General features: G+C 52.6%; 51 protein-coding genes, 11 tRNA genes and 1 pseudogene. 55 read left to right on the top strand and 8 right to left on the bottom strand.

The window, feature by feature from the left end:
* Positions 1-17 precede the first annotated feature (17 nt).
* The 14 genes from PPOP_RS01125 to PPOP_RS23240 all read left to right on the top strand — a co-directional run bounded on the left by PPOP_RS01125 (position 18) and on the right by PPOP_RS23240 (position 3,074).
* Positions 18-93: transfer RNA gene (locus PPOP_RS01125), tRNA-Asn, on the top strand.
* Between the two features lie 3 nt (positions 94-96).
* A tRNA-Ser gene (locus PPOP_RS01130) sits at positions 97-188 on the top strand.
* Positions 189-192: 4 nt separating this feature from the next.
* A tRNA-Glu gene (locus PPOP_RS01135) sits at positions 193-267 on the top strand.
* An 11-nt stretch (positions 268-278) separates the two neighbouring features.
* Positions 279-354 (top strand) — tRNA-Val (locus PPOP_RS01140).
* A 6-nt stretch (positions 355-360) separates the two neighbouring features.
* A tRNA-Met gene (locus PPOP_RS01145) sits at positions 361-434 on the top strand.
* 58 nt (positions 435-492) lie between these two features.
* Positions 493-569, top strand: a tRNA-Asp gene (locus PPOP_RS01150).
* 17 nt (positions 570-586) lie between these two features.
* A tRNA-Glu gene (locus PPOP_RS01155) sits at positions 587-661 on the top strand.
* Between the two features lie 3 nt (positions 662-664).
* Positions 665-740 (top strand) — tRNA-Lys (locus PPOP_RS01160).
* A gap of 128 nt (positions 741-868) precedes the next feature.
* Positions 869-1,879, top strand: a complete 1,011-nt coding sequence (locus tag PPOP_RS01165; protein ID WP_042226946.1) for a phosphotransferase — start codon at positions 869-871, stop codon at positions 1,877-1,879.
* A gap of 220 nt (positions 1,880-2,099) precedes the next feature.
* The gene (locus PPOP_RS23740; protein ID WP_234399639.1) at positions 2,100-2,246 is read left to right on the top strand and encodes a hypothetical protein; all 147 of its coding nucleotides are present in this window, start codon (positions 2,100-2,102) and stop codon (positions 2,244-2,246) included.
* 167 nt (positions 2,247-2,413) lie between these two features.
* Positions 2,414-2,488 (top strand) — tRNA-Gly (locus PPOP_RS01170).
* 6 nt (positions 2,489-2,494) lie between these two features.
* Positions 2,495-2,571 (top strand) — tRNA-Arg (locus PPOP_RS01175).
* Positions 2,572-2,585: 14 nt separating this feature from the next.
* A tRNA-Leu gene (locus PPOP_RS01180) sits at positions 2,586-2,664 on the top strand.
* Positions 2,665-2,921: 257 nt separating this feature from the next.
* A complete protein-coding gene (locus tag PPOP_RS23240; RefSeq protein ID WP_199898927.1) occupies positions 2,922-3,074 on the top strand; it encodes a hypothetical protein in 153 nt (50 codons plus the stop codon).
* Positions 3,075-3,266: 192 nt separating this feature from the next.
* Here PPOP_RS23240 and PPOP_RS01185 read toward each other — a convergent pair whose 3' ends face one another.
* Positions 3,267-3,554, bottom strand: a complete 288-nt coding sequence (locus tag PPOP_RS01185) for a transposase (protein WP_006284162.1) — start codon at positions 3,552-3,554, stop codon at positions 3,267-3,269.
* 181 nt (positions 3,555-3,735) lie between these two features.
* Here PPOP_RS01185 and PPOP_RS01190 point away from each other — a divergent pair, with 181 nt between their 5' ends.
* Positions 3,736-4,668, top strand: coding sequence for an Rpn family recombination-promoting nuclease/putative transposase (locus PPOP_RS01190; protein ID WP_006284163.1), 933 nt, complete (start codon positions 3,736-3,738; stop codon positions 4,666-4,668).
* 268 nt (positions 4,669-4,936) lie between these two features.
* On the opposite strand, the gene PPOP_RS01195 is transcribed toward PPOP_RS01190, so the two are convergent.
* Positions 4,937-7,432 (bottom strand): FAD-dependent oxidoreductase, encoded by a 2,496-nt coding sequence (locus tag PPOP_RS01195; protein WP_006284164.1) that lies wholly within the window; start codon positions 7,430-7,432, stop codon positions 4,937-4,939.
* 3 nt (positions 7,433-7,435) lie between these two features.
* Entirely contained in the window at positions 7,436-7,720 is a 285-nt protein-coding gene (locus tag PPOP_RS01200; RefSeq protein WP_006284165.1) for an ArsR/SmtB family transcription factor, read from the bottom strand.
* A 72-nt stretch (positions 7,721-7,792) separates the two neighbouring features.
* Between PPOP_RS01200 and PPOP_RS25675 the strand changes: the two are divergent.
* Positions 7,793-8,293 (top strand): annotated as a pseudogene (locus PPOP_RS25675) (SDR family oxidoreductase); the annotation flags it as partial.
* Between the two features lie 64 nt (positions 8,294-8,357).
* Here PPOP_RS25675 and PPOP_RS01205 read toward each other — a convergent pair.
* A complete protein-coding gene (locus PPOP_RS01205; RefSeq protein ID WP_006284166.1) occupies positions 8,358-8,939 on the bottom strand; it encodes an RNA polymerase sigma factor in 582 nt (193 codons plus the stop codon).
* 666 nt (positions 8,940-9,605) lie between these two features.
* On the opposite strand from PPOP_RS01205, the gene PPOP_RS23750 reads away from it, so the two are divergent.
* From PPOP_RS23750 to yajC, 16 genes are all read left to right on the top strand, one after another.
* The gene (locus PPOP_RS23750; RefSeq protein WP_006284169.1) at positions 9,606-10,004 is read left to right on the top strand and encodes a hypothetical protein; all 399 of its coding nucleotides are present in this window, start codon (positions 9,606-9,608) and stop codon (positions 10,002-10,004) included.
* The gene (locus PPOP_RS01210) at positions 9,976-10,668 is read left to right on the top strand and encodes a hypothetical protein (RefSeq protein ID WP_006284170.1); all 693 of its coding nucleotides are present in this window, start codon (positions 9,976-9,978) and stop codon (positions 10,666-10,668) included. Before PPOP_RS23750 ends, PPOP_RS01210 begins: the two co-directional genes overlap by 29 nt.
* A gap of 331 nt (positions 10,669-10,999) precedes the next feature.
* Entirely contained in the window at positions 11,000-11,383 is a 384-nt protein-coding gene (locus tag PPOP_RS01215; protein WP_148277796.1) for a hypothetical protein, read from the top strand.
* A 156-nt stretch (positions 11,384-11,539) separates the two neighbouring features.
* Positions 11,540-12,607, top strand: coding sequence for a hypothetical protein (locus tag PPOP_RS01220; protein WP_042226930.1), 1,068 nt, complete (start codon positions 11,540-11,542; stop codon positions 12,605-12,607).
* Between the two features lie 14 nt (positions 12,608-12,621).
* Positions 12,622-13,851 (top strand): hypothetical protein, encoded by a 1,230-nt coding sequence (locus PPOP_RS01225; protein WP_006284175.1) that lies wholly within the window; start codon positions 12,622-12,624, stop codon positions 13,849-13,851.
* 69 nt (positions 13,852-13,920) lie between these two features.
* The gene (locus PPOP_RS01230; protein ID WP_006284176.1) at positions 13,921-14,793 is read left to right on the top strand and encodes an ABC transporter ATP-binding protein; all 873 of its coding nucleotides are present in this window, start codon (positions 13,921-13,923) and stop codon (positions 14,791-14,793) included.
* Complete coding sequence (locus PPOP_RS01235) at positions 14,787-16,022, top strand: ABC-2 transporter permease (RefSeq protein ID WP_006284177.1); 1,236 nt, start codon at positions 14,787-14,789, stop codon at positions 16,020-16,022. Before PPOP_RS01230 ends, PPOP_RS01235 begins: the two co-directional genes overlap by 7 nt.
* On the top strand, positions 16,003-18,048 hold the full coding sequence (locus PPOP_RS01240) for a DUF5050 domain-containing protein (protein ID WP_006284178.1): 2,046 nt from the start codon (positions 16,003-16,005) through the stop codon (positions 18,046-18,048). Before PPOP_RS01235 ends, PPOP_RS01240 begins: the two co-directional genes overlap by 20 nt.
* A gap of 90 nt (positions 18,049-18,138) precedes the next feature.
* Positions 18,139-18,870, top strand: coding sequence for a BofC C-terminal domain-containing protein (locus PPOP_RS01245; RefSeq protein WP_006284179.1), 732 nt, complete (start codon positions 18,139-18,141; stop codon positions 18,868-18,870).
* A 145-nt stretch (positions 18,871-19,015) separates the two neighbouring features.
* Complete coding sequence (gene ruvC / locus PPOP_RS01250) at positions 19,016-19,519, top strand: crossover junction endodeoxyribonuclease RuvC (protein WP_006284180.1); 504 nt, start codon at positions 19,016-19,018, stop codon at positions 19,517-19,519.
* Positions 19,516-20,136: a Holliday junction branch migration protein RuvA gene (gene ruvA / locus PPOP_RS01255; RefSeq protein WP_006284181.1), complete on the top strand. Its 621-nt coding sequence runs from the start codon at positions 19,516-19,518 to the stop codon at positions 20,134-20,136. Before ruvC ends, ruvA begins: the two co-directional genes overlap by 4 nt.
* A 15-nt stretch (positions 20,137-20,151) precedes the next feature.
* Positions 20,152-21,153, top strand: a complete 1,002-nt coding sequence (gene ruvB / locus PPOP_RS01260; RefSeq protein WP_006284183.1) for a Holliday junction branch migration DNA helicase RuvB — start codon at positions 20,152-20,154, stop codon at positions 21,151-21,153.
* A gap of 38 nt (positions 21,154-21,191) precedes the next feature.
* Entirely contained in the window at positions 21,192-23,237 is a 2,046-nt protein-coding gene (locus tag PPOP_RS01265; protein ID WP_006284184.1) for a SpoIID/LytB domain-containing protein, read from the top strand.
* A gap of 12 nt (positions 23,238-23,249) precedes the next feature.
* Positions 23,250-24,287 (top strand): tRNA preQ1(34) S-adenosylmethionine ribosyltransferase-isomerase QueA, encoded by a 1,038-nt coding sequence (queA, locus tag PPOP_RS01270; protein ID WP_006284185.1) that lies wholly within the window; start codon positions 23,250-23,252, stop codon positions 24,285-24,287.
* 27 nt (positions 24,288-24,314) lie between these two features.
* On the top strand, positions 24,315-25,454 hold the full coding sequence (gene tgt, locus PPOP_RS01275) for a tRNA guanosine(34) transglycosylase Tgt (RefSeq protein WP_006284186.1): 1,140 nt from the start codon (positions 24,315-24,317) through the stop codon (positions 25,452-25,454).
* 103 nt (positions 25,455-25,557) lie between these two features.
* On the top strand, positions 25,558-25,878 hold the full coding sequence (yajC, locus tag PPOP_RS01280; RefSeq protein ID WP_006284187.1) for a preprotein translocase subunit YajC: 321 nt from the start codon (positions 25,558-25,560) through the stop codon (positions 25,876-25,878).
* Positions 25,879-25,962: 84 nt separating this feature from the next.
* On the opposite strand, the gene PPOP_RS01285 is transcribed toward yajC, so the two are convergent.
* Together PPOP_RS01285 and PPOP_RS01290 are read right to left on the bottom strand one after the other, a co-directional pair.
* Positions 25,963-26,823 (bottom strand): phosphatase PAP2 family protein, encoded by an 861-nt coding sequence (locus PPOP_RS01285; protein ID WP_006284188.1) that lies wholly within the window; start codon positions 26,821-26,823, stop codon positions 25,963-25,965.
* 122 nt (positions 26,824-26,945) lie between these two features.
* Positions 26,946-27,341 carry a TIGR04086 family membrane protein gene (locus tag PPOP_RS01290; protein WP_006284189.1) on the bottom strand — a complete coding sequence of 132 codons (396 nt, stop codon included), beginning with the start codon at positions 27,339-27,341 and terminating at the stop codon, positions 26,946-26,948.
* A gap of 213 nt (positions 27,342-27,554) precedes the next feature.
* Between PPOP_RS01290 and PPOP_RS01295 the strand changes: the two genes are divergently transcribed.
* Positions 27,555-28,868, top strand: coding sequence for an ArsB/NhaD family transporter (locus tag PPOP_RS01295; protein WP_006284190.1), 1,314 nt, complete (start codon positions 27,555-27,557; stop codon positions 28,866-28,868).
* A 161-nt stretch (positions 28,869-29,029) separates the two neighbouring features.
* Positions 29,030-29,860, top strand: coding sequence for a DUF421 domain-containing protein (locus tag PPOP_RS01300; RefSeq protein WP_006284191.1), 831 nt, complete (start codon positions 29,030-29,032; stop codon positions 29,858-29,860).
* Between the two features lie 14 nt (positions 29,861-29,874).
* Here the strand turns inward: PPOP_RS01300 and spoVB are convergent, their stop codons facing one another.
* A complete protein-coding gene (gene spoVB, locus PPOP_RS01305; protein WP_042226933.1) occupies positions 29,875-31,476 on the bottom strand; it encodes a stage V sporulation protein B in 1,602 nt (533 codons plus the stop codon).
* Positions 31,477-31,718: 242 nt separating this feature from the next.
* Between spoVB and PPOP_RS01310 the strand changes: the two genes are divergently transcribed.
* The 5 genes from PPOP_RS01310 to PPOP_RS01325 all read left to right on the top strand — a co-directional run bounded on the left by PPOP_RS01310 (position 31,719) and on the right by PPOP_RS01325 (position 37,437).
* Positions 31,719-31,931 (top strand): post-transcriptional regulator, encoded by a 213-nt coding sequence (locus tag PPOP_RS01310; RefSeq protein WP_199898929.1) that lies wholly within the window; start codon positions 31,719-31,721, stop codon positions 31,929-31,931.
* Between the two features lie 104 nt (positions 31,932-32,035).
* Positions 32,036-33,316, top strand: a complete 1,281-nt coding sequence (secD, locus tag PPOP_RS19235) for a protein translocase subunit SecD (RefSeq protein WP_006284194.1) — start codon at positions 32,036-32,038, stop codon at positions 33,314-33,316.
* Positions 33,306-34,214 (top strand): protein translocase subunit SecF, encoded by a 909-nt coding sequence (gene secF / locus PPOP_RS19240; protein ID WP_006284197.1) that lies wholly within the window; start codon positions 33,306-33,308, stop codon positions 34,212-34,214. Before secD ends, secF begins: the two co-directional genes overlap by 11 nt.
* A 264-nt stretch (positions 34,215-34,478) precedes the next feature.
* Positions 34,479-36,932 (top strand): single-stranded-DNA-specific exonuclease RecJ, encoded by a 2,454-nt coding sequence (recJ, locus tag PPOP_RS01320; protein ID WP_006284199.1) that lies wholly within the window; start codon positions 34,479-34,481, stop codon positions 36,930-36,932.
* Complete coding sequence (locus PPOP_RS01325) at positions 36,922-37,437, top strand: adenine phosphoribosyltransferase (RefSeq protein ID WP_006284200.1); 516 nt, start codon at positions 36,922-36,924, stop codon at positions 37,435-37,437. Before recJ ends, PPOP_RS01325 begins: the two co-directional genes overlap by 11 nt.
* 217 nt (positions 37,438-37,654) lie before the next feature.
* On the opposite strand, the gene uraA is transcribed toward PPOP_RS01325, so the two are convergent.
* Positions 37,655-38,923, bottom strand: a complete 1,269-nt coding sequence (gene uraA / locus PPOP_RS01330; protein ID WP_006284201.1) for a uracil permease — start codon at positions 38,921-38,923, stop codon at positions 37,655-37,657.
* Between the two features lie 225 nt (positions 38,924-39,148).
* Between uraA and PPOP_RS01335 the strand changes: the two genes are divergently transcribed.
* From PPOP_RS01335 to PPOP_RS01405, 16 genes are all read left to right on the top strand, one after another.
* Positions 39,149-41,326, top strand: a complete 2,178-nt coding sequence (locus PPOP_RS01335; RefSeq protein ID WP_006284203.1) for a RelA/SpoT family protein — start codon at positions 39,149-39,151, stop codon at positions 41,324-41,326.
* Positions 41,327-41,433: 107 nt separating this feature from the next.
* A complete protein-coding gene (gene dtd, locus PPOP_RS01340) occupies positions 41,434-41,877 on the top strand; it encodes a D-aminoacyl-tRNA deacylase (protein WP_042226937.1) in 444 nt (147 codons plus the stop codon).
* Between the two features lie 157 nt (positions 41,878-42,034).
* On the top strand, positions 42,035-42,178 hold the full coding sequence (locus PPOP_RS23245) for a hypothetical protein (RefSeq protein WP_199898928.1): 144 nt from the start codon (positions 42,035-42,037) through the stop codon (positions 42,176-42,178).
* Positions 42,179-42,308: 130 nt separating this feature from the next.
* Entirely contained in the window at positions 42,309-42,728 is a 420-nt protein-coding gene (locus PPOP_RS01350) for a hypothetical protein (RefSeq protein WP_006284207.1), read from the top strand.
* A gap of 118 nt (positions 42,729-42,846) precedes the next feature.
* The gene (locus PPOP_RS01355; RefSeq protein ID WP_006284208.1) at positions 42,847-44,415 is read left to right on the top strand and encodes a coproporphyrinogen III oxidase; all 1,569 of its coding nucleotides are present in this window, start codon (positions 42,847-42,849) and stop codon (positions 44,413-44,415) included.
* 536 nt (positions 44,416-44,951) lie between these two features.
* Positions 44,952-46,202, top strand: coding sequence for a histidine--tRNA ligase (hisS, locus tag PPOP_RS01360; RefSeq protein WP_006284210.1), 1,251 nt, complete (start codon positions 44,952-44,954; stop codon positions 46,200-46,202).
* A gap of 85 nt (positions 46,203-46,287) precedes the next feature.
* Positions 46,288-48,075 (top strand): aspartate--tRNA ligase, encoded by a 1,788-nt coding sequence (gene aspS, locus PPOP_RS01365; RefSeq protein WP_042226939.1) that lies wholly within the window; start codon positions 46,288-46,290, stop codon positions 48,073-48,075.
* Between the two features lie 117 nt (positions 48,076-48,192).
* Positions 48,193-48,945 carry a tRNA threonylcarbamoyladenosine dehydratase gene (locus PPOP_RS01370; protein ID WP_006284214.1) on the top strand — a complete coding sequence of 251 codons (753 nt, stop codon included), beginning with the start codon at positions 48,193-48,195 and terminating at the stop codon, positions 48,943-48,945.
* Between the two features lie 5 nt (positions 48,946-48,950).
* Positions 48,951-50,282, top strand: a complete 1,332-nt coding sequence (locus PPOP_RS01375; protein ID WP_006284216.1) for a replication-associated recombination protein A — start codon at positions 48,951-48,953, stop codon at positions 50,280-50,282.
* A gap of 76 nt (positions 50,283-50,358) precedes the next feature.
* Complete coding sequence (crcB, locus tag PPOP_RS01380; RefSeq protein ID WP_042226941.1) at positions 50,359-50,808, top strand: fluoride efflux transporter CrcB; 450 nt, start codon at positions 50,359-50,361, stop codon at positions 50,806-50,808.
* A complete protein-coding gene (crcB, locus tag PPOP_RS01385; RefSeq protein ID WP_006284219.1) occupies positions 50,805-51,170 on the top strand; it encodes a fluoride efflux transporter CrcB in 366 nt (121 codons plus the stop codon). Before crcB (PPOP_RS01380) ends, crcB (PPOP_RS01385) begins: the two co-directional genes overlap by 4 nt.
* Before the next feature lie 294 nt (positions 51,171-51,464).
* Complete coding sequence (locus tag PPOP_RS01390) at positions 51,465-51,773, top strand: ArsR/SmtB family transcription factor (RefSeq protein WP_006284220.1); 309 nt, start codon at positions 51,465-51,467, stop codon at positions 51,771-51,773.
* Between the two features lie 223 nt (positions 51,774-51,996).
* Positions 51,997-53,337, top strand: coding sequence for a hemolysin family protein (locus tag PPOP_RS01395; RefSeq protein ID WP_006284222.1), 1,341 nt, complete (start codon positions 51,997-51,999; stop codon positions 53,335-53,337).
* Positions 53,338-54,033: 696 nt separating this feature from the next.
* A complete protein-coding gene (locus tag PPOP_RS19850) occupies positions 54,034-54,579 on the top strand; it encodes a hypothetical protein (protein WP_006284224.1) in 546 nt (181 codons plus the stop codon).
* Positions 54,580-54,943: 364 nt separating this feature from the next.
* Positions 54,944-55,486, top strand: a complete 543-nt coding sequence (locus PPOP_RS19855; protein WP_006284226.1) for a transcriptional regulator — start codon at positions 54,944-54,946, stop codon at positions 55,484-55,486.
* 76 nt (positions 55,487-55,562) lie between these two features.
* Complete coding sequence (locus PPOP_RS01405) at positions 55,563-57,647, top strand: insecticidal delta-endotoxin Cry8Ea1 family protein (protein ID WP_042226945.1); 2,085 nt, start codon at positions 55,563-55,565, stop codon at positions 57,645-57,647.
* Positions 57,648-57,671 lie beyond the last annotated feature (24 nt).

Raw genomic sequence — 57,671 nt, forward strand, 5'->3', positions numbered from 1 at the left:
GAACTGTTCCTTACTGTTCCCTGATAGCTCAGTTGGTAGAGCACTCGGCTGTTAACCGAGTTGTCACAGGTTCGAGTCCTGTTCGGGGAGCCATACGGAGAGGTGTCCGAGCTGGCCGAAGGAGCACGATTGGAAATCGTGTAGGCGTCACAAGCGTCTCGAGGGTTCAAATCCCTCTCTCTCCGCCAGCGTGGCCCGTTGGTCAAGCGGTTAAGACACCGCCCTTTCACGGCGGTAACACGGGTTCGAATCCCGTACGGGTCACCATACATTCATATGGACACTTAGCTCAGTTGGGAGAGCACCATCTTGACAGGGTGGGGGTCAGCGGTTCGAACCCGTTAGTGTCCACCATATTGTCGCGGGGTGGAGCAGTTCGGTAGCTCGTCGGGCTCATAACCCGAAGGTCACAGGTTCAAATCCTGTCCCCGCAATATTAGTTTCATCGAGAGCTGTTATTTCGCATCGATGCAGAAAAAGAATAACAACTATGGAGCTGTGGTGTAGAGGCCTAACATGCCTGCCTGTCACGCAGGAGAACGCGGGTTCGAATCCCGTCAGCTCCGCCACGATTATGTAATGCTGGGGCCCGTTGGTCAAGCGGTTAAGACACCGCCCTTTCACGGCGGTAACACGGGTTCGAATCCCGTACGGGTCACCATGCGAGCCATTAGCTCAGTTGGTAGAGCACCTGACTTTTAATCAGGGTGTCGAAGGTTCGAGTCCTTCATGGCTCACCAGTATGTATTCAAAAAGCTTGCGCAGATGCGCAAGCTTTTTTTTCTTTTTCTCCGGTTAAGGAGTAACCTTGAACCATTCCGCGAATACATTATAGCAATACGCAGGGGAAAGAATGGAGGATGACGGTTTGGCAAGGCGAATAAGTACAGCACGGCTTAGACCGTTTGTTCGGCGATACGGACTGCACTTGCGTCACATTCAGCCCTGCCATTCGCTGTATCGACGCAATGCGGCATTTCGGGCGCTTACGGATAAAGGCGTATATGTCATCAAGCCATTTTACCGGAGAAGAATCAGGACGACGTTGACAACGAAGCAGCAAATTGTTCGCATTACGGCTTATATTCATAAGCTACAGGCAAAGAATTATCCCCACCTGCCCCATTGGCTTGTCAACACATCCGGCCGTTATTGGGTATATCAATCTGGCCGGCCCTACTATATGATAGAATGGGTAGAAGGCGGCAATCTCCAGCATGAAGAACACTATGAGCAACTCGGTCGGGCCCTGGGCACGCTTCATACGATATGCCAAGAAGATCTTCCTCCCATGTCTCCATACACTTCCCGTCAGATTGCATTTTTTCAAGATCAGGACCGAATATTCCGCCGCCGATTATCGATGATGCGTAAGCGGAAGGGCACTACGGCGTGGTTCAGGGAGCATGGCGATCAGTGCATTCGCTTGGCTGAGGAGGCGTGGATGTCTATCCAGAGGCCGGAGACACAGCAGGTGCTCCAGGATGAAATCCGCTTCCCAGCACTAATCCACGGGGATGTCACTTGCCCGAACGTCATTATGCACTCGAACGGCTTGTATTTGATTGACTGGGATCAGGTCAGAATGGACTCGACCTACTACGAAATCGCAAAGACGCTTCTGAACACCACCAATTTCAATCCGCTGTTGATGGGAGCGCTATTACAGGGGTATGAGCTGGTGCATCCGCTGGCGGAAGCGGAACGGATATTAATCGGCTCGTTGTTCCGTTTGCCGGTGGAAGCATGGGCGGCCGCCCGAAGCGCGGTAACCGGCCAAGGTTCGCGTCTATCCCGGCTGCTGCAGAATACATGGGCGGAACGCCTTGCCGCCATTCAATGGTTGGACGAATGGGGAGGCCAATCCGGCCGGTCGTAGCTTGATTGCAAGTACAGGCTGGCCCGATCATCGTTATGAATAGCGATCAAGCTTTTGGTAGCCTTTGCCCACCCGGTATGATGACGGCCTGGTTCCGTATACGTACTTGCGGTTTGCTTGTCCGAATCTGAATACCGGATGAGGCAGTCCGAGCGGCTGTTATCCGCTTGAAGACGTTAGTGAACCGATACTCGTCCTACGGATCCGGGACGCAACTCATTTGTCCGACGCTTCTGCAGGACGACAACATCGTCGCCAAGGAATCTACCGCTTCGGCCTGCGGAAAGAGCGCATGGGGATCGTCTTCAAAGTGATGGACGGCTCCGAGGATCAATGGCCACTCATCGTGGACCGCATATTGAAGTAGGGAGAACTAAGAAAAAAACATCGTTTTCCCTCAAAAAAGAATTGATTTTCGATATCCGGTCTGCTATATTATTTATAATTGTTCTTCTTGAAGCCTGCTCTGACGGCAAGCGCAAGCGATGGAAGGACGATGGACAGGCTGGTCAGCCGATGCGCGGACATAGCTCAGCGGACATAGCTCAGTGGTAGAGTATCGCCTTGCCAAGGCGAGGGTCGTGGGTTCGAATCCCGTTGTCCGCTCCAGATGATGCGCCCTTAGCTCAGCCGGATAGAGCGTTTGACTACGAATCAAAAGGTCGGGAGTTCGAATCTCTCAGGGCGCGCCAGATTAACTTCATATGCCGGTGTGGCGGAATGGCAGACGCGCGCGACTCAAAATCGTGAGGGAAACCGTGGAGGTTCGAGTCCTCTCACCGGCAGTACCTGAAAAAACAGGGTTGTAAAATTGCTTTCGAGTAGTTTTATGACCCTGTTTTTTACCCAGTCGAGAACACTCGTGACTTCAGTCGTGAGATGAATCGGCCTCGGACAAAGGAGGGCTTATTGCCATCTTAATTGTCCGACATATGATTCAATGATAATGAACGAGTATACCGCGTCAAACCTGGCACACCTTCAACAGACCCCGGGAATCATGAGAAGATGAGAGCAATTCCAAATCACAGAAGGTTGCCTCGTGACGAAACAAGAACAACGCCGACAAGAATGGATCGCGCGCGTCGCAGCTTATGAAGCAAGCGGCCAGACGATGAATACCATTCGAATTCAAATCCTTTACCCGGATGACATAGCTAATAGCGTAAACGACTCGATACAGGCATTATCGTAGCCATTGCCCTTACGGATTATGCTGCCCGTCATGCCGTATTGTCACAGCTTCGTTTGATCGTCCGAACGCATACGGGCTGCCGCGATCAGAATGGTGTAGAACCGCTTTACCGGGCTATTGGCGTCCGTATGCTTGCTTTAGGCGCCTGTAGCATCGGTTCCTTGGAGGCTATGTTTAGCATTCGTGGTGGCTTTATACTTTTTTGACCGTCCTGGACCGCCATTGATGTTTCCTCATGATCCGCGTTACCGTTCGCTCGGAGATCGTCACTCCTTGTTGAGGAGCTTGCGGGTGATCTTCGGACTTAAACACTTGCGCCGCAATGATCTCCGGCTCACCGCCATACTTCTTCATCCAGCCGTATAGCGTATTGTCCTTGATCTTCAGTTCGCGGGCGACTTCCGCCACCGCCTTTCCGCTTTCCTTGACGTACTGAACTGTCTTTCTTTTGTACGTCTCATCATACAGGGGCTTTTTCATTTCGACACAGTCCTCCGATTTCGCTTGATTTCATCAGTGTAATCTGTGTCTACTATTGTGCAAAAGCAAGCAGGTTTACATGATTAGCTTGTTTGGTTATGCAAGAGCGTCCCTTCGATCATTGTTGGAGCAGTGGAAAACAAGTATAATAAAGGTAGGTCATTTGAAAGGAGCTGCACAAATGGACTCCGATCTGCATTCAGAAACGGTACACCATCGTCACGACACTTCGTATCGTTTCCTGTTCTCCAGTAAAAAATTGTTTGTAGAACTGCTTCGCTCCTTTATCGACAAGGGTTGGGTGCAAGCATTGGATGAAGAGCAGATACAGGAGATTCCTCACTCCTTTGTACTACAGGACTTCAAACGCAAAGAGGCTGACTTGGTCTATCGGGTCAACTTGAACGGTCAGGATGTTGTGTTTTATTTGCTGCTGGAGATGCAGTCCAGCGTTGATTTCCGAATGCCATATCGCCTGCTGCTTTATCAGGTCGAGATCTGGCGGTATTTGCTGCAAAACGAGCAAGATGCGTCATCTAACCGGAAGTCATTTCAACTGCCGCCTATTATCCCAATTGTATTGTATAATGGAAAGCAGAAGTGGACGGCCAGCCGCCAGTTGCGTGAGTTGCTTGCCAACGAGGACATGTTTGGTTCGGAACTGTTGAATTTTGAATATTTACTAATCGATGTAGCACGATATACAGAAGAAGAATTACTGTCATTATCCAATACCATTGGTTCTGTCTTTTTGCTTGATCAAACTGAGGATCAGGAGGAACTGCTGAAGCGTCTTGGAAAGCTGGTGCATACCATTCAGCAAATGCCGGAGGACAGTCAACAGAAATTTGTTGCTTGGATGGCGAATATTCTGTTGCAGAAGCTACCGGAGAATGAGCCTAGCTTGCAGCAATTTATTCAAAATGTGAAAGGAGATGCAGCGTTCATGGGACTGGAAAAAATCTTGGACGATATTGAACGCAAGGGTGAGGTAAAAGGTAAAGAAGCAGTAGCCAGACAACTAATTGTAATGGGAATGGATAGTACTTCGATCGCCCAAGCGACGGGATTTTCCCCCAAGAAAATTGAAGAACTGCGTGAGCAAGTGTATTAAGAGGTACGCAATCTCCATATCCGAACGTAAGAGGAGACGCGGCGTTCATGGGACTGGAAAAAATCTTGGACGATATTGTATTTTAGGATAAAAAAGCTCCCCTCACAGTAGCAGGTTATATGATGTAACCTTCCTACGCTATGGGGAGCATAGCACGCTTCTAAGTTACGACGTTATTTTCTTATGAACAATGCCATCTACATCTCCCGTACCAGAAGAATAAAGCAGGATGGTTGCGCAGATCCGGAGTCTGCCTTATCCCCCTGGATTAAATAAACAGATTATGGGCAGATTGATCCGTTTGTCCTAGATAGTAACCGACACCGCCGATACCGACTCCATCGATCAGCTCTTCGCGGCTGATGCCCATCAAGTCCATCGACATTTGACAGGCGACGATTTCGACGCCCTGATCAATCGCCGTACGTATCAGTTCCTCCAGTGAAGAGACGTTGTTAGTTCTCATAAGGGAACGAATCATTTGGGGGCCTAGGCCTAACATATTCATTTTGGACAAAGCCAGTTTCCGGCTGCCCCGCGGCAATATCGCACCGAACATCCTGCCGACCAGGTTCTTGTTGATAGGAACCTTCTGATGTTTGCGAATAATAGTAAGGCCCCAGAAGGTAAAGAACATAGTCACCTTCTTCCCGCTGGCAGCCGCGCCGTTGGCGATGATGAAAGAAGCGATCGCCTTGTCGAGTTCCCCGCTGAACACGACCATCGTGCTGGCGTCGCGGCCGCTTCCGACCGCATGCGGCGTTTCAGCTGTCGGCTCGGTCTCTGAAACGCCTTTGCGAAGATACGCTTCTATCATCCCGTCGGGAAGCTTCGTCAGCCGCTCCAGCCGGTTGCGGGACATCTGCGCCCACGCTTTTATATCTTCATAGAAGCCAGGGTCGGAGGCGGTAACCTTTAACAATTGTCCTTCCCGCAACCGATCCATGCTCTGCTTCACCTGGATCAGCGGCCCCGGACAGCCGAGGCCGCCAGCATCAAGCGCCGCGTCGGCATTCAAGGCCGGGCCGGACTCCGGCAGCTGAGGCTTCGGCTCGGCCGTCGCCGCGCCTGCCGCGATTTCCCGCCACGCGCCGCCGGATTCCGGTTTCCAGACGTTAGGCGTATAACGGCTCATTTGATACGTCTTGTAGCCTCCCGTCATATTTTTGACACGGTAGCCTTTCTGCCTTAATATCCGCGACGCCGTGTACCCCCGTAAGCCAACCTGACAGTATACCCAGACCTCTTTGCCGGGGTCCAGTTCATGCAGACGATCGCGAAGCTCATCGACGGGAAGATTGACGGACCCTTCGATATGGCCGTTGGCGTGTTCCATCGGCGTCCGCACATCGACCAGAACGACGGATTCGGTATCCCGTTGTTCAAGGTCTTCCGGGACGAACACCTCGGTCAAGCCGTTGACGACGTTCTCTGCCGTATATCCGACCATATTGACGGGATCCTTGGCCGAGGAATAGGGAGGGGCATAGGCAAGCTCAAGCTCCGTAAGATCGGCGACCGTTCCCTTGAACCGGATGACTGCGGCAATATCGTCGATCCGTTTATCCACGCCTTCATAGCCTACAGCCTGCGCACCCAGAACCATCCCTTCTTCATCAAAGAGAAGCTTCAGCGAGATCGGTGTCGCGCTGGGATAATAGGAAGCGTGGGAGCTGGGATGCACATACACCGCACGATAGGGGATGCCCAGGCGCCGCAATGTTTTCTCATTGTTTCCCGTGGATGCGCCGGTAAGCCCAAACACCTTGATAATGGACGTGCCTTGGGTGCCTTTATAAACGGTGCCGAGTCCACAGACATTATCCGCCGCAATGCGCCCCTGCTTATTGGCCGGGCCCGCTAGAGGAACGGCTCCTTTTTGGCCATTCACGTAATCCACAATCTCTACGGCATCGCCGACGGCGTATACGTTGTCCAGGTTGGTTTCCATTTTCTCATTAACGACAATATGCCCCCGTGGCCCTAAGGACAGGCCGCTGCCTTGCAGAAAAGCGGTGTCAGGGGTAACGCCGATGGCCAAGAGCACCATTTCGCTGCGAAGCACGGTTCCACTCGCAAGATGTACGTGAATCCCCTCTCCGACTTCTGTAAAGCGTTGCACCCTGTCCGCAAAAACAAGCTGAATTCCTTGATCCTCCAGCTCCTTGGCCAGCACCCCTGCCATTTCCACGTCAAAAGGAGCCAAAATCTGCGGCCCGGCTTCAACCAGAGTCACTTCCAAGCCGGCTTCCTTCAGGTTCTCCGCCATTTCTACCCCGATAAAACCGCCGCCGATCACCACTGCCGAACGGGTTCCTTCATCCGTTACCTTGGCTTTGATTTTGTCCGTATCGGGAATGTTGCGCAACGTGTGGATTTTGGAGCTGTTGATCCCGGGAAGGTCGGGGCGAATCGGCTTCGCTCCCGGAGACAAAATCAGCGCGTCATAGCTTTCCTCGTAAGCGCCGCGTTCCTTGCTCATTACGAAAACCTTGCGGTTTGCCGGGTCGATGGACACGACCTCGCTGTCAATACGGACGTCGAGATTAAACCGTGTGCGCATCGCTTCCGGCGTTTGAACTAACAGCTTGGAGCGCTCCTGAATGGAACCGCCGATATAATAGGGAAGACCGCAGTTGGCAAATGAAAGGTAAGCATCCCGTTCAAACATAACGATATGCGCTTCTTCATCCAATCTGCGCAGACGGGCCGCCGCGGAAGCGCCTCCCGCAACTCCGCCGACAATCAACACTTTTTTGCTCATCAATCATTCCTCCTCTAAAAATAACCGAATCATTTGCTTTACGCGCGCATCCTTCACGGAGTAGATCATTTCCAGGCCGTTTCGTTCAGTCTGCACAATCCCGAGCGCTTTCAGCTTCTGAAGATGCTGAGACACGGTGGACTGGGGAAGCTCCAGGCATTCCTGCATGTAGGAGACATTGCAGCTTCCTTTGTCGATCAGGCCTTTGATGATGCATAAACGGACAGGATGGGCCAAAGCCTTCAGGAGTTCAGCCGTATGGGTGTATACCTTGAACTGATTGTCCATGGTCGCTATTCCACCTCGTTCTTTATATCTATATATTACAATAATACGATATAGTGAGTATAACATCGCTCTTTGCTGTTGGCAAGCGTGGCAAGCGACCAAAGAAAAGAGCAAGAAATCGAAAAAAATGGCGGAAAAGCGATCTACAAAGTTTTACCGATGTAACTTCGTGACGTCATGATCAACAATGCGGGCTTAATGCCGCTGTCCCCACTCTTTGAGAAAAAAATCAATGAGTGGGATACGATGGTGGATGTTAACATCACAGGTGTACTTTACGGCATTGCTGCCGTTCTTCCGTCCATGAGGGAACGCAAATCGCGCGATTTCGGAGGGGCTTCGCAAAGAAGAGGGCGTAAACAATATTCGCTCTACCATCATCTCGCCGGGAGCCGTTGCCAGTGAATTGCCGGACACCTATCGGGTACGGCACTAAAAGTGCAAATTGATGAGTGCTATAAAGTTGCGATCAGCGCCGAGAGTATTGCTCATGCCATTGCTTTTGCCATCGAACAGCCGGCTGATGTAGCCATTAATGAAATGATTATTCGGCCTACCATGCAAGAGCTCTAAAATAAAATGCTCGTGATCGCGCTGCCCTGAATCGTTTCTCGTTTGGGGTGTTTTTTAGAAGTCTTCATTCTCTTTCCTCATGATCAGTCCATTTTTTGAAAAAATGGTGACGCAACTTTTTTCGCGCTCTACCCAATAATTGCGCGGAAGCTTGCTCGCTGATCCCGAACTCCCGGGCCAGCTCGCGATGGGACTTATCTTCCACATAGTACCGAAACAGTACATTGCGATATCTCGCATTGAGCTGCTCAAGCGCTTCATGGAGCATCTCATCTCGTATTTGCTCCTCCACTTGCTCGGCTACGGCCGTTTCGGCTGCCGCAGCGAATAGTTCCTCTTCATCCATGCTCTCCAGATGGGTTAGAAACTGATATTTTTTATTTTTCCTTACGTAATCGTAGGCGGTATTGCGCGCGATTTTTTTGAGCCAAGCCTTTATCTTTTCCGCATTTTTCGATGTTGGCGATGAGGCAATCACCTTCAGGAAGGACTCCTGGATAACGTCTTCCGTCAGATCATGATTTTGGAGTAAGTAGTAAATGTCGTTGTAGATGAATTTGCGGTAGGATTGGTAAGTTAATTTTTGGGATGAGCGCTCCAGGTGTTGGAAATTGCTGTGCAACAAAGACAACCACGGTTCCATCATTCTCCCTCCACGACAAGGGCAAGCACAAGTTGCCGGCTCGCCCTTTTAGTATATACGATTATATCCTAAAAAAGGAGGTTTATCCATAAAAATATGTATAATAATTGCTGCTTTATGAAAATAAAAAAATATTTCGTCATATTTTGGTAGTTCACTCCGTCTATTATATAAGAAATAATCTTCAGCAGGGCTTGCCATCTATCATCTACCGGCAGGAGGTGTGTTCGCCTACTACAGTATGTTGCAATGTAAAGTGCGGTGGGAAGTTAGGAAGTCAAGGTTAAGGAAATGGTTCAAAAACAAAGTTGGGAGGGATTTCTATGAAACGTTGTAAAAAAACGATGGCTGGATTGATTGCAGAATATTCGCAGTTCTAGAGGAGAGACTTATTTATCGGGTTCCTGGAGTGATTTGCCTGCCAAAGCTTATGCTATTTTTGGGGCGCATGGCGTGCAGGGGGGAAGCAAATATGGCGCTGCGGCTGTATACACCTACACCCACGTGTAAGCTGGCGTAAGCGGAAGGGCATGGCTGCGTAGAAGCATGTTAATACCAATGCCGATCAAGTCAAGCTTTGGCTTTGTTGGCTTGGTATAAACATCTTCTTTTTTATCTCGGGAAGCGGGCAGCCGCAGTTGGATGAAAGGGTGGAAAGGGGATAACATTATGTTCCAACCATGGCTGATTAGATGGGGATTCTGTCTGCTTATCGTCATGCTGGCAGCAGGCTGCGCCCATACGAGCTCGTCTCCAACGCCGGCAGCGGGTCAATCCAATGCCTCCGGCAACGCAAATCCGAATCCATTTGAAGCGGGGAAAGAGGAGCGCGTGATTTTGGGTGATCTCGGTCATGGGTTAGTCAATCCGGATAGAGATGAAAACGGGGACATGCGTCCCTTGCGCTACAATGGCGGTGAGCTAACCATTCCTTATGCTGTGAACGCTTCGGGAAAAGCCAAAAATGTCGGCTTTCTCGTCTTTATCGACGGAATACCGCAGCCCTATAAAATGAACACGACCGATACGAGTTACGCCTATGCACATGTTGGAGTTGGAGCAGGATAATAAAGACACGCAATTCGCGTTCGTGTTTACCCCGGTCACCGGCAAGCAGGGAGATACGTTGAGCATCACCATCACCAGCATATACAATCCAGGCTTTATCCCGGACATGAAAGAGACAAGTTCCTACGGCGGCTACCACAGTACGTTGGAAGCGGGAGGAACGCTTTATTTTACGAAAGATGCGGATGCGCTTGATCGTGCCTCCATCCCGCCATTCGCGTATGCAAGCGATGTGCGCTTATCGACTGAACCGGTGACGAAGGAGCTGTTGGAAGCGCATAGCGGCATGAGGGCTGTAGACATGGACACATTGGAGCAGCACATGTTTAGCGATTTGTATATTGACGGCGAGGTCAAGCGCGATCATGTGAAGGTCAAGGACAGCGGCACCCTTCACGTCCGCTTTACCATCTTCGGCCCTCCCGGAGTGCGGTACCGCAACACGTTCTATATCAATCACCAAGCGGTTACAAGCAAGGCAGGGAATTCTTTTGAGACGGTGCTGGCCAAGGGCGATGTCGCGGTTATCGACATCGATCTCGAGTTGGGAAAATTGGACGATTTCAGTACGATTTATGTGGTGTCCGTACCCGTGAATGAGGCCGATTTTCCCGATACTGCGGTGATGTTGGAAAAGACGTTGTCCCTTTTACTATATAAATGATAGGAGAAAAGGGTGACATGGTTGTGTGGGGCATATTACCGGCTCACTACTAAACTAAATGTATGCTAAAGAGGGGGATTCATCCACAACATCTGTATTATTGTTACTATATGTGACTGCATTTATGAAATAAAAAATTATTTTCGTCATATTTTGGCAGTTCGATCCGTCTACTATATGAGAGAGAATCTCAACAGGGCTTGCCATCTATCATTTAACGGGCAGGAGGTGTGTTCCCAAAAAACGTATGATGCGAATGTAAAGTGCGGCAGGAAGCAAAGCAGTCAAGGTCTAGGAACATGTTTTTCAAAACAAAGTGGGAGGGATTTCTATGAAATTGGGTAAAAAAACGATGGCTGGATTGGTTGCGATGGTGGCTTGCATCTCTGTGTCCACATTGGTATTTGCAAACAGTAGTTCCAAGTCGGCGCCAGGCTATGGAACGCTGTACGGTTCCTTAGCGGGTACATCCTATACGACAACGGTCTCTCAAAATCGTGACAATGCATACCTGTCGGTCAACGGGTCGATTCAAGACTATCACGGCAATACCCTTGTCGCGCAGCAGGAAATTCGAAGTTCTAGAGGAGCGACTTCTTTAGCGGGTTCCTGGAACGGTTTGCCTGCTAAAGCGTATGCGATTTATGGAGGGCATGGCGTGCAGGGGGGAAGCAAATATAACGCTTATGCCGTATACACCTACACCCATGTGTAAGCTGGAGTAAGCGGAAGGGCATAGCTGCCTAGAAGCATGTTTATACCAATGCCGGTAAAGTCAGCTTCGGCTTTGTCGGCTTGGTATAAACAGCTTCTTTATTATCATGGGAAGCGGGCAGCCGCAGTAGGATGAAAGGTGAAAGGGGATAACCTCATGTTGCAATCATGGCTGTTTAGATGGGGAATCTGTCTGCTTATCGTTGGGCTGGCAGCAGGCTGCACCCCTAGCAGCTCGGATCCACAGCCGGCCGCGGGTCAAGCCAATCCCGCCGGCAACGCCAATTCGAATCCATTTGAGGCGGGTCAAGCGGAGCGCGTGATTTTGGGCGATCTCGGTCATGGGCTTGTCAATCCGGATAGAGATGAGAACGGGGACATACGTCCCTTGCGCTACGATGGCGGCGAGCTACACATTCCTTATGCCGTACACGCTTCGGGCAAAGCCAAAAATGTCGGCTTTCTCGTCTTTATCGACGGCATAGCGCAGCCCTATAAACTAAACACGACCGATGCCCCTTATCAATATATGCACATATTTGAGTTGGAACAGGATAATAAAGACACGGCGTTCACGTTTGTGTTTACCCCGGTCACCGGCAAGCAGGGAGATACGTTGAGCATCAGCATCACCAGTATATACAATCCGGGCTTTATCCCGGATATGAAAGCGACGAGTTCCTACGGCGGCTACCACAGTACGTTGGAAGCGGGAGGATCGCTCTATTTTACCAAAGATGCGGATGCGCTTGCTCCTGGCTCCATCCCGCAATTGGCGTATGCCAGCGATGTGCGCTCATCGACCGAACCGGTGACGAAGGAGCTGCTGCAAGCGCACAGCGGCATGGAGGCCGTTGATATGGACTTATTGGAACAGCGCGTGTATAGCGATTTGTATATCGACGGCGAGCTCAAGCGCAATCATGTGGAAGTCAAGGACAGCGGCCCCCTCCACGTCCGCTTTAAAATATTCGGCCATCCCGGCGTGCGGTTCCGGAACACGTTCTATATCAATCACCAAGCGGTCACAAGCAAGGTAGGTAACCCCATTGAAACGGTGCTGGCCAAGGGCGATGTCGCGGTGCTCGACTTCGATCTCGATCTAGGAAAATTGGATGATTTCAGTACGATTTATATGGTGTCCGTTCCAATGAATGCGGCCGATTTCCCCGCTGATGTGCTTGTATTGCAAAAGACGTTATCTCTCTTACTATACAAAGGATAGGAGCAAAGGCTGACATGAATAAGAAATGGTTGAGCGTTATCTTATTTTTAACCGTCCTGGTAAGCGCAGGCTGCTTCCCGTCTCATCCCAGCAACGCAAAGCCCAATGAGGCGGTTCATGCCGATGATCCTTCCGCGCGAACCGGAAGCAAGGCCGTGAAGAAAACAGTCGGGGGCAAGGGGGCGGCGAAGCCGCGCGTTGTATCCGACTTGCATTTGGAACAGATAGCAGGCGAGATCAACAATATTTATTACGCGAATGGCAATCAGGTGCTTATAGCCGCCGCTCAACTCTATTTATACGATCTGGGAACCAAGAAGATCGTAGCGCAAGCTTCGCGCCCCCACTTCAAGCGGGAAAAGATTTGGGCGACTAAAAACGGATACGCAGCCGTCCGTGAAACACAGGGCAGCGGTGGTAGCGGTGGTCTCTTCATGACGAAGGAAGCGCCGCAGTATCATTGCTTCTTCTATGATGCGAACTTGCGGCCGCGCAAAGCGTTCAAGCTCGATTCCTTGCTGGAAGGCGACGAAACGATGCTTTCAGTCGAGGCGATTGCGGTAGCTGGCGATGGAAGTCGGGTTGCTTATGCCACCACTGCCGGACTGTATCTCTACGATTGGCAAGCGAAAAAAAAGAAAAAAATTATCGATTTGGCAGCGGATGATGCTTCACGTCGGTTCGGTCTCGTTACGGTGGAGCACATGGGCTTTACCGATCAGGACAAGCGGATTGCGTTTAAGGCGCAAAGCTTCGATGTTCCTGCCATCCCCGGCAAGGCTTCCTTCGATACGTGCGGCATCGTCAACACGGATGGCTCCGCACTGTCGAACCGGACATTTACCGATTACACCTGTAGGGAACTGACGGCTTACGATCAGCGCCTGCTGTTGGCCGAAGATTTTACAACGGCTAGCGGCAGAATGCTCGTCATGGAGACGGCTAGCGGCAAGACGAAGCTGCATACGCTAACCGAACGGGTGGAAAGCGGCAACATTGCGGGTTCGAGCACTGGACGCTATTTCGCGGCGCCGGCGCCGAGCGGAACAGGTTGGAACATTCGGATTTATAACACGGACACAGGCGCTGTAGAGGCGGAGCAGTTCATCTCTTGTCAAGGCAAGGAGCTGTATATGGCCAATGAACCGATCATCAAGGTGGTAGATGAGTCAAGGACTTGCCTGGTGTTGCTAGGATCGAAGCAGGCCGAGATCGAGTCGAAAATGGTGGTCAGTCAGTTTTAAAGTGGAGAGCCGGACGCTTGCTTGGTCAGCGCCAAGCAAGCGGTCTCCCTTCTATAGGAGGAACCCGTTGTGAAAGTCACCTTTCAACACCTTTCCAAGCAATATAAAGGCAAATACGCCTTGAAAGATTTCACCTCAGAGCTGGAGCACGGCATTTATGGGCTTCTCGGCACAAATGGCGCGGGAAAAACGACGCTAATTAATATTTTTGTCGGCATATTACAAAGCGATCAAGGCCAGATTTTGATCAATGATGCCGATGCCAGAAGCTTGGGGGTCGACTTTTTATCCCATATCGGCTATTTGCCGCAGTTCCCGCAATTTTACAAAAATTTTGAAGTGATGGAGTTTTTAAGGTATATGTGCGTGCTTAAAAATATCCCCAAGGAAGAAGGCGAACAACGGGCGCAGGAATTATTGGAGGTCGTAAATTTAAGCAGCGCCTCCACCCAAAAAATCGGGGCACTCTCCGGGGGCATGCGCCAGCGCGTCGGTATCGCGCAAGCGATGCTCAACAATCCCGATATATTAATTTTGGATGAACCGACAGCCGGGCTTGACCCGCAAGAACGAATCCGTTTCCGGAATCTGATTACGAAGTTTTCCGAGAACCGCATTGTGTTGCTGGCTACGCACATCGTGTCCGATATTGAATTTATCGCCAACCAAGTTATTTTGCTGAAGGACGGGCAGCTTTTGCAGCAGGATACACCGGCCGCGCTCGCGGCGGGCATCGAAGGGAAGGTATGGTCGGTGACGGCCAGCGATGCGACGATCGCCGACAAGCTGACACGGTTTACCATCAGCAATATGATGCGGGAACGCGACGAGATTCATGTGCGGATGATTGCCGATCAACAACCGGATGAGCATGCCGTCAATGTACCTGCCAATTTGGAGGATGTCTTTTTGTACTATTTCGGAGAGGGCGAGCCATGGTAAAACTCATTCTGTTTGAATATCGCAAACATTTTCTGAAACGGTCGATCCTCGTGGCGGTGCTTCTCTTCTCGATCCTGAATGTGGCGAAAATATACAGCCTCTATGAGGACAACTCGCTGCTCTCCGCATCAACCGATCCGCTGTGGAAGGGCCTCTACTGGCAGATGTACACGGACTTCGGGGGAACGATGACGGACGAGAAAATCAAGAAACTGATGTCGATTTATCGGCCGCTTGCGAACCAGACCGCTGATCACACCGCCAGCAGAACGAACGACAATCCGAATACGTTCACCGGTAATGTATATAACGATTACTATTTCTTTCGTTGGTGCTACGTTCTTCCGATGGAGTATGCCTATAAGTACCAAAAGATGGCTCAGGACGTCGTAACCGCCGCCAACGATAATATGGACTTTTTTACCGCGGTCGGCAACGAATACGAATACCGCAAAAACGCGGCGATCGCGGAGCGCTTTACAGGACGGGCGATCCCGGATTTTTCGTATACGGAAATGTATCAATATTATGTTCATTATGATTTTTCCGCGTTTTTAGTGCTTCTGATCTGTCTGTACGGGATCGTGAACGTGTTCGTCTCCGAGAAGGAAACGGAGATGGACGCCCTGTTATTGACCGCCCAATCGGGCGGAACGAAAACGGTCGCGGCTAAACTGATCGCCACTGCTCTCTATATATGCCTCGTCTGTGGCTGGTTGTGGCTGCTTGATTTTGCGGCCTTTTCCGTAATGTTTGGCTCGTGGGAAGGCGACTCCTCCCCGCTATACGCTCTTGAAAATTTTGCCAATACGCCGTTGAACATCAGCCTGGGGCAATATGCGCTGCTCTCCGGCGTGGTGAAAACGGCGGGCATGTTCGTGCTCGGGCTCGCGTTTTTACTCGTGTCCTGCCTGTTTAAAAATGCGTTGCTGCCTTACGTGATCAGTCTGTTCGCTACCTTTGGCTGCATCTTTATGCAGGAAGCATACACGGGTTCCGGGCATGTTCTGATCAAAATCATCAACCCGTTTCTGTTGGTCGTGAATCGGGAATTATTCCGCAACACGGAATTTGTCAATCTGTGCGGCTTGCCCGTGCCTAGCTTCGTTACGGCTCTGCTGTGCGCGGCAGCTTGGGGAGCGGTATGTGTCGCAGGCATCGCGATCGCGGTCAGGAAGAACACATTTTGCAGGCAAGGGGGGATCAAACGTGTCGCTATGGATCTATGAGCTGAAAAAGATGTTTGTCCATCAGAAGGGCCTGTTCTATATCGGCTTGTTTTTCGCCTTGAGCATCGCGTCCCTGCTTGGCTTGGACACGCCTTCCAACCGCGATATCGCGATGAACGCCGAATCGTATTCGTTCTACCTCGATCAAGTCGCTGGTCCGTACTCGGAGGACACAAAGCGGTTCTTTGCCCACGAAGCGAGTAACATATCCGATGCCAAAATCGCACTGCGCCAAGCGTACGATGATTGGTATGACGGGAAGATGTCAGCGCAGCAATTGCAGGCCGTAACCACTCCGCTGGAGAAGATCGTGCAACATGAACGCGGCTATAAACTGATTTATGACCAATATGCCTATATCCGCGAACATCCGGACAACCGCTATTTTCTGGCTACGAACGGTTGGAATGGGCTGTTAGCACATGACCGTCTCGACTTGTTATTTCTTGCTCTGTTGCTGGTGCTTGTGACGCCGGTTTTCTGTTACGAGTTCGAGAGCAAGATGGAGCCGCTTATCCTGACCGTGCAAAAAGGAACGAGGACGCAGGCGGCCTGCAAAATCGCGCTCGTGTCCGTGGCGGTTATCGCGCTCTGTCTGATGATGTCCGGCTTGCGATATTGGTTTTTCGATCTCAAATATGGTCTGGAAAACGGGAGTTATCCGCTGCAAAGCCTGTCCTACTTCGCAACGTCGACCCAAAATATTTCGTTATTCGGCACGTATCTGGCGGTGACGGCATGCAACCTATTCGGCTATCTCTGCTTTGCGCTGCTAATTATGTTTGTGGCGGTGTGCATCAAGAAATATGCGCTGACCCTGTTCGCCTGTACCGCGCTGCTTCTGCTTCCCTATTACGGTTTCAGCTTGGAATCGTCTAAATATGTTGTGCCGGGGCCGCTCGGGTTTATGGTGGCCACCGGTTATTTTCGCGGCAATGAATATCAATACAATCAATTTACGGATCAGCAGGATGTCGTGTTTCGGGAAGTGTCCGGCCCGTTATGGTCTGTGTTGTTCACTGTCACGTTGTGCCTTAGTATCGGGATGTTGCTCGTCATCCTGAGCCGACATATGAATGTGTGGAGTACCAAGCAGTGGCGCCCTTGGATAAGGCCGCTCTGTCTCGTATCTGTCCTGTGCTGGGCTGCCTTCGGCCTTGGCGGCTGTGCCTCTCAGGAGAATGCGAAGCACGCTGATATTTACAATTGGTCTTCGCGGCAAGCGTTTGAAAATGGGCGCTATCGGTTTTATGTGGATGAAACGGATCTAAAGGATAGGAAGATCGTGTTCGCGGATAAACAAACCGGCAAGACAAGCGATTTGATCCGCAATCCGCTGCAATCGTTAACCCGGATCGCAGATAGTATTTATGGCAACGGTTCGCTCGTCTACTATATGAAATATGATTACGACAAGTCGCAATTTCGAGAGGCCGTGGACAGACTGTCCATTATCGAAGTCGATACTTCGAACTTCAGTGAGCGAATGGTGTTTGAAAAGAATGTAAACACGCAAAAGAGCAATTTTTTGCGGTTCGTGCACGGAGATAAGAGTGAGTTGCTTTTTTTTGAATGGGCGAGCTCGTTCTTTCTGGATCAGGATAACATCTACCTTGTTGGCCGGGACGAGATCAGGAAGGTCAATGCCTTCTCAGGAAGTATGAAGGTGATTATCCGATCCTCGCTGTTACGAAGCGTCGCTTTTGACGGTCGCCATATTTATTATACCAATGGAAAATCCGAGGTAGTGAAGTACGACACGCAGACGGAGACGGAAACGCGCCTTCCCGATATCATCACGGAGTTTTTCGTGTTGACCGATACGGAACTGCTTTTTTTGAATCGCAAAGATCGGCAAAAAATTTATGCGATGAACTTGAGCGAATCGGCCATCCGCAAAATAACGGATACACCAGCACTGAGCTTTCATTGCGATGATGAATCGATTTACTATGTCAAGATGGAGGACATGAAAACATACCGTTTTGACAGGGAGGGGAGAACTGAGTCGCTGCACTTGGACTAGCTGATTGAACGAACGGATAAACTGAAACAAGGGTATAACCTCCCCCGCTATTGGGCCACACTATGGATAAAAAAGCAAGAGGGGATTGTCATGACGCGAGAACATCGTTCCCGTTCCCGGTTCTATTTTCGAGTGAAGCAATGGAAACAGGATATCCGCCGTACGAAAGGCCCGATCTGGCGGCTCGTCGCTATTGTATTATTTTTTGGTGCCCTGACCTTGGCAATTCGCATGTCAATGGAGATCCGACAGCTCATTTACGAGCGAAAGACGCCCATTTCGATGGAGACATTCGCGATGATACAGGAGGATAAGTTCGCTAAGCTGCATGATTCTTCCCGGCTCGTGCTGAATCAGTTGCTGCAGCAGGACGATCGGAAGCGGGAAGTCATTCATCGCCAGCAATTTATTTGCGGCCAGCGGGAAGAGACGATGGGCATGTATCCTTCGGCTGCTATCATTCAATTGATACTGAATCATCCGGATTGGGGCGCCACGTTGGATGTCGCAGGCCGGATCATTATGGAGGAACAGATCGAGGAAATGTCCGATCGTTGCAAGGATGTCCGCATCAGTCTCGATGAGGATGGGAATTTGACGTTGTACGAAGGCCCGCCTGCGCAGAAAAAAGTGATTCGGACCTTTTTTCAAATTGATGTCGAATCGATGGAGAGCGCGCTTCCGCCGCATGTGCTTCAGCAGTTGTATGACGGCATTCTGATTACGGATACCGACGAATACCACAGCGTGCTATCCACCTTCAGCGATTATGCGGTGGAAGCTTCGCAAAAAGTGATGAATCCGGCGGCGGAGGCCAAATGACCGCTGGACGACAATCCGAATGAGGACGTCCCGTAAAGGCGTCCTCATTTTTTATCATTCATTCTCTTCTTTTCGATCTGTGTTATAATGGAGTGAACACATATGTTCGCTAATCATACACCGAATCGTTAGGGAGAGATTTTTTTTGCGCATAGTAGGCATTGACCCGGGCATTGCCATTGTCGGCTTCGGATTTGTTGATAAAATCGGCAACAAGGTCATTCCCGTGCAATATGGCTGTATTCAGACCGATTCGGCCACCGCTCCGGAGATGCGGCTGCTTCAAGTCTTTGAAGCGGCGGAGGAATTGCTGGATCGCTATAAGCCGGATGCGATGGCGATTGAGAAGCTATTCTTCAACCGCAACGTGACGAATGCCTTCAGCGTAGGACAAGCCCGTGGCGTCGTCATTCTCGCGGCCGCGAAGCGGGGCATTCCGATCGGGGAATATACCCCGATGCAGGTGAAGCAGGCGGTTGTCGGTTACGGCAACGCCGAGAAGAGACAGGTGCAGGAGATGGTGCGCTTGCTGCTGAATCTGAAGGCGATACCGAAGCCGGACGATGTCGCGGACGCCTTGGCCGTGGCGCTATGCCATGCGCATTCCAGCGGATTACATGACAAATTGAACGGAGTATTGCGTCCATGATTGATTTTGTTCGCGGAGCGGTGGTCCATTTGGAAGCCGATTATGTCGTATTGGATGTTCAAGGGATTGGATATCGTATCTATACGCCGAATCCGTACGGGTTTGCGAAGTCGGAAGCGGCCGTAACTGTATATACGCACCATTATGTGCGGGAAGACGCGATTCTGCTGTTCGGATTCGCGTCGCGGCAGGAGCAGAAGCTGTTCCGCCGCCTGATTGAAGTCAGCGGCGTCGGACCGAAGGTCGCGCTTGGCATGTTGAGCGCAGGGAAGCCGGACTCCGTCGTGGCGGCGATTCAGCAGGAGAACTATTCGTTCCTGACGAAGCTGCCCGGAATCGGGAAGAAGACGGCTCAGCGCATCGTGCTTGATTTGAAGGACAAGCTGGATGGCATTGGTGTGGACCTCGATCCGGGATCGCTGTTCGCTGAGGTGCAGACGATCGAGGACGAACGGGAAGACGGTGCGTGGCACGAAGCCCGCGCAGCGCTGAAGGCGCTTGGCTACAAGGATGTCGAGCTGGATCGGGTCTGGAGCGATCTCCAGCATCGCGTGCATGTGGACGAGACGGTCGACTCGATCATGAAGAAGGCGTTGCAATTGCTGTTCACAGGGTAAAGAGAGGCGGTACAGATGGAAGAACGCATCATTTCAGCCAATTATATGATGGAGGATCAGGCAGTCGAATTGAGCTTGCGTCCGCGTTATTTGTCTGAATACATAGGGCAGAACCAGGTGAAGGACAACCTGAAAATATTCATCGAAGCGGCCAAAATGCGCAAGGAAGCCCTCGACCACGTGTTGCTGTACGGTCCTCCCGGACTGGGGAAGACGACGCTGTCCAACATTATCGCCAACGAGATGGGGGTCAACATTCGAACGACTTCCGGTCCGGCCATCGAGCGGCCGGGTGACTTGGCGGCGCTGCTAACCAATCTGCAGGAAGGCGACATGTTGTTCATCGATGAGATCCACCGGCTTCACCGGACGGTGGAGGAAGTATTGTATCCGGCGATGGAAGATTTCGCGCTGGACATCATTATCGGCAAAGGTCCGAGCGCGCGCTCCGTTCGCCTTGATCTGCCCCGCTTCACCCTGATTGGGGCGACGACGCGGGCAGGCCTGCTCTCTGCGCCGCTTCGCGATCGCTTCGGCGTTGTCAGCCGGCTGGAGTATTACAGCAAGGATGAGCTGAGCTTCATTGTGAGCCGTGCCGCCGATATTTTGGACGTCCAGACTACAGGCGAGGCCAGCGATGAGATCGCGATTCGCTCGCGGGGAACTCCGCGGATCGCGAATCGGCTCTTGAAGCGGGTGCGCGATTTCGCTCAAGTGCGCGGCGACGGGATCATTACGCCGGCATTGGCGGGGGAAGCCCTGCGCATGATCCAAGTCGATGCGCTCGGCCTCGATGCGATCGATCACAAGATGCTTCAGGCGATGATCTCCCATTTTCGCGGCGGCCCGGTCGGACTGGATACGATTGCCGCGACGATCGGTGAGGAGAGCCAGACGATCGAAGATGTATATGAACCTTATCTGCTGCAGATTGGATTTTTGCAGCGGACGCCCCGCGGGCGTATCGTTACCCATCAGGCTTATCACCATCTAGGATTGCCCACTCCAGAGAAATAAATACGACGCGACGAGCAGGAAGAGGGGAACAGAAGAGGATGACGACCATTTACCGAAATGTGATTCGAAGAACCGTTACTGGCGCTGTAGCAGGCACGCTGCTGTTTGGGGGAGCCGCGATGCTGCCTGCAGGGGGCGTCCTTGCGGTGCCGGCGGCAGCCCTTGCCGATAATGGACAAGCAGCCAAGGCTGGAGCCCAATCACCAGAGCAAATGGGTTCCGAGTTGATTCGTGTCGCCTTATTTGCCGATCTGGGCAGCCGCTCGCCGGGCCAGACGCCTCAGGTGACCCTGAGTTCAACCGTCGGGCTTCGAATCGGAGCCCGTGGAGCCGGAACAACCGGAGCGGTGACGGCGGAGGGGACAATCCGCTTCAGTGCGGATGATTACAAAATCAAGCTGTATGAATCGAAGAACAAGGCGGCAGCCCTGGCGGTGCTGAAGCAAGCGCAGGCGAACAACACCGCCTTCATGATTCAATTCAGCCGCCGCGGCGCGACATTCTATTCGGTCTATGCGGGCAGCTACCCGACCGAGAAGGCAGCCGGACAGGCGCTTGACCGCATGAAGGGCGATCAGGCCACAATGAAGCTGGTGCAGGACTACAAGCCCCAATTAGCCGGTCCGAATTACTTGCAGGCTGGAATTTATTCGTCCGAGAAGGAGGCGGCACCGGCGCTGAAGACACTGCTGGATGCCGATATCGACGCCTATCTCGTTACGATGCTGGACAACGGGAAGAGCCGGGTAGCGGTATGGGCCGGTCAAGCGGCCTCGGCATTCGAACTGGGCGCAACGAAGCAGAAAATCGCCCGCACCTCCTTGACTGCCGTAACTGCGCAGGCGGAAGGCGCGCTTATACATATGAAGGAAGCCGACGAAGGCAAGACGATTGCGCATTACCGCGTGAACGGCGACGCCAAATGGATGGTGTCAACGAGGACGCCAAGCACGATCCTGGTAACGGAGCGCTACGGCCGAGCCTACCGCGGCGATATGGAGATCAGTCTGCACAAAGATAAGCTGGCGCTCGTCAATGAAGTTCCGCTGGAGCAATATTTGGTCTCGGTCGTCGGCGGCGAGGTGTATGCCGCCTGGCCGCAGGAAGCGTTGAAGGCGCAGGCGGTCGCTTCCCGGACGTTCGCGCTTTACCAGAATGACAAGTTCGAGCTTGCCAATGTGGTGGATACGACGTTAAGCCAGGCCTACTCCGGCGTAGAAAAGGAGCAGGACGATATCCGCAAAGCGGTCGAAGCGACGGCAGGGGAAGTGCTCATGCAGGATAAGAAGCTGATCGAAGCGATTTTCCACTCCAATGCCGGCGGGAAGACCGCCGATCCGAGCGAGATTTGGGGCGGAGACTATGGTTATTTCCAGGTGGTCGATAGCCCGGACGAAGGGGTGCTGGAAGGCAAAAAATCATGGTTCCAGGTGATCCTGCCGGATGGGAAGAGCGGTTATGTGCGGGAGGATGTCGTTCGTCCGGTGAACCGCAACAATGAAGCGGGCTTCGAACAGGTTACCGCGATCGAGGACGGAACGAACGTAAGGCCGATCCCAGCTATCCAATCCAATGTCGATCCTGTAGCCAAGGTGAACCAAGGGACGGCGATGACCGTCATGGATACGGTGCCGGAATCGAACGAGATGCATTGGTTCCGTGGGCCTTATACCTCTTCACAGATTACCGCCTGGCTCAAGGAGCGGACCAATACGAAGCTGACCGGACCGGTGACGAGCTTGAAGATTACCGAGCGCGGACCTTCCGGTCGCGTGACCCAGATTGAAGCGAACGGCATTCCCGTCGGCGTGAGCTCTCCGAACAACTTCCGAAGCGCGTTCGGCGATTTGCCGAGCACGCTGTTCGATATCGTGCCGGCCGGGACCGCCGCTTCGGTTGGCGCGGACGGCAAGGGCAAGGCGGACGTGCAGTCGCAGGAACCGTCCTTCCTGTTCGTCGGCCACGGCAACGGCCATGGCATCGGCATGTCGCAATGGGGCGCGAAGGGGCTGGCCGACCAAGGGTATGACTACGAAGCGATCTTGAAATACTACTATAAAAATGTAGATTTAGTGAAACGGTAGGGCAGCAACGATATGGATGTACATTTATTTGATTTTGATTTGCCGGAACGCCTTATCGCCCAGACGCCGCTGCCGGATCGAACGGCATCGCGCCTGTTGGCATTGAACCGGCGGACCGGAGAAGTGGAGCATCGGACATTTCCCGATATGATTGAATACCTGAAGCCGGGCGATCTGCTAGTTCTGAACGATACGAGGGTCATCCCGGCCCGCTTGTATGGCGTCAAGCCGGATACGGGCGGGAATGTCGAGGTGCTGCTGCTGAAGCAGGAGCAGGATGATATATGGGAAGCGCTGGTGAAGCCAGCCAAGCGGTTGAAGAAGGGGGCCACCGTCCGCTTCGGGGACGAGCTGACGGGTACCGTCATCGAGGAGCGCGAGATGGGCGGGCGGCTCATCCGCTTCGAGTATGCAGGCATCTTTCATGAGATTCTTGATCGCTTGGGGCAGATGCCGCTTCCTCCCTACATTAAAGAGCTGTTGCAAGACCGAGAGCGTTATCAGACGGTCTACGCGAAGCATGAAGGCTCGGCGGCGGCTCCGACAGCCGGTCTTCATTTTACGGACAGCATCCTGGAACAGATTCGGGCCAAAGAGGTAGGTATCGCCCGGATCACGCTTCATGTCGGTCTGGGCACGTTCCGGCCCATGTCGGCGGACGTGATTGAGGAGCATGTGATGCATGCAGAATATTATGAGATGTCCGAGGAGACGGCGGCGCTCATTAACGAGACGAGAAGCTTGGGCGGTCGGATTGTCGCGGTCGGCACTACTTCATGCCGGACGTTGGAAACGGTAGCGGGCCGTTACGGTTCAGAGCCGGTGGCGGCGTGTTCGGGCTGGACGGATATTTTTATTTATCCCGGATACGAATTCCGGCTTGTCGACTCTCTGCTGACGAACTTCCATCTGCCGAAGTCGACCCTGGTGATGCTTGTCAGCGCCTTCGCCGGCCGGGAGCACATGATGGCGGCTTACCGGGAAGCGATAGAACAAGAGTACCGGTTCTTCAGCTTCGGCGATGCGATGCTCATTTTCACAGACGACTAACCTACCTACGACAAGGATGATGATTCGATGGCAGCAGCAGTAACCTATGAGTTGATGAAGACATGCAAGCAGACCGGCGCGCGCTTGGGCATCGTCCATACGCCGCACGGTTCGTTCGAGACGCCAACCTTCATGCCGGTCGGCACGCAGGCGACGGTCAAGACGATGAGCCCGGAAGAATTGAAGGAGATGAATGCGAAGATCATTTTGAGCAATACGTACCATCTTTTTCTGCGGCCGGGACATGAGATCGTACGGGAAGCGGGCGGGTTGCATACATTTATGAACTGGGACCGCGCGATTTTGACGGACAGCGGCGGATTCCAAGTTTTCAGCTTAAGCGAGATGCGTAAAATTGAAGAAGAAGGCGTTCATTTTCGTTCCCATCTGAACGGAGACAAGCTGTTCATCTCCCCGGAGAAAGCGATGGAGATTCAGAATGCGCTCGGTCCCGATATTATGATGGCGTTCGACGAATGCGCTCCTTATCCGGCCGAGCACAGCTACGTCAAGCATTCGCTGGAGCGGACGACCCGCTGGGCGGAACGATGCCTGAATAGTCATGCGAGGCCACATGATCAAGCGCTGTTCGCCATCGTGCAGGGCGGGATGTATGAAGATCTGCGCATACAGAGCGCCAAGGATTTGACTTCGATGGATTTCCCGGGGTATGCTATTGGAGGACTCAGTGTGGGCGAGCCGAAGCCGTTGATGTACGAGGTGTTGGAGACGACGGTGCCCCTCTTGCCTGACAGCAAGCCGCGGTACTTGATGGGCGTCGGATCGCCGGATGCATTGGTGGAGGGAGCGATGCGTGGAATCGATATGTTCGATTGCGTCCTGCCTACCCGTATCGCGCGCAACGGGACAACGATGACGAGTCAAGGCCGTCTCGTCGTGCGGAATGCTAAGTTCACAAGGGATTTCGGACCGCTTGATCCGAACTGTGATTGTTATACGTGCCGCAATTACTCGCGTGCGTACCTCCGCCATTTGATTAAGGCGGATGAGACGTTTGGCTTGCGCCTGACGACGTATCATAATTTATACTTCCTGTTGAATCTGATGCGTCAAGTTCGTGAAGCCATTCGCGATGATCGTTTGCGTGACTTCCGAGACGAATTTTTTGAAGCTTACGGAATGGAGCGCAACGAGAGCGGCTTTTAATGGACTGCCGATGGCTGAGTGCGCGCCTAGAGACAACGGCATTGGCAGGAGGAGTCCATACATAGGTTAACCATATAACCATTTGGAGAAAGGGGGATTGTCCATGTTTTTAGCCGGAGCAGCCGATGCTGGCGCTAGCGGCGGGTTGTTAACCATGCTGCTGCCATTCGTTGCGATGTTTGCGGTGTTCTATTTCCTGTTGATCCGACCGCAGCAGAAGAAGCAGAAGCAGCGTAATTCGATGCTGGGTCAGTTGAAAAAAGGGGACAAAATCGTGACGATTGGCGGCCTTCATGGCACGATTATGGAGATTACCGACGACACCGTCGTTCTGCGTGTCAATGATGTTACGAAGATGACATTTGACCGCAATGCGATTAGCATGGTGGTCAATAGCGAGGAAGCCGCAAGTACGTCATCATAGTCTAGTCGCTTATTATCGAACCCGATTCATAATTATCATGCATAAAGCGATGTCTCGTCAGAGACATCGCTTTTTTATCGATTTTCAGATTTTCGAATCCGGATACGATTTCGTATACGCTTTGCTGCTGTGCGTGGACAGCTCTGTATTCCGCGAAGCCCGGACCCCGGCCCACTTCATTCCGAGATAAGAGGCTATCATTGCCAGTATCGTTCCCGCGATCATATCCGTCAGCCAATGAATGCCGAGGTAGAAGATCGAGAAGATGACGATGAGGGCGCTGATCGAGGTGAAGATTGCCCAACGTCGGTTGCCCGATTGCGACGCGAGCAGCGCAACCGTCACGGATATCGACGTATGCAAGCTAGGGAAGCAGTTATCCAATCCGGATAATTGCCGATAGTTCTCTTCGAAGGACGGAAACACGTCGAGCATGCGGAACTCTACGGCAGCCGGCGGATATGACCATACTTCGTTCACCGGGAAGAACAGATAGAACGGGATGGCTACCGCGTAATTCATGATAACCGCATAGCATACCGCCCGCGCCATACGAAGATGATCCTTCACGATATAGATGGCGATGGATCCGACAACAAGCGACTGGAAGACAACAATATAAAAAAAGGCGACGACCTGGGTAAGAAGCGGATGATGGAACAGCTTCTGAATGCTGTGTACGAATTGACCTTCCAACTGATGAATATGGGAAGTAAAATCCCAGTTGATGGCCAGCGCTTTCTCGACGGTCAGCTCTAAGTTATTTACGAGCAGGATAAGTATGAGGCCGATAAAAGCGAATAAGAAAGAGCGGGATTGCCGCAATGCCTTGTAAAATGCAGCGACCAGAGCCAGCGGCTGCTTGCCCGATCCGAACCATAGCAGCAGGATAACGACCGCGATTGTCCATAACGTGACCGTCTGCATGGAGTGAAATAAGACCACAAATATCCCCCTAATAATTCCGGTAAACGGTTATTTCATTCCTTTAGTATATCATAAAGTGCAGGGGGGAACATACAGACCAGGCGACCATTTCTTGCCGCCAGTTGCGCGGTTGCGGAGGATTACTTCTTCCGGCTCATATTGACGCCGAATATGCCGCCGAGCGCGCCGCAGGCGCATGCCGCGGCAACGAGAATCAGTTTCTGGAAGGTGATGCCGGCATCCATGGCGAGAAAGCCGATAACGAGGATAAGCATTGCATAGAAAAAACCGGTCAGACCGCCGTAGTACCAGCCTCTGCGCCCGCTGCGCCGGCCTGCCGTCCAGCCCCCAATAACAAGAGCGATGATATGGACAAGATAAATATAGCCGAGCGTCTTGTCCTCATATGTAGAACTAGAGTAGAGCAGTACGGACAAGGCCAAGGCCCCCATGGCCATCCACATAAATGAATTGACGATGCCGGCCAATATGGGGTGATTCGGCTTCCATTGAGATACACGCTGCAATGCATTCATGATTGGAATTCTCCTTTCGGATTGAATTATCATTCCCGGCCGGGGATGGACAAAAATATTCGTAGTATAGATCGTATGGGCAAGCCGATAGAAATAGTACAAGGCATAGACGAAAAATATAGAACGGCGTTATAATGTGTGACAAGATATCGAATCCGTCATAGGAAGCCCAGATCCGAGTTGAAATTGTTGCGCAGAAAGGGATGGAATGACATGGGACATGATGCGTCGACATGGCAGGTTACGATTGCGGTAATCGTATTTCTTGTGACCTATGCCATTATTATTTCAGAAAAGATGAACCGGGCCATTATCGCCCTGCTAGGAGCAGTGGCGATGCTTGTGCTGCAAATCGTAGATGTGCATCGCGCGTTCACTGAGCATATCGAATGGAACACGATTTTCCTGCTGGTCGGGATGATGATACTCGTCGGGATTACGAACAAGAGCGGGATCTTCCAATATGCAGCCGTCAAGGCGGCACAGCGAACACAAGGCAGGCCGATCCGGATCCTGGTGATGTTAGCGGTCTTAACGGCGGTCGGTTCGGCTTTTCTGGATAATGTGACGACCGTACTGCTGGTTGTACCGATTACATTTTCCATTACCCGGATGCTCAATATCAATCCGGTTCCGTTTTTGATCACGGAAGTTATCGCTTCGAACGTGGGCGGCACAGCGACATTGATCGGCGACCCGCCGAATATTATGATTGGGTCTGCGAACCCGCATTTGACCTTCAATATGTTCTTGATCTATTTAGCGCCGGTCGTCGTGGTAATCATGGCTGTGGTGCTTGTCGTGCTCGTATTCATATACCGGAAGCAGTTGAAGGTAACGGACAGTCAGCGCCATGCCCTGATGCAGTTGTCGGCGGAATCGTATATTTCGGACAAGCGGCTCGTAAGGAAATCGGTGACGATCCTCGTATTGACGATCCTGGGATTTGTGCTTCACTCGGCCATTCATGTGGAGCCGGCGGTTGTCGCCATGGTGGGAGCTACGCTGCTGATGCTGATCGGCCTGAAGGGAGAAGAAGAGCTGGAAGAAGCGCTGCATCGGGTAGAATGGGTGACCATCTTGTTCTTCATCGGCCTATTTATTCTCGTAGGCGGACTGATTGAAGTCGGCGTCATCAATCAATTGGCCCAATGGATGTTGAGCGTCACGAGCGGCGATATGACGCGAACCGCCATGTTCGTGCTCTGGGGCTCGGGCATCGCGTCTGCGACGATTGACAATATCCCTTTTGTGGCGACGATGATTCCGCTTCTGCAGGATGTCGGGACCCAGTTGGGCATTACGGATCCGAACCAATTGAATCCGCTTTGGTGGTCACTGGCCTTGGGCGCTTGTCTGGGTGGCAACGGCACCTTGATCGGCGCATCGGCAAATGTGATCGTGGCAGGGATGGCGCAGCGCGAGGGACATGCCTTCAGCTACATGGATTTTCTCAAAATTGGGGCTCCGCTAACGCTGTTGTCGCTAGCGATTTCAACCGTCTACATTTTCCTGTTCATTCTCTAACCGTTCGCGATCCAAAGCGAACGGATGGGTACAAACCACTAATCGTAATGTAAGATGCAGGATGGGAACATTTCGATAAGAAAAAAGCTGCATGCCTCTCGCAGCACGGGGCCAGAATACACGTACTGGCACACCGAAAATGGCACCGGGAGGCGTTGCTAATGGAAGTCTGGACTCTCGTATTGCGCACGATCCTGATGTATATTGTTGTCTTCATCGTGCTTCGTCTGATGGGCAAAAGAGAGATCGGCAAGCTGTCCGTCTTCGATGTCGTCATCTCCATCATGATTGCGGAGATTGCGGTGTTTGTCATCGAAGACAGCAAAAAGCCGCTATGGCAAGGGCTTGTCCCGATCATCATTCTTATTATCATTCAGATCAGCGTGGCTTACATTGCCTTGAAAAGCCAATGGATAAGGCATCTGTTCGATGGCAAGCCAAGCATTATCATCAAGAACGGCCAGCTTGACCGCTCAGAGATGGCCCGGCAGCGGTACAATCTCGACGATCTGATGCAGCAGCTCCGTGAGCAGGGAGTGGACAATATCGGCGGTGTTCGCTATGCGATACTGGAGGCAAACGGCAAACTAACCGTGTTCCTGAAGCAGGGCGCGGACACGTCGCCCGCCCAGGAAGCCCAGAATGGCGCCCAGCAATCGGGCGGCATGTTGGAAGAGAATGATACTGGGGATGCAAAAGGTCCCGGTTTGCTTGCCGTTGGCGGCAGTTCGTCCTCCTCGTTGGGGGGCGGAAAGCGGGGGAAGAAGACAGGCCCCGCCCTGCGCAAGCCGGAGCGTTATCATTTCACGGCATTGCCGTTGCCGCTAATTATGGATGGCAAAGTGCAGGATCATAACCTGTCGACCATCAATAAGACGCGCTTCTGGTTGAAAAACCAGCTTACCCTGAAAGGCGTCACTGAATTTAAAGACGTTTTTTTCTGTTCTATCGATCATCGGGGCTATTTATTCGTGGATCGGAAGCAAAAATAGGGACAACCGGAAGCTTATTTGCGATGCGGCTTCGTAGGTAGCCATTGCCGAAGCCGCGGAAGCCGCGTCACATCATCCCGGTCGATGATTCCCATCATGATGAGCAGCAGCAGATAAACAATGACCCCTGCCGTCCCCGCAGCGATGAAGCGAAGCAGACCACTGTAGCCTTCCGGCAGCAGCGCACGCATATAGAGCGCCTGAATGCAGCCTGCCATAATCAACATGGCCGATCCCACCTTGATCAAATCGAGCCACGGTATCTGCAGATGAAGATGGCGGATGACGCTCACCGTATGAAGCAGCGTGACGACCACAACATTCATGCATATCGCGATAATCGCTCCGTAAATGCCCAATTGAGGTTGAGACGCCAACTGAATAATGAGCAGAAGCTTCAGGGCGGCTCCGATGAATGTATTCACAAGGGCGGTTCCTGGGCGCTCAAGGGCCTGCAGCGCAGCTTGAAGCGGCGCCTGCAAGTAGATGAAGACCGCGATTGGAGCCATCCACCGCAGCATTGGAGCGACGCTGGGATCGTTATAGAGCAGGACGCACAGCGGAAGCGCGAGTACGAACATGATGACGGCGAAGGGAGCGCCGCATACGAGCGCCAGCCGGATCGCCTGGTATATCCGCTTGTGAATCATGCGTATGTCATTGCGGCCGAGCGCCTCGGATAATGAAGGCACGAGAGAGACGGCGAGGGAGTAGGTCAGCGCCCCAGGCAGCGTCAAAATCGGGATAATCATGCCCTGAAGAGCGCCATACTGCGCCGTGGCGATCGCGGTGAGAACACCGGCCGCCGCCAGGCTGCGCGCGATCGCAATCGACTCCAGAAGGTAGGACAACGAGCCGATAAGCTTGCCTCCCGTTACGGGTAACGCAATGCCGAGCAAGCGGGAAGCTATCTTGTGCGCCCCCCCATGCTCCGGCAGATGTAGTGAAGCCGGAGCGCCGTCCGCCGCGCCGTTTTCCTTCTGCTTGCGCGCGGAGCGCATTAGGAAGATGAGGACGATCAGCCCTCCGAGCTCGCCTACGACGACGCCGCCCATGGCGCCCGCTGCCGCCCATTCCAACCCATAGGGAAGGAACAGATAGGCGAAGCCGATGACCGCCACGCTGCGGATGAACGTCTCGGTCACTTGGGAGACGGCGGTCGGCACCATATTTTGCATGCCTTGGAAGTAGCCGCGCAGCACCGCGGAGATGGCAACCATGATGATAATTGGCGTCATGACAAGGAGCGTATAGTACACCCGGGTATCGGTTAGAACGAGGGATGTCATCCATGGCGCGAGCATGAGATAGGCGGCGGAGAAGACGATGCCCGCACTGACAGTCAGCTTCATGGCGACCGATAATATGCGGCGCACACGGGCCCGATCCCCAACAGAGTCTGCCTCGGCGATCAGCTTCGCTACGGCGAGCGGAACACCGCCTGTAATTAACGTAATGATGACGAGCAGGAAGGGGTAGCCGAGCTGATAGATTCCTACTCCTTCCGCCCCGATGATCCGCGGAAGAGTAACGCGCGGAATGAACCCGAGTATGCGATTCAAAATGCCTGCGGCCAATAAAATCAGCGTTCCCTGTATAAATGACTGCTTCTTCACGTTCCGATCATCCCTCTTCCCTGCGGACTTGTCTACCTGATATAACCATAAATATGCGGTTGTCCCCATTCCATGACGATTGGCTTGTGCCGATGGAAAAGGAAGGTCAGAAGAGGCAAGGATTGCTATGGGGCGTGAAGCAGGAATTGAGTGAAGGAGCGCGAATAATAGATAGACACAAAAAAGGAGTGAGCGGCGTGTCTGAGCCATGTACGGAGCAGGAGCGGATCGATGCGATCAAAATGTGCTGTGAGAGCAAGGCGGAGGAACTCAGGCTGCTCGGCTACGAGCAGGTAACGGGGAAGGATGTGTGGGAGTGCGTCAGTGCCAAGTATAACAAAGAAGGCGCTGAGCCGGCCATGTATCAGGTCGTCAATGATATTTTGTCTTTGAAAGCAACGCAATTCATGAACTTTATGACGATGGCGGCTTATCGCGGGTCTCCCTTTTTATAAGGCGAGATTTTTTTATGTTATGATCACACAAAAATTGACTCGAAAAATGACGGTCGATATAATAGGAATATTGAAAAGGAAAAAGAAAGGGGAATAGGGACGATATGAAAAGGGTGTTCGCATTTCTGCTCATCGTTGTCGTATCGCTAGGTGTCATTGTCTGGACTAGCCCTTCGATCGTCAACAACATACGTCTTGGACTCGATCTCAAGGGGGGCTTCGAGATTTTATACCAGGCCTCTCCGCTGGAATCGGGCGGGCAAGTAACGAACGATGCGCTTAAACAGACTGCCAAAAGTCTGGATAAACGGATTAACGCAACCGGTACGAGCGAACCGGAGATTACGATCGAAGGTACGGACCGGATCCGCGTCAAGATTGCGGACGTTCAGAACGAGGAAGAGGTGCGGAAGAAGCTGAAAGAGCCGGCTGTTCTTACGTTCCGCAGCTCTGAAGGCTGTGAGGATGCGTCCGATTACTGCAAGATTGAACTGAAAGGAACGGACTTCGTCGAGGGCGGAGCGAGCGTCGTATATGACGAGTTGCAGCGTCCGATCGTATCGATTAAGTTGAAGGATGCAAGCAAATTCGCCGAAATTACAAAACGTCTCGCCGGTTTGTATGATCCGGATATGACGAAAGCGCGCAACCGTCTGGCGATTTTTATGGATGACACCCTCATCTCCGATCCGTCCGTCAATAATGAGATACCAGGCGGGGAAGCGACGATTACCGGCCAGAGCACGAAGGAGGAAGCGAACGAGCTGAAGGATATGATTAATCTCGGCTCCTTACCGCTTAAGCTAACCGAGAAGTACTCGCAGACCGTAACAGCTACGCTTGGCAAGATGTCGCTGGAGCAGACAGTGAAGGCCGGACTAATCGGCACGGCGCTGATTCTGTTATTTATGCTTGTCATCTACCGCCTGCCTGGCGTCATTGCCAGCTTCTCGCTGATTTTGTTTACATGGATTCTGCTGATTGTATTCTGGCTGTCCGAGATTACGCTGACGCTACCGGGCATTGCGGCTTTCATCCTCGGCCTCAGCATGGCCGTCGACGCGAATATTATTACGTTTGAACGGATCAAGGAGGAACTGCGCAGCGGCAAGTCGATCAAATCCGCGATGAAGGCAGGCTCCAAGAACTCGTTCCGGACGATTATGGACGCGAACATTACGACGATTATTGTCGGCGTCGTCATGTACATTTTGGGTGAGAGCCAAGTCAAAGGATTTGCGCTTATCCTAATGATGACCGTTATCGTCAGTATTTTCACGAACGTATTCCTCTCCCGCGTCATGCTGCATGCGCTGGCCAAAGCGAATGTGCTGGCCAAACCGGGATACTTCGGCGTGAAGGAGAGTGAAATCCGTGCGCTCTAAAGGAACGTTTAACTTTGTTCATTCAAGCAAATACTTCTTTATTTTCTCTATCATCATTACGATTGTCGGCGCGATCTCGCTTAGCGTCCTCGGTTTGAACTACGGGGTAGACTTCAGCTCGGGCACGAACGTAGACATTACGCTCACGAAGCCGGTGGAGAGAGCCCAGGTCGAGCAAATGCTCGCTCCGTACCAATTGAAGAAGGAGCCGACCATTACGATCGGCAGTGACCGGATGACGGTCCGGTTCACGGAAGTGCTGACCGAGCAGATGGAGAACCAGTTCAAGGCTGATTTCAAACAGCTGGATGCGGGCGCTTCCTTCGAAATCAGTACGGTCGATGTCGAGATTGCACGCGAGCTGCAGCGCAATGCCTTGCTCGCGGTCCTGATTGCGAGCATGGGCATCATTATTTATATCAGCATCCGCTTCGAATGGCGCTTCGCTATCTCGGCGGTCATCGCTTTGCTGCATGATGCGTTTATGGTTATCAGCATATTCTCGATATTCCGGCTTGAGGTCAATCTGCCGTTCATTATCGCGGTGCTGACCATCATCGGGTATTCCATCAACGATACGATCGTTATCTTTGACCGGATTCGCGAGAATATGAGATTTGCCAAGATCAAAAATATGCAGGACTTGTCCCACCTCGTGAACGACAGTATTTATCAGACGCTGACCCGTTCCATCAATACGGTCTTGACCGTTCTCGTGGCGGCCCTCTGTCTGTTTATTTTCGGAAGCGAGTCGATTCGCATGTTCTCGCTGGCCATTCTGATCGGCTTGGCATTCGGCGCTTATTCGTCCATCTTCATCGCGAGCCCGCTGTGGGCCGTATTGAAGAGCAAGGAGAAGAACAAGCCCAAGTCTCCGGCGAAGCCGAAGCAGGCGTAACCGCCAACTTCAAGCCGAAGAATGGGGCGGCAATGGAGCGATACCCTGCTTGGCTTCTCTGCCGCAGCCTGCGGGCGAGCATAAAGATGAAGCCGCGTCAGTATGCTGACGCGGCTTTGATGTTGCAAGCAAGAACATACCAATGGACCATGTTCTTCATCATGAAGAAGAAAATAAAATCAGTGTAAATCAAAAATCATGTAATGCAGCGTTTGGGGGAGAGTCTGACGCTGCTGCAATGAGGATGTTAAAGGAAGTGGGAGGATGCTTCATCCACGCTCCCGGTGGATCTGTTCTGACGTGCCGGATTCCGATATCGAGCAGTTGGCCCAGGAAGCCCGGGTCTCGAAGCTGGTTGCCCGTATGCTGGCTGTACGGGGGATTTCAGACACAGAGCAAGCGCACCGGTTTTTGCATGCGGATATTGATGAGATGCACGATCCGTATTTATTGGCAGGAATGGAAGACGCGGTGGTCCGAATCCGAACAGCGCTTGCGACCCGCGAACGCATTCGCATTTATGGCGATTACGATGCGGACGGAGTCTCGAGCACATCGCTGATGATTTATTTGATGCGCCACTTGGAGGCGGATTTCGATTATTATATCCCGCACCGGGCGAACGAAGGGTACGGGCTGAATAAGGCCGCGTTGGAAGACGCGCGGGCTCGCGGCGTCACTCTCGTCGTGACGGTCGACACCGGGATCAGCGCCGTAGAGGAAATCGCCTATGCGCGCGAGCTCGGAATCGATATCGTGGTGACCGATCACCATGAGCCTCCAGAGCAGCTTCCGGACGCCTGCGCCCTAGTAAATCCGAAGCTGCCTTATTGCCCTTATCCGTTCAAAGGGCTGGCCGGTGTCGGGGTGGCCTTCAAGCTGGCGCACGCGCTGCTCGGGCGGATTCCCGAGGAGTGGCTGGAGCTGGCCGCCGTCGGCACTGTCGCCGATCTGATGCCTCTGCTGGATGAGAACCGCATTCTTGTGCGTGCGGCCCTGCAGCGGATGAAGCGTTCCCGCTATGCCGGGATTCGGGCGCTGCTACAAGTATGCAGCATCGATCCGAAGGAAGTGACGTCGACGCATATCGCCTTCTCGATGGCTCCGCGAATCAATGCAAGCGGCCGGCTCGATCATGCCGACATCGCGGTTCAATTGCTGATGGCGGAAGACGACGCGGAAGCTGAGGCGCTCGCATGGGAGCTGGATCGGTTGAATAAGGAGCGGCAGAAGATTGTCGACGGTATCGTCAAAGAAGCGGAAGCGCAGTTGGCGGAGCAGATGGAGGATACGGGCGAGCCTCCCCCTGTCATCGTATTGGCCGCGGAGGGCTGGAATGTCGGCGTCATCGGGATCGTCGCTTCCAAAATACTCGAAAAATATTACCGTCCGACCTTTGTGCTGGGAATCGACGGCGAGACGGGATGGTGCAAAGGCTCGGCCCGTTCGATCCCGGGCTTCGATCTATACGAGGCCATACAGGCTTGCGGGGAGCTGTTCGAGCATTATGGCGGTCATCAGGCCGCGGCCGGCATGACGATTCAGGCAGATAAGCTCGCGGAGCTGAAGCGGCGCCTGCAAGAGATTGCCGAGGGAATACTGACAGAGGAGCACTTCGTTCCTTGTGTTGAAGTAGACGCGGAATGCGGCTTGAATGAGATTCCACTGGAAGTGATAGACCAGATGGAGCAATTGGCCCCGTTCGGCATGGGCAATCCGAGCCCACGGGTCGTCATCCGCAACGCGCGGGTGCGCGAGATCCGGACGATGGGTAAGGAAGGCCAACATTTGAAGTTGATGTTGAGCCAAGACCGTGCTACATTGGATGCGGTAGCTTTTCACCGGGGGGGCTTGGCCCGAAGGATTGCGAGTGACGTGAAGGCGGATGTGCTGGGCGAGTTGTCCGTCAATGAATGGAACGGCCGGCGCAGGCCGCAGTTGTTCATGCAGGATATCCGAATCCAGGAGCGGCAGCTGTTCGATTTACGGGGGATCCCGGAGGCTTGGGAGACGGTCGTCCAACTGGCGCGCATATTGGAGCAGGATGGAGACGGGGCAAGCGTTCTCGTTACGACCCGCGAACAGGCGGGCGTGCATGCTGCGGAATCGTTCGCGTGGCTGTACAGCGACGAGGAGGACGGACCGGCTGTCGTTCCGGGCGCATGGCAGGGAGACGAGTCGTTCGTCGCCGCGATGTCGGAGCGCGTTCGCGAGCTAGTGCTCTTCGGGATGCCGCCGTCGAAGCTGGAAATGAGGCGGTTGACGCGCCAGCTTCGCCATTTGGAACGACTGCATGTCGTGCTGCCGCGCGAACCGATCGGGGGGCGGCTTCATACGCCGACGCGCGATCGAATCAAGCGGGCTTATGCTGAATTAAGACGGGTACATACATGGACCAATGAACCCGAGCCGATGCGGTCGCTGGCCAAGCGCGTCAACTTGTCCCCGAGGGAATTTATGCTGCTGCTCGATATGTTTCAGGAACTGCAATTTTTATCTTGCACTCATCATAGACATACAACGACTTTCGAAATGGCGGCACAGCCGGCAAAGACCTTGTTGGAGGCTTCTCAATGTTACCGGGATTGGGTAGCCGCAGCCTCCTGGGAGCAGTGCTGGTATGAGCCAGCGACAGAGGAGTTTGCGGCATGGCTGTGGTCCTGCTGGGACGAAGACCGCGATGTTTCATTACTTAGGAGGAGTTCAGATGGATTTTAAATCGTATATTCGGGTCATTCCCGATTTTCCTCAGCCGGGAATCAGCTTCAAAGATATTACGACGCTGCTGAAGGACGGTTCGGCTTATCAGGCCGCGATCACCGCGATGAAGCAGATGGTCGAGGATAAGCAAATTGATCTGATTGCCGGTCCGGAGGCGCGCGGGTTCGTCGTGGGCGCTCCGCTTGCCTTGGCGATCGGGGCCGGATTCGTCCCGATTCGCAAGAGCGGCAAGCTGCCGGGCGAGACGATCGAAGCGGGCTATGCGCTGGAATACGGCAGCGACAAGCTGGCCATGCACAAGGATGCGATCAAGCCGGGGCAGAAGGTGTTGATTGCCGACGATCTGCTGGCAACCGGAGGCACGATCTCGACGGCCGTCAATCTGGTGCGCCAATTGGGCGGAGAAGTGGTCGGGGCGTTGTTCCTGATCGAACTGGGCGACCTGAACGGTCGCGCCAAGCTGCCGGATATTGATGTGCGTTCCCTGGTGACTTACGGATAGCCGTTAGAAGTGAAAAAAGGTCGAGCTAGGGTTTCTATTATTTCCCGTACTCGACCTTTTTGCTTCATCGCTGCCCATTTTGGCAAATTGTGGGCAAGGGTAGGCCACCCGACCTCGAGGCTGCGAAAAAACGATTTCTTTTTGTTTTACATTTTTGAGAAAAGGGGTGTCCCAGGTCATTTTCAGTGACTTTTGGTACACCTCCTTCTTGCATACATCAGGCTTGCTCGTTAGACCAGCCCAGCTTGTCAATGACGATGAAGAACAGATTGAGCATGATGCCGAGCACCGTGGCCAGCGCCATTCCTTTTAATTCAACAGCTCCCAGCTTCAAGGTGGCGCCGCTGATGCCGATGACGATGATAAGCGTCGTCAGCAGCAGATTTTTCGGCTTGCCGTAGTCGACCTTGGCATCGACCAGCACCCGCAGTCCGGATGCCGAGATGACCCCGAACAACAGCAGGGATACGCCGCCCATGACGGGAACCGGGATGTTGGCGATGAGGGCAGAGACTTTGCCGAAGAAGGACATGACTATGGCCATAACCGCTGCGCCGCCGATCACATATACAGAATAGACGCGGGTAAGCGCCATGACGCCGATGTTCTCCCCGTACGTCGTGTTCGGCGTGGAGCCGAGGAAGCCGGAGAAAATGGTCGAGAGCCCGTTGCCGAGCAGGGAGCGGTGAAGTCCCGGATTTTTGGATAGATCGCTGCCTATAATATTGCTAGTTACCATCAAATGGCCGATATGCTCCACAACGACGACCAGTGCCGCAGGCACAATAATGGCGATCGCCGTCCAGTTGAATTCAGGGAGCGTGAATGTCGGCATTTTGAACAGGGCGGCATCCCGGACTGATTCCATGTTGACCATCCCCATGAAATAAGCGACGACATAACCGGAAATAATACCGATGAGGACAGGAATAATTTTCAAGAATCCGCGGAAGAGCACGTTGCCGAGCACGGTCACGCCGAGCGTGACGCAGGCCAGCGTAATGGCCGTTGCATCAAGTCTGTCTCCCGGATTGGCTGGAATAAAGCCCGACATCCCGGCAGCGACCGGAACCAACTCGAGGCCGATGACCGCGACGATAGCCCCCATGGCGGCCGGCGGGAAGAGTATATCCAGCCAGCGAGTGCCGACCCACTTCACGATGAGCGCGACCGCCACGAAGATAAGTCCGCATACGATGAAGCCGGACAGCGCTTGGGCGTAGCTGCCGCCATTGCCGGTGAGAACGACCGTAACCGGCGAAATGAATGCAAAGCTCGATCCAAGAAAGGCAGGGATGAGTCCCCGGCACAGCAGAAGATAGAAGAGGGTGCCCAATCCGTTCATGAGCAGTACGATGCCTGGATCGACGTGGAACAGGTTCGGCACTAGAACGTTCGATCCGAACATGGCGAACATGTGTTGGATGCTTAGCAGCAGTCCGGGTCCGACAGCCAGTTTTTCATGTACTTGAATGTCGCGTTGCAAGTCGAATACACTCCTTTATATGTTATTGTTGTCATTGTCAAAATCCGTTTCTGGATAGTATCCCTTAGATCTAACTATATAATTAACATGCTATTCGGCCTATGATCGGGAAAGCCCAGGAAGACCATTGACGGGAGACACCGAATAAAGGCATAATTAAAGGATATAAATTTGTAGTCTGGCGGATATGCTCCCCGACTGAAGAAAGGAACCGAAACGACTCCAATGGGCATCGAGCATTTATTAGAGAAGGCCTCGGCGTATATGAAAGAATCGGATCTGGATCGCGTCCGCGAAGCGTATCTATTCGCGGAGCAGGCTCATTCGGGGCAGGTCCGGAAATCCGGCGAACCCTATATATTGCACCCTCTGGCTGTCGCCGACATCGTGGTGGGCATGCAGATGGATCCGACTTCAGTCGTAGCGGCGCTGCTGCACGATGTCGTGGAGGACACATCCGTCTCCCTGAAGGAAGTGCGCACCAAATTCGGAAATACATGCGCGATGCTGGTCGATGGATTAACGAAGCTCGAACGGATTCAGTTCCGATCCAAGGAAGAGCAGCAGAACGAGAATTACCGGAAAATGTTCGTGGCCATGGCCAATGACATCCGCGTTATCGTCATCAAGCTGGCGGACCGGCTTCACAATATGCGGACGCTGAAGTACCAATCGGAAGAGAGTCAACGGCGCATCGCCTATGAGACATTGGAAATCTTCTGTCCCATCGCCCATCGGCTCGGAATCTCGGCCATCAAGTGGGAGATGGAAGACATTGCGCTTCGCTATTTGAATCCGCAGCAGTATTACCGCATTGCCAACCTCATGCATAAGAAGCGTGCCGAGCGGGAGCAGTTTATTACCGACGTTATCGCGCGCATTCAGGAGAAGCTGGAGGAGATGGGCATCATCGCCGATCTGTCCGGCCGACCGAAGCATATATACAGCGTCTATAAAAAAATGACGGCCAGGAGCAAGCGGTTCAATGAAATTTACGATCTGCTGGCGATTCGCATCCTCGTCGATAATATCAAAGACTGCTATGCCACTCTCGGCATTATTCACACGCTATGGAAGCCGATGCCGGGCCGGTTCAAGGACTATATTGCGATGCCGAAGACGAACATGTACCAGTCGCTCCATACGACGGTCATCGGTCCGACGGGGGAGCCCACCGAGGTGCAGATTCGGACCTGGGAGATGCACCGCACGGCCGAGTACGGGATTGCGGCGCACTGGGCGTACAAAGAGGGCGGATTCCATTCGGGCAGCTTCGAAGAGAAGATGACGTTCCTGCGCGAAATTCTAGATTTACAGCAGGAGACGAACGACGCACAGGAATTTGTCGAATCGCTCAAAATGGATTTTTTCGCCGATTTGGTGTTTGTATTCACGCCCAAAGGAGAAGTCATCGAGCTTCCGGCCGGCTCTGTGCCGCTTGATTTTGCGTACCGCATCCATACGGAGGTTGGGAACCGGACCATTGGGGCGAAGGTGAATGGCCGCATCGTGCCGCTCGATCACCAGTTGAAGACAGGCGATATCGTCGAGATTTTGACGTCGAAGCATTCTTACGGGCCGAGCGCGGATTGGGTTAACATCGCGCAGTCGTCCCATGCGCGCTCCAAAATCAAGCAGTGGTTCAAAAAAGAGAAGCGGGAAGAGAACGTGCAAAAAGGACGCGAAGGAATCGAACGGGAATTGAAGCGACTGGGGCTGGAGCCGTCGGCCTGGATGAGCGACGACAAACTGCTCGAGGGCGCGAAGAAGTTCACCTTCAACGATATCGATGACATGATGTCCGCTATCGGCTTCGGCGGCATTACCGCCTCCCAGATCGTGACCCGCTTGACGGAAAAGCTGCGCAAGGAAACGGAAGAGGCCAACCAGATCGAATTGACCAACGAGGTCAAGGAAGTCAAGAAGGAACCGGAGCGTAAATCCAGGCCTGCCCATGGCGTCAAAGTAGAGGGCATCGACAATTTGCTCGTTCGCTTCGCCCGCTGCTGCAATCCAGTGCCTGGCGATGAGATCGTCGGGTACGTTACCCGCGGACGGGGCGTCTCGATCCACCGGGCCGACTGCCTGAATATCCCGACGACGATCGACGGGGAAGAGGCGGAACGGATTATCGATGTACAATGGGGTGATTCCCCTGAGGCGAATTACAGTGTTGACATCGAGATTACCGGCATGGATCGGAGAGGCTTTCTCAACGAGGTGCTACAGGCTGTTTCCGAGAGCAAGACGAATATCGCCGCCGTCTCGGGCCGTTCGGATCGCAATCGGCTGGCGATGATTCATATGACGATTCTCATCCGCAATACCGAACATCTCCAATCGGTGGTCGAAAAGATTAAGCGGGTGAAGGACGTGTATACGGTGCAGCGGATCATGCAGTAAGATCGCTGCACTTTTTTGGCGTGTTATAAGAAGTTTTGAACACTTCTTAAGTTCATGAGGCGAGTCAATAAGTAGTTTAATTGTTGCAGGAAGGATGATAAGTACGTATGCGAATCGTAGTTCAACGGTGCAAGGAAGCCGCCGTAACGGTTGAGACAGAGCTGGTCGGGAGCATCGGGCAAGGCTTGATGCTGCTCGTCGGCGTGACGCATGAGGATACGGAACAGGACGCGCACTGGGCGGCCGACAAAATTGCCGGGCTGCGCATCTTCGAGGATGAATCGGAGAAGATGAACCTGTCGGTACAGGAAATAGGCGGCGCGGTATTGTCCGTCTCGCAATTCACCCTGTACGGCGACTGCCGCAAAGGACGGCGTCCCAACTTCATGGCTGCCGCGCGGCCCGAACAGGCGGAGCGGCTCTATGACAGCTTCAATGAGCGGCTACGCGTACTGGGGCTCGTCGTCGAGACCGGCCGCTTCGGAGCGATGATGGATGTGCAGTTGGTGAACTGGGGGCCGGTCACGCTCATCGTGGACAGCCGGGAGTAGTCTACGGCAGACAAGCTTGCCCTCAGCCTGGGGAGCCGGAATAATTGATCGCCGATACGGCCCATACTAGGGAGGAACCCTAAGCGTGCTGCCCTGCCCGACCGGATGCTTCGCCTTGCATGCTGGACGGCCGGCAGCTATGGAAAGGAGCCTTATCGTGCGACAATCATTGCAGCAGCTCGCGATCCAGTACAGCACCTGGGCAGCCGTTCAATCAGTCAAGGAAGCGGTTGCACTCGCGCAGGAGGAGCAGGCCGAGCAGGACGCTCTTCGCCGCCAAGGTGCCAATGTAAAGCGATAGCCGCGGCCATTCGATGCCCGGTCTTCTTCCATGAGGAAGGGGCCGGGCATTGCTGGCTGGGGTGAATTTGGCATACAGGATGAGGATAGGGTGAAAAATACGATACCAGGACACGGCGAGGTGACGGAAGATGAAACGAATTCAGGCATATACGCGGACGGAGGACGAGGCGGAAACGCTGCGGACACAGCTTGTCGCAGCAGGCGCGACGAATATTGAGGTCGGGGAACGGGGAGGCCCGCTTGCCAGCAAGCAGATGCTGTTCGCTCCGTTCCTAACCGGCAATGCGAATGGCTCCGCTTATAGCGGTGGCGTATCGGCCGTAGGCCCGGGCGGCCTTGTGACGACGCGCGACAGCGGGCAAGAGGCCCCCGCCACGGACTTGACCAATAACGAAGGGGGGGCGGACATCGCGTCCTCCGAGCGGGTGGAGGCGCCTGGCGGGCTGCGCTATGTCGTCGCCGCCAAGGCGGATGAAGCGGTCTATGATGATGTCGTCCGGATGATCCACTTGAACGGCGGATATTTCGATCCGGGAGAAGAGGTATAGCAGCTTCACTTTATTTTGGAAAGTGAATATGATAGGATTAGGACTGTCGCCCGCCTGGATGGGCGCCCTTTTGGGACGAAGAGCCAACTTGGGCCGTGTTAGGGGGAGCTTGTAGGAAATGCGCTTGACATTAATCGCCAATGAAGCGGCGTTTGAACGTTCGCTGGTTCATATTGTTCAATTGTTTATCGAGCAGCCGGAGGTGTCGTTTCAGCTAAGCCTGCAACCGGAGACAGAGCGGGCGGAGGAAGCCGAGGCGGTCATCCGTCTCGCGCAGACCGAGCCGGAGGGCGGGTTGGCGCCCGCATCGTTCCCGCTCGCGTCCGCGGGCCGCGTTCGCGTCCGCGCGATGCTGGAGCGGAAGGACGGGCCTTCGCTGGAATCCGCCAATGAACGTTCGGTTCCGGAGGAAGCGACCTATGAGCAGTACCGCAAGCAGGTAAAGAATGCATTCTCCCATGCGCTGCTGCAGGTGCTGAGTGCATGGACCGGCATCGAGCAGCCATGGGGCATCCTGACCGGCGTCCGTCCGACGAAGCTGATGCATGATGCCCGGCGGCGCGGAATGTCACAGGACGAGGCGAAGAAGATGCTTCGCGAACAATATTTGATTACGGACAGCAAGATCGCGCTGATGGAACAGATTGTGGAACGGCAATTGACGGCCTTGCCCGATCTGGATCGGCTTCAGCACCAGGTAAGTATTTATCTCGGAATCCCGTTCTGTCCGACCAAATGCGCCTATTGCACCTTCACCGCGTACGATATTAACGGGCGTCAAGGCGCGGTCGAATCGTTCCTTGGCGGGCTTCACTATGAAATGCGCGAGGTGGGACGCTTCCTGAAGGAGCGGAATATTCTGATAACGACGATATACTATGGCGGCGGAACCCCGACCAGCATCACTGCGGAAGAGATGGACATGCTGTATGAGGAAATGGTGACCTCCTTCCCGAATGTGGAGCAGGTGCGGGAGATTACGGTCGAGGCGGGGCGCCCGGATACAATTACCCCGGAGAAGCTGGACGTGCTGCGGAAGTGGAATATCGACCGCATCAGCATTAATCCGCAGTCTTACATTCAAGAGACGCTTGATATTATCGGCCGCCATCACAGTGTGGAAGAGACCGTGGAGAAATACAAGTTAGCGCGTGAGCTCGGCATGAACAATATCAATATGGATCTGATTATCGGGCTGCCGGGGGAAGGGACGGCAGAGTTCGCCTACACGCTGCGGGAGACGGAACGGCTCATGCCGGAATCGGTGACGGTTCATACGCTCTCGTTCAAGCGCGCCTCCGAGATGACCCGCCACCGCAGCGCGGAAAAATTCAAGGTGGCCGACCGGGAAGAGGTCGAGCGGATGATGACGCTGGCGGCGGAATGGACGGTCGCACACGGCTATGTTCCGTATTATTTGTACCGCCAGAAAAATATCCTCGGCAACTTGGAAAACGTCGGTTATGCGATGCCGGGAGCCGAGAGTCTGTACAATATACTCATTATCGAAGAAATTCAATCGATTCTGGGCCTGGGCTGCGGCGCATCCTCCAAATGGGTGCATCCGCGAACCGGCGCGATAACGCGCTTCGCCAACCCGAAGGAACCGAAAGTATATCATGACAATGTTGTGGAAGTGACGCGCAAAAAAATAGAAATGATGGAGGAGTTGTTCAAAGAGGCCTAAAGGAAGCGTTTGCTTTTTTGTAATCTGTTTGTAATCTTTACTTCATGTTTTTTTAATATTGTCGCCCTATACTTAATGCATGACCCCCTTTTAAAATATATTCTGTTGCTGGACCTACATCTGATGTAGGTTTTTTTCTTGACTTTAGCATGTTACATCCTTACAATGTCATTATATTCCGACATAACAACCCGATTCAATGACGGGAACAAGTAACCCGCCCCACATGCGCAGAGAGAGGTTCCACGGCTGGAAGAACCTTGATGACGGACGGACGAAGGACATCCCCGAGAACCGGCGGCGAATTCCATTCGGAACGGAATGGATGTGTAGCCGTACGGCGCCTGACGTGCGTTATACGTAAATGAAGCGTGGGAAGCGATCCGGAGGCAGATGGGCCGGCAAGGAGAGCGGACGGCGGAATGTGGGTGGCACCACGGGTGATTGGATTTGACAACCAACTCTCGTCCCTTGGCAAATATTACATTTGCAGGGCGGGAGTTTTTTATTTTAGCACAGGCAGGAGGAGAAAGACCATGGCTTATCAGAAGCCGACAGGCACGCAGGATTTGCTGCCGGGCTCCGTCGAAATATGGCAGACGGTCGAGCACAAAGCCCGCGATCTGTGCCGTCGATTTAACTACAAGGAAATCCGCACCCCGATATTTGAACAGACGGAGCTGTTCGAGCGTGGCGTCGGTGAGACGACGGATATCGTGGAAAAAGAAATGTATACGTTCAAGGACAAGGGCGATCGCAGCATGACGCTTCGTCCAGAAAATACGGCAGGCGTCGTTCGCTCCTATGTGGAGAACAAGCTCTACGGCGATCCGGATGTGACGAAGCTGTATTATATCGGGCCGATGTTCCGCTATGAGCGGCCGCAGGCGGGACGCTACCGCCAGTTCCATCAATTCGGCGTGGAGGCGTTCGGAGCTGCGGATCCAAGCCTGGACGCGGAGATTATTGCGCTCGGGTATGAATTCATGAAGGAGGTTGGGCTGACCGGCGTCCGCGTGGAGATCAATTCGGTCGGCAACGTGCCGAGCCGCGCGGCTTACCGGGATCGTCTGCTTCAATTTTTGGAGCCGATGAAGGAATCGCTGTGCAAGGACTGTCAGTCCCGAATGGAGCGTAATCCGCTGCGCGTGCTCGATTGTAAGGTCGATCAGGACAAATTCGGCATTGCGCCTTCGATTCTGGATAGCCTAGATGAAGAGTGCGCGACGCACTTTGCCAAGATGAAGCAGTATTTGTCGGCGATGGGGGTTGAATATAAAGTGAACCACCGCCTTGTACGCGGACTCGATTACTATACGCATACGGCATTCGAGTACAAGGCGCAGGGCATCGGCGCTATCGACACGGTCGGTGGCGGCGGCCGCTACAACGGCCTGGTGGCGGATATCGGCGGGCCGGATCAGCCCGGTATCGGCTTTGGCATCGGACTCGAACGAATTGCGCTGCTGCTGGAGAAGCAGGGCGCCGATTGCAACGAGGCGTCGCCGCTCGATATTTATATGATCGGTCTCGGCGAGCAGGCGGAGGCCGAGGTGACGAAGCTGCTGCACGATCTGCGGCGCGAAGGACTGGCCGCCGAGAAGGATTACCAGAACCGCAAGATGAAGGCACAGATGAAATCGGCCGACCGCATGAAGGCGCGTTATGCCGGGATTCTGGGCGATGACGAGCTATCCCGGGGCGAGATCGCGCTGAAGGAGCTGGCCAGCGGGGAGCAGCGCTTCGTGCCGCTATCCGAATTGGCGCAGCAATTGAAGCAGGCTTAACCCGCTGAGGCGCCGCGTGCCGACAAGTGGCAGACGATGCAAGAACATAGATGAAGAATGATCGATATAGAGGAGAGTGGAGTTTATGATGTATAAGACGCATTCCTGCGGAGACATAACGAAGGCCCGCATCGGAGAGACGGTCACTTTGAACGGCTGGGTACAGCGCCGGCGGGATCTGGGAGGCGTATTGTTCGTCGATCTGCGTGACCGCACCGGGCTGGTGCAAATGGTATTCAACCCGGAATTTTCAAGCCGCGCCCATGAGATTGCCGATCGCTTGCGCAATGAATTCGTCGTGGCGGTAAGCGGGCAAGTCGTGTTGCGCGATGCGGAGACGGTCAATTCGAACTTGCCGACGGGGGATGTGGAAGTTCGCGTGACGGAGATTGAAATATTGAATGGAGCTAAAAACCCGCCGTTCTTTATTGAAGACGGCATTGAAATCGACGAGTCGCTTCGCCTGCGCTTCCGTTACCTGGACCTTCGCCGTCCGGAAATGCAGCGCACGCTGAAGCTGCGCTCCACAGCGTCGAAAGTGATCCGCGATTTCCTGGATGAGCAGGACTTCCTCGAAGTGGAGACGCCGATTCTGACGAAAAGCACGCCGGAAGGGGCGCGGGATTATCTCGTGCCGAGCCGCGTGCATGCGGGCGAATTTTTCGCTCTGCCGCAATCCCCGCAGTTGTTCAAGCAACTGTTGATGGTATCGGGACTGGAGCGTTACTACCAGATCGCACGCTGCTTCCGCGACGAGGATCTGCGCGCCGATCGCCAACCGGAATTCACGCAAGTCGATATCGAGACCTCCTTCCTGTCTGAGGAGCAGCTCCAGAGCATGATGGAGCAGTTGATGGTCCGCCTGTTCAAGTCGACGATCGGCATGGACATTCCGGCGCCGTTCCAGCGCATTACGTATCAGGAAGCGATGGAGAAGTACGGCTCGGATAAGCCGGATCTGCGCTTCGGCCTGGAACTGGTCGACGTCTGCGATCTCGTGGCGGACAGCGGCGTCAAAGTATTCGCCTCCGTCATCGAGAAGGGCGGCGTCGTCAAAGTGCTGAATGCCAAAGGCTGTGGCACGTGGAGCCGCAAAGACATCGATGATCTCGGGCCGTATGCGGCGCGCTACGGGGCCAAAGGCTTAGCATGGATTCAAGTGAAGGACGGCGAGTTCCGCGGGCCGATCGTCAAGTTCATGAGTGAGGAAGAGATCGCCGCCCTGCGTGAGCGGACGGACGCCAAGGACGGAGACCTGCTGCTCTTCTCCGCCGATACACGCAAGGTCGTATACGATGTGCTCGGCAACCTGCGCCTCTACATCGGCCGCAGACTGAATCTGATCGACGAGAGTGTATTCAAGTTCGCCTGGGTCGTCGATTTCCCGCTGCTGGACTATGATGAGGACGAGAAGCGCTATGTTGCGGCGCACCATCCGTTCACCCGTCCAAAAGACGAAGACCTGCATCTGTTCGATTCGGAACCGGGCCGAATCCGGGCCCAGGCGTACGACCTCGTGCTGAACGGCTACGAAGTCGGCGGCGGATCGCTGCGGATTTACAAGCGCGACGTGCAGGAGAAGATGTTCACGGCGCTCGGCTTCTCTCCGGAAGAGGCGCAAGAGAAGTTCGGCTTCCTGCTGAACGCGTTCGAATACGGCACGCCGCCGCATGGCGGGATCGCCCTCGGACTCGATCGTCTCATCATGCTGCTGGCAGGACGCACGAATCTTCGTGAGACGATCGCGTTCCCGAAGACGGCCAGCGCGGTCGATCTGATGATGGATGCGCCGAATGTCGTGGAGCCGACGCAATTGGAGCAGCTTCATATCAAATCGACCTTCAAGAAGAAAGACAAGAAAGAAGAGCAATAACACGCCCGCTGCTCCGAGCAGCTTGAACGAACGCCCCTTGCCGATCTATGCTATATAGCAGGCGGCTGGGGGCGTTGCCATGATAATCGGGCGATAGGCCCGCAGGAGGAATAGCTGATGTTGCATCAATTTTCGCGTACAGAATTAGCCATCGGCCCGGAAGGGCTGGACAAGCTGAAGAACAGTACCGTCGCCGTACTCGGCATCGGCGGCGTCGGCGGCAGCGCTGCGGAAGCACTGGCGCGCACGGGCATCGGGCGCATCATCCTGATCGACAAGGATGTCGTCGACATTACGAATGTGAACCGCCAGATTCACGCCTTGACGACGACGGTCGGACAGAAGAAGGCGGAGCTGATGCGGGAGCGGATGAAGCTTATCAATCCGGAGTGCGACGTCATCGCCTTGAATATGTTCTATACAGAAGAAACGTACGAGGAGCTGTTCGCCTACGATCTCGATTTTGTCGTGGACGCGTCGGACACGATCTCTTATAAAATTCACCTCATTAAGGAATGCTTGCGCCGCAACATCCCGATGATTTCAAGCATGGGGGCGGCCAACAAAATGGACCCGACGCGTTTCCAGGTGGCGGACATCTCGAAGACGTCGGTCGATCCGATCGCGCGCGTCATCCGGCAGAAGCTGCGCAAGGACGGCATCAACAAAGGAGTCAACGTCGTATTTTCGACCGAGGAGCCGTTAAAGCCGCGCGCTGACGTAACGGAGAAAATCGTTCCGGAGCAGGCGCCGGATATTCGCAAGGCGAAGCAGCCGCCGGCCAGCAACTCCTTCGTGCCGCCGGTGGCGGGGCTGATCATGGTCAGCGTCGTTGTCCGCGATCTGCTAGCTATGTTAGAATCACGGTGATGAATATGGATTTATTCTCCTATCAGGACGAACAGAATCCGGGCATGCGCCTGCTCGCCGACCGGATGCGTCCAGGCAAGCTTGACGAATATATTGGCCAGGAGCATATCGTCGGTCCGGGCCGTCTGCTCCGGCGGGCGATCGAAGGGGATCGCATTTCTTCGATTTTGCTGTACGGGCCGCCGGGATGCGGGAAGACGACGCTGGCCAATATTATTTCGGAGCAGACGCGGGGAGAGTTCGTCCGTCTTAATGCGGTCGATGCCTCGGTCAAAGATGTGCGGGCGGTCATCCAGCAGGCGGAGAACAACCGCAATCTGTACAATACGAAGACGATTCTGTTCTTGGACGAGGTCCACCGCTTCAATCGATTGCAGCAGGACGCGATGCTGCCTGCCGTCGAGAAGGGAACGATTATCTTCGTTGGCGCCACGACGGAGAATCCGTTCCATCACGTCAACGGGGCGTTGATGAGCCGGTCGACGCTGTTCCAGCTCAAGCCGCTGACTAAGGAACATTCGCTGATCGCGATGCGGCGCGCGCTGGCCGACGCGGAACGGGGACTCGGCTTCATGAAGGTGGAGGCGGAGCCGGGAACGCTGGAGCATATCGCCGCGATGGCGAACGGCGATATTCGCCGGGCGCTCAACGCGCTGGAGCTAGCAGTCATGACGACCTCGCCGGAGGCGGACGGAACGGTCCGCATTACGATGGAGGTCGCGGAGGAGTCCGTGCGCAGGCCGCTTGTGCAGGCGGATGAATCGGTGCAATACGATGTGCTGTCCGCCTTCCACAAGAGCATCCGCGGCTCCAGCGATGCGGCACTGTACTGGTTCCTCTACGCGGTGGAGAAGCTCGGCATGGATCCGATGACCTTCATTCGCCGCTTGACGGTCGCCTGCAGCGAGGATATCGGCCTGGCCAATCCGCAGGCGATGGTTCAAGCGGTCAGCGCGCTGGAGGCGTACCACCGCATCGGCTGGCCGGAATCGAAATATATTGTCGCCCAGGCGATTCTATTCGCTGTTGAGAGTCCGAAGTCGAATTCGATTCCGACGGCCATTGCTCGCGTCATGGTGGCATTCGACGACTATCCGTCGGCTCCTGTGCCGCTCCATCTCCGCGATGCGCATGATAAGGGGTCCGAGAAGCTCGGGCACAAGGGCTACAAATATCCGCATGATCATCCCGGACATTATGTTGAACAGCAATATTTGCCGGATTGTATCTGCAATCGGGTCTTTTTCATGGCGAGCGAGCAAGGAACCGAGGCGAAGATGCGCCTGAACCAGGAGCGGAGACGCCAAGCAAAGCCGGACAATGGGGACCAGGAATAACGATGGGTTCCCGTGGCGGTACATCCAAGCATGCAGGGCGTGAAATGACAGCAGCCAGAGGGAGAGGGAAACGATAATGGCGAAGCATTCAGATAGTGCGGATGCCGCAGCGATGCAAAGAGCGGCGGGAGCTGCCGTCGCGGCAGGGGGCAGCGCAGGCGCCTGCCTCCGCTATGGCATCGGCCTGCTGCTCCCGTTCCATCCGGCGGCAGGCTTCCCTTGGGCGACAATGGCCGTCAACCTGGCCGGCTGTCTCTTCCTTGGATGGTTCTTCACCTGGATGCAGGAGCGTCCCGGTTGGTCTCCGCTCTGGAAGCCGCTGCTCGGAACCGGGCTTACGGGGGCGACCACGACGTTCTCAACCTTCACGGTTGAAGCGCTGGAGTTGTTCGCGGCCCAGCGGTATGCCGCCGCGACCATCTACCTGACGGCGAGCATCGGCTTCGGACTGGGGCTGGCCCGTCTCGGCATGCGCTGGGCGGCACGTTCCAAGCCGGCAGGCGCAGTTAAGGAGGGGCGGCGATGAATATGCTGTGGGTAGCGATAGGCGGGGCGCTTGGCGCCTGGAGCCGTTATGAACTGGGCGCTTATATTGCGAAGCGGGCAGGCAGCCGCTTCCCATGGGGGACGCTGCTTGTTAATTGGTGCGGCTGCTTCCTGCTCGGCCTGTTGGCCGGGATGCAAGAGGCGCTGCCCGTTCCGCTGTATATGTTCGTCGCCGTCGGGTGGTGCGGTGCCTTTACGACATTTTCGACATTCAGCTTCGAAGCATTGGCGCTATGGAAGGACAAGCAGCGCGGCCGCTGTGCGCTGTATCTGTTCCTGACGGCGGCCGTCGGGCTGGCCGCTGCGGTAGGAGGGGGATGGCTGGCCGGTCTGTCAGGGTAGCGCGGGTCGGTAGGCGCTTCCAAGTTGAAGCATGACGGGAGCAGTGTCCTCGATATCCAGGAACGCCAGTGACGAACGTACATAGAAGGAAAGGCCGAGCCTACGCCTACCCCGATGCCGGCCGTATAAGCGGGATGCGTGATTGGATGCCGTCAATTTCCTTGAAGCGCCATGTTTAAATTGAGCCGCTTTGTCATATCCTACAGGCAGCATCTTGCCAACATATGAGGATATGTTCATTCCTGTCCGGAGTCGGTGGGCAGGGGATGAACCAAGGACAAAGGAGAGACAACGATGGAATATTTCCTGGGAAAAGATCTGGATCCTGAAGTGCTCGAGCATGTATCGCAAACGTTCAAGGCACTGGGAGATCCGACGCGGATACGGATACTGTCCATGCTGGCCAAGGAAGAATGCGCAGTGAACCAGCTTGCGGAGACACTGCAATTGTCCCAGTCGGCGGTATCCCACCAATTGAAGACGTTGCGGGCGTTTCGGTTTGTCCGATACCGACGGGAAGGACAAAATATTTTATACATTTGCGACGACGACTATATTATCGGATTGTTGAATGAAGCGGTGCGATATGCTTCCAAATCATAAAAAACTCCCGTTTCCGGGCAAAACGGGTGATAGGACGCCGTAGAGACGGAATATACTTAATGTCAACCAGGCGCACGGCAAGGGGATGCCATTTCATCGGTTTTTCGGGCCGTGCTGCCATTTGACGGTGATGTACTTTCTTATATAATGTTCTTAATGCAATTATTTTCAGATGATGGGGAGGTGTACCTGTCTATTCCGATGACGGGAAGACAGGGAAAGTTTGGGTGATCCGTTACCGATAGGCTTAGGCATTTTTTTGGTTCTATTTCTTGTATTTTTGAACGGGTTCTTTGTCGCTGCCGAATTCGCCATGGTGAAGGTACGCGGCAGCAGGATTGATACGCTGGTGCAGGAAGGCAATCCGAAGGCGCAGTTTGCGCGGCATGTCACCGAGCACTTGGACGCGTATTTATCCGCTTGCCAATTAGGCATTACGCTGGCTTCTCTCGGCCTGGGCTGGATCGGGGAGAAGACGGTGGCGCAACTGTTGAAAGAACCGCTGGCGTCCATCGGCCTCAGCGAAGTCGTTCTGCACAGCGTATCGACGGTGATTGCGTTCATCATCATCACGGTGCTTCATATCGTGCTGGGCGAGCTGGCGCCGAAGTCGTTGGCCATTCGCAAAGCCGAGGCGGTCACGTTGTTGACGGCGGCGCCACTCCGTTACTTTTACAAGATTATGTATCCGTTCATCTGGCTGTTGAACGGAACCGCGAACCGGCTGCTGAAGTTATTCGGTATTCAGCCTGCTTCCGAGAATGAGTCGGCTCATACGGAAGAAGAAATACGCATATTGATGAAGGAAAGCAACAAGAGCGGTCTGATTGACAATACCGAGCTTGCCTTGGTCGACAATATTTTTGACTTCACGGAGACGCATGCGCGCGATATTATGATTCCGCGCACGGATATGGTCTGCATTTACGCACAGAATTCATTCGAGGAGAACAAAAAGAAAGCAATTATGGAAATGCATACACGTTATCCGGTGTGCGACAAGGATAAAGATAATATTATCGGTTTTGTCCATATCAAGGATTTGGTGAAGGCGCCGCCGGGGATTGAAGATATACGCCAGGTGATGAGACCGATGATGAGCGTGCCGGAATTGATCTCCATCAGCGCGCTGATGAAGATGATGCAGAAGAACAAGGTGCAGATCGCCTTGCTGATCGATGAATTCGGCGGAACGGCAGGTCTAGTTACATTGGAGGATATTATGGAGGAGATCGTCGGCGAGATTCAGGATGAATTCGACGAGGAACGCCCGCAGATCGAGAAGCGGGACGAGTCGAACTATTCCATTGATGGCCGCTTGCTGATCGAGGAAGTCAATTCCTATTTCGGCACCGATATCGTATCGGACGATTACGATACCATCGGAGGCTGGATCTACGCACAGGCGGAAGTGCCGCCGCGGGAAGGCCAGCGCATTGCCGTGGAATCTCAGTTCGAGTTCATCGTAGAGGAGACCGATCATCTTCGCATCGCGCGGCTGCATGTTCGCAAGCTCGATGCATCCACCCAAGATGAAATCGATTCTTCCTCGACAACCGTATAATAAGAAGCAAATGGGGGTGTCCCAAAAGTCATTGAACATGACGAGGGACAGCCCCATTTGTATTATATTAGGTTATCCAGAGTGTTCTGGTTGGCCTTGTTTTTTAGTTAGCGCGATGTACTTTATTTGAGGGAATTTACCCAATTTTGGATTTGAACCTTGGGGATTGGAACTTTATTGCCTTAATCTAAATAGAATGGATTAAGCAGAATGCATCTTGTTCACCAAGTACAGTTAGAAAATGTTAGCGACTCGGAAATAAAGCGGGGTTCTGAGTCCGAATGAGGGATAAATGAGGGGCAAGCATCCGTGGAATGAAATGTATGCCAGGCTGAAAGCCGCAGAGGATGGCATAAACAGGGTCGTGCGAATGGTGATGACTCCGTCGTCGACGCTCAGCCCGAGCTTGGTCAAGTGAAGCAAGCAGCGGAGCATAGCGGCGGGATCATGGGGCCTGCGGCCTCTGGAATTGGAGGAGTAAGCAGAATGCATAAAGGAAGCTGTGGCGGATAGATCGATTGCCGTAATCCAGAAGATCAGGTCGCTGTAGAAGTGCTGCAAAAACAACAGGGCTTCCGGTGTGTCGTACTCCTATTTTGGGGGTGAAACAATATAAGACCCTGGCCGAAGGGCCAGAGCTAATGCGAAATTGTAAATTCCGAGAGGCTTAAAATAGTGAAAGGAGGTGATAAAAAAATGAATACGAATCAGGATCAATTGGTGAGTTCACTTCATTCGAATTCAGAATTATCACACCATTGTACACCGGAAGGATATCATCAAAAAGTGCCGTTTTGTTGTGTGATTCCGATCCCGCATGGATTTGAACTTGCAGCTCACTGTAAACCGAAGTTGGTTTATGTTCTGAATTGTGTAGGGTTCGTAACCGAAACATGCAAAAAAACAGTAAAAGTTGATGACTATGGTCATGCAGAAGTTAACTTACACGTGTTAAAAGTAAAAGGATGTATCCCTTTTATTGCTAATGTAGAAGTGAAACCAATTTGTGAACAAACAGGATGTTCCTCTGATCCGCATCATAAAGAAATTACGATTGGTTGCACAGAAAGTATCTGTGTAGATCATGTACTGAAATGTAGTGTAGATCACGACCCCCATCATCACTTGGACTGCCATCATGTGGTAGTTCATGATTTGAAAGCAGACCCCGTCCGTAAAGATCATTGTCAGTTCGTTAAAGTTATGGGGAACTTTCAATTTCGTTATGTAAAGGATCTGTAAACCGAAAAAAAGGTTGGAATGAGATGTCGGCGTAAGTTGTCCAGCGGGTGACGAACAAGTTGGCCCCTCAATACGATGAAAATTCAGGGAGGCTCATGAGAGCTCTCCCTGAATCTGTTTCACCGGATCTTCCGGCTCAAAGTATCTGGAGGATAGGACGGATAATTTGAAGTGGCAGAAAACAAATCGAAAGACTGCATCCAACGTTGGGCGTGTTGTGCGTAGGACTTAATCCTTGGGGATGGGAACTTTATTGCCTTAATCTGCATGGAATGGTTCAAAACTGAATAGAATGGATTAAGCAGAATGCATCTTGTTCACCAAATACAGTTAGAAAATAGGGAAAGGAAGCGATGAAAAGGAAATGAATTCAAATCATGATCAACTGGTGAGTTCACTTCATTCGAATTCAGAATTACCACACCATTGTACACCGGAAGGATATCAAATAGTGCCGTTTTGTTGTGTGATTCCTATCCCGCATGGATTTGAACTTGCATCTTATTGTAAACCAAAGTTGGTGTATCTTCTGAATGGTTTAGGGATCGTAACCGAAACATGCAAAAAAACAGTAAAAGTTGATGACTATGGTAATGCAGAAGTTAACTTACACGTGTTAAAAGTAAAAGGATGTATCCCTTTTATTGCTAATGTAGAAGTGAAACCAATTTATGAACAAACAGGATGTTCCTCTGATCCCCATCATAAAGAAATTACAATTTGTTGCACAGAAAGTATCTGTGTAGATCATGTACTGAAATGCAGTCTGGAAACCAGCCCCCATCATCATTTGGACGGCCACCATGTAGTAGTTTGTGATTTGAAAGCAATCCCAATCCGTGAAGAGCATTGTCAGTTTGTTAAAGTTATGGGGAACTTTCAATTTCATTGTGTAAAGGATCTGTAAACCGAAAAACATGCTGGAATGCTCTGAGGCGATGGGGATCGATTTGAATGCTCCTAATATTAGGGAGGCTCTTAGTATGAACAATTACTTTATTGGAAAAGTTCTAAGCGGACATCATATAAACAATAACGGTAATGGAAATACGCTAAGCAGAACGGCTTTAACTCCTACAAATAACAATGTTAATCGTGGTGATTTAGTTACGAATGGTTTAACTCCAATAGATAACAATTTTATAGGTAGTAATGGTTTTATTCCCAGAAATGTAACGAGAAAAGATCCTTTTCGCAAGAGAACAACACAAGAATTCATAAGGGAATGGACAGAATGGAAAGAAAAAAGTGCTTCTTTGTTTACAGCACCAATTGTAGGTGTTATTACCAGTACTCTTCTTGAAGCATTAAAAAAACTAGTAGCGGGCAGAGTTTTAATGTCATTGACAAACCTTTTATTTCCTAACAACAGTACATCAACGATGGAAGAAATTTTACGAGCTACAGAACAATATATTCAGGAACAGCTTGATACTGTAACCTGGAATCGTGTGTCACAGGAACTGGAAGGTTTGAAGAATGACCTACGAACCTTTAACGATCAAATCGATGATTTTTTACAAAATAGAGTGGGGATTTCACCACTTGCAATCATAGATTCGATTAATACCATGCAACAGTTATTTGTGAATAGATTGCCACAGTTCCAAGTAAGCGACGATCAAGTATTATTATTACCTTTATTTGCACAAGCAGTCACGCTACATTTAACTTTTGTACGGGATATTATCATTAATGCTGATGAATGGAATATTCCCGAAGCTCAATTGAACACGTATAAGCGATATCTTAAACAATATGTAGCACAATATTCCAATTATGCTTTATCCACCTATGAGGAGGCATTTAGAGCAAGATTTTATCCAAGAAATACGGTAGAGAACATGCTGGAATTTAAAACGTTTATGACATTAAATGTACTCGATCTGGTTTCAATGTGGTCGTTGCTAAAATATGTAAACCTATATGTAAGCACGAGTGCAAATTTATATAATATAGGGGATAATAAGGTGAATGAGGGGGAGTATTCAATCTCCTATTGGCCGTTCTTTAACACCTATATTCAGACGAAATCGAATTATGTATTATCTGGTGTATCAGGGTATGCCATGCGCTGGTCTTATACTAATCCTTTCTTTGGAGAATACATTCAAGATCATCTTTATAATATTATCGCCTCGTATGTAGGTGGGATACAGGGACCCAAAATTGGCGTTCAGCTTTCTACAACCGAACTCGATAAACAAATAAAACAACAAGCTAGAGCGGGTATACCAATAGGCTTGGATGATCTCTCATTTAATTGTACACTACGAAATCCGATTACTGTACCCTATTTCGCTTCCAACTTCCAGGAACTTACTTCATCAGGCACAGCAGGAACCGGTGGTTTCATTCGTAGTGACGTCTTTAGAAGTGAAGATAGTATGTGCGGTCTTGGAACCGGCTATGCTTCCGCTTGGACATCTTATCCAGATTATTATATTACGAATATTTCTGCTACTGTACAAGTAGACGGAACAAATACAAATACAACGCCGTTATATTTTGGAGAAGACAGAGCCATAAGTTCTACTCATGGTGTAAATAAAGTTATTGCTGTTTATAATAGGAAAGCCAATATAGCGGGTACAAATCAAAATGGTACCATGATACATCAAGCCCCTAATGATGGTACCGGTTTTACCATATCTCCATTGCATCTAACTAGTTTTACACATCCAAGTGAAGCCCATATTCAAGAGAATTATGGAAATAGTGGTGACTCACTCCGCATATACAGTTTAAGTAGTAGTACTTTGAACCTATATTACACGCTTTCCGGGAATGGGCAAGATCGCTACAATATAGTTTTAAGAATATCTGGACAGGCAGGAAATGTAGTTGTATATGTTGATGGTGCATGGAGAGGAGCTACACTTCCATTCATGACAACGAATAATAACGAAGGAGTTACGGACAATGATTCCCAATTTAAAGATTTCTTTTTGCAAAACCCTTTTGTTTTAAAAGAACAATCTCAATTACTTCTAAGTATTTCTACTCCAAGAAACCTTGATATAATGAATATTATCTTACTTCCAGTGAATGACACCCCTCTTTATTAATCCCTAATTTTATATTGAACGAAT

This window comes from Paenibacillus popilliae ATCC 14706 (assembly GCF_000315235.1).
In the GTDB taxonomy this organism is placed as follows: domain Bacteria; phylum Bacillota; class Bacilli; order Paenibacillales; family Paenibacillaceae; genus Paenibacillus_B; species Paenibacillus_B popilliae.

Bases quoted from the DNA above. Each gene is read 5' to 3' on its own strand.
- PPOP_RS01185 (WP_006284162.1), bottom strand. From the start codon at position 3,554: ATGAAAAAGCCCCTGTATGATGAGACGTACAAAAGAAAGACAGTTCAG.
- PPOP_RS01190 (WP_006284163.1), top strand. From the start codon at position 3,736: ATGGACTCCGATCTGCATTCAGAAACGGTACACCATCGTCACGACACT.
- PPOP_RS01195 (WP_006284164.1), bottom strand. From the start codon at position 7,432: ATGAGCAAAAAAGTGTTGATTGTCGGCGGAGTTGCGGGAGGCGCTTCC.
- PPOP_RS01200 (WP_006284165.1), bottom strand. From the start codon at position 7,720: ATGGACAATCAGTTCAAGGTATACACCCATACGGCTGAACTCCTGAAG.
- PPOP_RS01205 (WP_006284166.1), bottom strand. From the start codon at position 8,939: ATGATGGAACCGTGGTTGTCTTTGTTGCACAGCAATTTCCAACACCTG.
- PPOP_RS23750 (WP_006284169.1), top strand. From the start codon at position 9,606: ATGTTCCAACCATGGCTGATTAGATGGGGATTCTGTCTGCTTATCGTC.
- PPOP_RS01210 (WP_006284170.1), top strand. From the start codon at position 9,976: ATGCACATGTTGGAGTTGGAGCAGGATAATAAAGACACGCAATTCGCG.
- PPOP_RS01215 (WP_148277796.1), top strand. From the start codon at position 11,000: ATGAAATTGGGTAAAAAAACGATGGCTGGATTGGTTGCGATGGTGGCT.
- PPOP_RS01220 (WP_042226930.1), top strand. From the start codon at position 11,540: ATGTTGCAATCATGGCTGTTTAGATGGGGAATCTGTCTGCTTATCGTT.
- PPOP_RS01225 (WP_006284175.1), top strand. From the start codon at position 12,622: ATGAATAAGAAATGGTTGAGCGTTATCTTATTTTTAACCGTCCTGGTA.
- PPOP_RS01235 (WP_006284177.1), top strand. From the start codon at position 14,787: ATGGTAAAACTCATTCTGTTTGAATATCGCAAACATTTTCTGAAACGG.
- PPOP_RS01245 (WP_006284179.1), top strand. From the start codon at position 18,139: ATGACGCGAGAACATCGTTCCCGTTCCCGGTTCTATTTTCGAGTGAAG.
- ruvA (WP_006284181.1), top strand. From the start codon at position 19,516: ATGATTGATTTTGTTCGCGGAGCGGTGGTCCATTTGGAAGCCGATTAT.
- ruvB (WP_006284183.1), top strand. From the start codon at position 20,152: ATGGAAGAACGCATCATTTCAGCCAATTATATGATGGAGGATCAGGCA.
- PPOP_RS01265 (WP_006284184.1), top strand. From the start codon at position 21,192: ATGACGACCATTTACCGAAATGTGATTCGAAGAACCGTTACTGGCGCT.
- queA (WP_006284185.1), top strand. From the start codon at position 23,250: ATGGATGTACATTTATTTGATTTTGATTTGCCGGAACGCCTTATCGCC.
- tgt (WP_006284186.1), top strand. From the start codon at position 24,315: ATGGCAGCAGCAGTAACCTATGAGTTGATGAAGACATGCAAGCAGACC.
- yajC (WP_006284187.1), top strand. From the start codon at position 25,558: ATGTTTTTAGCCGGAGCAGCCGATGCTGGCGCTAGCGGCGGGTTGTTA.
- PPOP_RS01290 (WP_006284189.1), bottom strand. From the start codon at position 27,341: ATGAATGCATTGCAGCGTGTATCTCAATGGAAGCCGAATCACCCCATA.
- PPOP_RS01295 (WP_006284190.1), top strand. From the start codon at position 27,555: ATGGGACATGATGCGTCGACATGGCAGGTTACGATTGCGGTAATCGTA.
- PPOP_RS01300 (WP_006284191.1), top strand. From the start codon at position 29,030: ATGGAAGTCTGGACTCTCGTATTGCGCACGATCCTGATGTATATTGTT.
- PPOP_RS01310 (WP_199898929.1), top strand. From the start codon at position 31,719: ATGTGCTGTGAGAGCAAGGCGGAGGAACTCAGGCTGCTCGGCTACGAG.
- secD (WP_006284194.1), top strand. From the start codon at position 32,036: ATGAAAAGGGTGTTCGCATTTCTGCTCATCGTTGTCGTATCGCTAGGT.
- recJ (WP_006284199.1), top strand. From the start codon at position 34,479: ATGCTTCATCCACGCTCCCGGTGGATCTGTTCTGACGTGCCGGATTCC.
- PPOP_RS01325 (WP_006284200.1), top strand. From the start codon at position 36,922: ATGGATTTTAAATCGTATATTCGGGTCATTCCCGATTTTCCTCAGCCG.
- PPOP_RS01335 (WP_006284203.1), top strand. From the start codon at position 39,149: ATGGGCATCGAGCATTTATTAGAGAAGGCCTCGGCGTATATGAAAGAA.
- dtd (WP_042226937.1), top strand. From the start codon at position 41,434: ATGCGAATCGTAGTTCAACGGTGCAAGGAAGCCGCCGTAACGGTTGAG.
- PPOP_RS01350 (WP_006284207.1), top strand. From the start codon at position 42,309: ATGAAACGAATTCAGGCATATACGCGGACGGAGGACGAGGCGGAAACG.
- PPOP_RS01355 (WP_006284208.1), top strand. From the start codon at position 42,847: ATGCGCTTGACATTAATCGCCAATGAAGCGGCGTTTGAACGTTCGCTG.
- hisS (WP_006284210.1), top strand. From the start codon at position 44,952: ATGGCTTATCAGAAGCCGACAGGCACGCAGGATTTGCTGCCGGGCTCC.
- aspS (WP_042226939.1), top strand. From the start codon at position 46,288: ATGATGTATAAGACGCATTCCTGCGGAGACATAACGAAGGCCCGCATC.
- PPOP_RS01370 (WP_006284214.1), top strand. From the start codon at position 48,193: ATGTTGCATCAATTTTCGCGTACAGAATTAGCCATCGGCCCGGAAGGG.
- PPOP_RS01375 (WP_006284216.1), top strand. From the start codon at position 48,951: ATGGATTTATTCTCCTATCAGGACGAACAGAATCCGGGCATGCGCCTG.
- crcB (WP_042226941.1), top strand. From the start codon at position 50,359: ATGGCGAAGCATTCAGATAGTGCGGATGCCGCAGCGATGCAAAGAGCG.
- crcB (WP_006284219.1), top strand. From the start codon at position 50,805: ATGAATATGCTGTGGGTAGCGATAGGCGGGGCGCTTGGCGCCTGGAGC.
- PPOP_RS01390 (WP_006284220.1), top strand. From the start codon at position 51,465: ATGGAATATTTCCTGGGAAAAGATCTGGATCCTGAAGTGCTCGAGCAT.
- PPOP_RS19850 (WP_006284224.1), top strand. From the start codon at position 54,034: ATGAATACGAATCAGGATCAATTGGTGAGTTCACTTCATTCGAATTCA.
- PPOP_RS19855 (WP_006284226.1), top strand. From the start codon at position 54,944: ATGAATTCAAATCATGATCAACTGGTGAGTTCACTTCATTCGAATTCA.
- PPOP_RS01405 (WP_042226945.1), top strand. From the start codon at position 55,563: ATGAACAATTACTTTATTGGAAAAGTTCTAAGCGGACATCATATAAAC.